Source organism: Roseburia sp. 1XD42-69 (genome assembly GCF_003612565.1).
Lineage (GTDB): Bacteria > Bacillota > Clostridia > Lachnospirales > Lachnospiraceae > Roseburia_B.
On record NZ_RAZG01000006.1, the window covers coordinates 1 to 57671 of the forward strand.

General features: G+C 44.9%; 53 protein-coding genes, 1 pseudogene and 2 riboswitches (1 of these 56 running past the window's edge). Of the genes and pseudogenes, 45 read left to right on the top strand and 9 right to left on the bottom strand.

The genetic code is table 11. The annotated features are described in order from the left end of the window. Positions 1-150 precede the first annotated feature (150 nt). From D7Y06_RS04260 to D7Y06_RS28185, 10 genes and pseudogenes are all read left to right on the top strand, one after another. Positions 151-1854, top strand: a complete 1704-nt coding sequence (locus tag D7Y06_RS04260) for an AAA family ATPase (protein ID WP_120406599.1) — start codon at positions 151-153, stop codon at positions 1852-1854. Between the two features lie 225 nt (positions 1855-2079). Then, positions 2080-5562 carry a DNA polymerase III subunit alpha gene (locus D7Y06_RS04265; RefSeq protein WP_120406600.1) on the top strand — a complete coding sequence of 1161 codons (3483 nt, stop codon included), beginning with the start codon at positions 2080-2082 and terminating at the stop codon, positions 5560-5562. A gap of 57 nt (positions 5563-5619) precedes the next feature. Then, complete coding sequence (gene pfkA, locus D7Y06_RS04270; RefSeq protein ID WP_120406601.1) at positions 5620-6594, top strand: 6-phosphofructokinase; 975 nt, start codon at positions 5620-5622, stop codon at positions 6592-6594. A gap of 65 nt (positions 6595-6659) precedes the next feature. Next, the gene (locus D7Y06_RS04275) at positions 6660-7436 is read left to right on the top strand and encodes a TrmH family RNA methyltransferase (protein WP_120406602.1); all 777 of its coding nucleotides are present in this window, start codon (positions 6660-6662) and stop codon (positions 7434-7436) included. 3 nt (positions 7437-7439) lie between these two features. Beyond that, positions 7440-7706 carry a hypothetical protein gene (locus D7Y06_RS04280; protein WP_120406603.1) on the top strand — a complete coding sequence of 89 codons (267 nt, stop codon included), beginning with the start codon at positions 7440-7442 and terminating at the stop codon, positions 7704-7706. A gap of 169 nt (positions 7707-7875) precedes the next feature. Next, positions 7876-8589 (top strand): GTP pyrophosphokinase, encoded by a 714-nt coding sequence (locus D7Y06_RS04285; RefSeq protein WP_120406604.1) that lies wholly within the window; start codon positions 7876-7878, stop codon positions 8587-8589. A 29-nt stretch (positions 8590-8618) separates the two neighbouring features. Further along, positions 8619-9821 carry a pyridoxal phosphate-dependent aminotransferase gene (locus tag D7Y06_RS04290; protein WP_120406605.1) on the top strand — a complete coding sequence of 401 codons (1203 nt, stop codon included), beginning with the start codon at positions 8619-8621 and terminating at the stop codon, positions 9819-9821. 2 nt (positions 9822-9823) lie between these two features. Next, on the top strand, positions 9824-10888 hold the full coding sequence (gene hisC, locus D7Y06_RS04295) for a histidinol-phosphate transaminase (RefSeq protein ID WP_120406606.1): 1065 nt from the start codon (positions 9824-9826) through the stop codon (positions 10886-10888). Between the two features lie 8 nt (positions 10889-10896). After that, positions 10897-11364, top strand: a complete 468-nt coding sequence (locus tag D7Y06_RS04300) for a COG2426 family protein (RefSeq protein ID WP_120406607.1) — start codon at positions 10897-10899, stop codon at positions 11362-11364. Between the two features lie 40 nt (positions 11365-11404). Further along, positions 11405-11512, top strand: a pseudogene (locus D7Y06_RS28185) (Uma2 family endonuclease); the annotation flags it as partial. 118 nt (positions 11513-11630) lie between these two features. Here the strand turns inward: D7Y06_RS28185 and D7Y06_RS04310 are convergent. The 5 genes from D7Y06_RS04310 to D7Y06_RS04330 are packed head-to-tail and all read right to left on the bottom strand — an operon-like array spanning position 11631 to position 15439. Further along, entirely contained in the window at positions 11631-12719 is a 1089-nt protein-coding gene (locus D7Y06_RS04310) for an ABC transporter substrate-binding protein (RefSeq protein ID WP_243119069.1), read from the bottom strand. Between the two features lie 42 nt (positions 12720-12761). Beyond that, positions 12762-13580 carry an energy-coupling factor ABC transporter ATP-binding protein gene (locus D7Y06_RS04315; protein ID WP_120406608.1) on the bottom strand — a complete coding sequence of 273 codons (819 nt, stop codon included), beginning with the start codon at positions 13578-13580 and terminating at the stop codon, positions 12762-12764. Then, a complete protein-coding gene (gene cbiQ / locus D7Y06_RS04320; RefSeq protein ID WP_120406609.1) occupies positions 13577-14365 on the bottom strand; it encodes a cobalt ECF transporter T component CbiQ in 789 nt (262 codons plus the stop codon). The genes D7Y06_RS04315 and cbiQ overlap by 4 nt, the downstream gene beginning before the upstream one ends. Then, positions 14362-14676 carry an energy-coupling factor ABC transporter substrate-binding protein gene (locus tag D7Y06_RS04325; protein ID WP_120406610.1) on the bottom strand — a complete coding sequence of 105 codons (315 nt, stop codon included), beginning with the start codon at positions 14674-14676 and terminating at the stop codon, positions 14362-14364. The genes cbiQ and D7Y06_RS04325 overlap by 4 nt, the downstream gene beginning before the upstream one ends. A gap of 1 nt (position 14677) precedes the next feature. Next, positions 14678-15439 (bottom strand): energy-coupling factor ABC transporter permease, encoded by a 762-nt coding sequence (locus D7Y06_RS04330; protein ID WP_120406611.1) that lies wholly within the window; start codon positions 15437-15439, stop codon positions 14678-14680. Positions 15440-15576: 137 nt separating this feature from the next. Next, a riboswitch (cobalamin riboswitch) is annotated at positions 15577-15796 on the bottom strand. A gap of 105 nt (positions 15797-15901) precedes the next feature. On the opposite strand from D7Y06_RS04330, the gene D7Y06_RS04335 reads away from it, so the two are divergent. Beyond that, positions 15902-16198, top strand: coding sequence for a YerC/YecD family TrpR-related protein (locus D7Y06_RS04335; RefSeq protein ID WP_120406612.1), 297 nt, complete (start codon positions 15902-15904; stop codon positions 16196-16198). A 6-nt stretch (positions 16199-16204) separates the two neighbouring features. On the opposite strand, the gene D7Y06_RS04340 is transcribed toward D7Y06_RS04335, so the two are convergent. Further along, positions 16205-16831: a DUF1836 domain-containing protein gene (locus D7Y06_RS04340; RefSeq protein WP_120406613.1), complete on the bottom strand. Its 627-nt coding sequence runs from the start codon at positions 16829-16831 to the stop codon at positions 16205-16207. A 520-nt stretch (positions 16832-17351) separates the two neighbouring features. Between D7Y06_RS04340 and spoVAD the strand changes: the two genes are divergently transcribed. The 14 genes from spoVAD to D7Y06_RS04410 all read left to right on the top strand — a co-directional run bounded on the left by spoVAD (position 17352) and on the right by D7Y06_RS04410 (position 33294). Then, positions 17352-18389, top strand: a complete 1038-nt coding sequence (gene spoVAD / locus D7Y06_RS04345; RefSeq protein ID WP_120406614.1) for a stage V sporulation protein AD — start codon at positions 17352-17354, stop codon at positions 18387-18389. Next, a complete protein-coding gene (spoVAE, locus tag D7Y06_RS04350) occupies positions 18389-18745 on the top strand; it encodes a stage V sporulation protein AE (RefSeq protein ID WP_120406709.1) in 357 nt (118 codons plus the stop codon). Before spoVAD ends, spoVAE begins: the two co-directional genes overlap by 1 nt. 101 nt (positions 18746-18846) lie before the next feature. Continuing rightward, positions 18847-19254, top strand: a complete 408-nt coding sequence (locus tag D7Y06_RS04355; protein WP_120406615.1) for a hypothetical protein — start codon at positions 18847-18849, stop codon at positions 19252-19254. A gap of 176 nt (positions 19255-19430) precedes the next feature. Beyond that, the gene (locus tag D7Y06_RS04360) at positions 19431-20771 is read left to right on the top strand and encodes a substrate-binding domain-containing protein (protein WP_120406616.1); all 1341 of its coding nucleotides are present in this window, start codon (positions 19431-19433) and stop codon (positions 20769-20771) included. Between the two features lie 64 nt (positions 20772-20835). Beyond that, positions 20836-22344 (top strand): sugar ABC transporter ATP-binding protein, encoded by a 1509-nt coding sequence (locus D7Y06_RS04365; RefSeq protein WP_120406617.1) that lies wholly within the window; start codon positions 20836-20838, stop codon positions 22342-22344. Between the two features lie 18 nt (positions 22345-22362). Then, positions 22363-24018 (top strand): galactose/methyl galactoside ABC transporter permease MglC, encoded by a 1656-nt coding sequence (locus D7Y06_RS04370; protein ID WP_120406618.1) that lies wholly within the window; start codon positions 22363-22365, stop codon positions 24016-24018. 126 nt (positions 24019-24144) lie between these two features. Further along, positions 24145-25755: a response regulator gene (locus tag D7Y06_RS04375; protein WP_120406619.1), complete on the top strand. Its 1611-nt coding sequence runs from the start codon at positions 24145-24147 to the stop codon at positions 25753-25755. Beyond that, positions 25745-27592 carry a cache domain-containing sensor histidine kinase gene (locus tag D7Y06_RS04380; RefSeq protein WP_120406620.1) on the top strand — a complete coding sequence of 616 codons (1848 nt, stop codon included), beginning with the start codon at positions 25745-25747 and terminating at the stop codon, positions 27590-27592. Before D7Y06_RS04375 ends, D7Y06_RS04380 begins: the two co-directional genes overlap by 11 nt. Then, entirely contained in the window at positions 27579-28553 is a 975-nt protein-coding gene (locus D7Y06_RS04385; RefSeq protein ID WP_120406621.1) for a sugar ABC transporter substrate-binding protein, read from the top strand. The genes D7Y06_RS04380 and D7Y06_RS04385 overlap by 14 nt, the downstream gene beginning before the upstream one ends. 36 nt (positions 28554-28589) lie before the next feature. After that, a complete protein-coding gene (locus D7Y06_RS04390) occupies positions 28590-29630 on the top strand; it encodes a galactose ABC transporter substrate-binding protein (protein WP_120406622.1) in 1041 nt (346 codons plus the stop codon). A gap of 9 nt (positions 29631-29639) precedes the next feature. Beyond that, positions 29640-30926 carry a DUF262 domain-containing protein gene (locus D7Y06_RS04395; RefSeq protein ID WP_120406623.1) on the top strand — a complete coding sequence of 429 codons (1287 nt, stop codon included), beginning with the start codon at positions 29640-29642 and terminating at the stop codon, positions 30924-30926. After that, positions 30920-32011 (top strand): AAA family ATPase, encoded by a 1092-nt coding sequence (locus D7Y06_RS04400; RefSeq protein ID WP_158591230.1) that lies wholly within the window; start codon positions 30920-30922, stop codon positions 32009-32011. The genes D7Y06_RS04395 and D7Y06_RS04400 overlap by 7 nt, the downstream gene beginning before the upstream one ends. A 14-nt stretch (positions 32012-32025) precedes the next feature. Then, positions 32026-32769 (top strand): hypothetical protein, encoded by a 744-nt coding sequence (locus D7Y06_RS04405; protein WP_158591232.1) that lies wholly within the window; start codon positions 32026-32028, stop codon positions 32767-32769. 33 nt (positions 32770-32802) lie between these two features. Next, positions 32803-33294: a phosphatase PAP2 family protein gene (locus tag D7Y06_RS04410; RefSeq protein ID WP_120406626.1), complete on the top strand. Its 492-nt coding sequence runs from the start codon at positions 32803-32805 to the stop codon at positions 33292-33294. A 12-nt stretch (positions 33295-33306) separates the two neighbouring features. On the opposite strand, the gene D7Y06_RS04415 is transcribed toward D7Y06_RS04410, so the two are convergent. Together D7Y06_RS04415 and guaB are read right to left on the bottom strand one after the other, a co-directional pair. Then, positions 33307-34155 carry a serine hydrolase domain-containing protein gene (locus D7Y06_RS04415; protein ID WP_158591234.1) on the bottom strand — a complete coding sequence of 283 codons (849 nt, stop codon included), beginning with the start codon at positions 34153-34155 and terminating at the stop codon, positions 33307-33309. 13 nt (positions 34156-34168) lie between these two features. Beyond that, positions 34169-35629, bottom strand: a complete 1461-nt coding sequence (guaB, locus tag D7Y06_RS04420; RefSeq protein ID WP_120406628.1) for an IMP dehydrogenase — start codon at positions 35627-35629, stop codon at positions 34169-34171. 146 nt (positions 35630-35775) lie between these two features. On the opposite strand from guaB, the gene D7Y06_RS04425 reads away from it, so the two are divergent. The 15 genes from D7Y06_RS04425 to D7Y06_RS04495 all read left to right on the top strand — a co-directional run bounded on the left by D7Y06_RS04425 (position 35776) and on the right by D7Y06_RS04495 (position 50233). Then, the gene (locus D7Y06_RS04425) at positions 35776-37125 is read left to right on the top strand and encodes an MATE family efflux transporter (RefSeq protein ID WP_120406629.1); all 1350 of its coding nucleotides are present in this window, start codon (positions 35776-35778) and stop codon (positions 37123-37125) included. 66 nt (positions 37126-37191) lie between these two features. Further along, positions 37192-37872: a methylated-DNA--[protein]-cysteine S-methyltransferase gene (locus D7Y06_RS04430; protein ID WP_120406630.1), complete on the top strand. Its 681-nt coding sequence runs from the start codon at positions 37192-37194 to the stop codon at positions 37870-37872. Positions 37873-37923: 51 nt separating this feature from the next. After that, positions 37924-39369, top strand: coding sequence for a sensor histidine kinase (locus D7Y06_RS04435; protein WP_120406631.1), 1446 nt, complete (start codon positions 37924-37926; stop codon positions 39367-39369). A gap of 11 nt (positions 39370-39380) precedes the next feature. Further along, positions 39381-40454 carry an HD domain-containing phosphohydrolase gene (locus tag D7Y06_RS04440; protein WP_120406632.1) on the top strand — a complete coding sequence of 358 codons (1074 nt, stop codon included), beginning with the start codon at positions 39381-39383 and terminating at the stop codon, positions 40452-40454. 12 nt (positions 40455-40466) lie between these two features. Next, complete coding sequence (locus D7Y06_RS04445; RefSeq protein WP_120406633.1) at positions 40467-41276, top strand: CheR family methyltransferase; 810 nt, start codon at positions 40467-40469, stop codon at positions 41274-41276. A gap of 51 nt (positions 41277-41327) precedes the next feature. Further along, positions 41328-42761: a PAS domain-containing sensor histidine kinase gene (locus D7Y06_RS04450; protein WP_158591236.1), complete on the top strand. Its 1434-nt coding sequence runs from the start codon at positions 41328-41330 to the stop codon at positions 42759-42761. A gap of 49 nt (positions 42762-42810) precedes the next feature. Further along, complete coding sequence (locus D7Y06_RS04455; protein WP_158591238.1) at positions 42811-43890, top strand: response regulator; 1080 nt, start codon at positions 42811-42813, stop codon at positions 43888-43890. A gap of 28 nt (positions 43891-43918) precedes the next feature. After that, positions 43919-44314 (top strand): response regulator, encoded by a 396-nt coding sequence (locus tag D7Y06_RS04460; RefSeq protein WP_120406636.1) that lies wholly within the window; start codon positions 43919-43921, stop codon positions 44312-44314. A gap of 27 nt (positions 44315-44341) precedes the next feature. Then, positions 44342-44701 (top strand): Hpt domain-containing protein, encoded by a 360-nt coding sequence (locus tag D7Y06_RS04465; protein WP_120406637.1) that lies wholly within the window; start codon positions 44342-44344, stop codon positions 44699-44701. A 4-nt stretch (positions 44702-44705) separates the two neighbouring features. Next, entirely contained in the window at positions 44706-45488 is a 783-nt protein-coding gene (hisA, locus tag D7Y06_RS04470) for a phosphoribosylformimino-5-aminoimidazole carboxamide ribotide isomerase (protein ID WP_120406638.1), read from the top strand. A 12-nt stretch (positions 45489-45500) separates the two neighbouring features. Beyond that, positions 45501-46832 carry a type I glutamate--ammonia ligase gene (gene glnA / locus D7Y06_RS04475; protein WP_120406639.1) on the top strand — a complete coding sequence of 444 codons (1332 nt, stop codon included), beginning with the start codon at positions 45501-45503 and terminating at the stop codon, positions 46830-46832. Positions 46833-46847: 15 nt separating this feature from the next. After that, positions 46848-47393, top strand: a complete 546-nt coding sequence (locus tag D7Y06_RS04480) for an ANTAR domain-containing response regulator (protein WP_120406640.1) — start codon at positions 46848-46850, stop codon at positions 47391-47393. Positions 47394-47418: 25 nt separating this feature from the next. Beyond that, positions 47419-48255 (top strand): diaminopimelate epimerase, encoded by an 837-nt coding sequence (gene dapF / locus D7Y06_RS04485; RefSeq protein ID WP_120406641.1) that lies wholly within the window; start codon positions 47419-47421, stop codon positions 48253-48255. Positions 48256-48291: 36 nt separating this feature from the next. After that, positions 48292-49506, top strand: a complete 1215-nt coding sequence (locus D7Y06_RS04490; protein WP_120406642.1) for an LL-diaminopimelate aminotransferase — start codon at positions 48292-48294, stop codon at positions 49504-49506. 148 nt (positions 49507-49654) lie between these two features. Continuing rightward, positions 49655-50233, top strand: a complete 579-nt coding sequence (locus D7Y06_RS04495) for a hypothetical protein (RefSeq protein ID WP_120406643.1) — start codon at positions 49655-49657, stop codon at positions 50231-50233. Between the two features lie 391 nt (positions 50234-50624). Here the strand turns inward: D7Y06_RS04495 and typA are convergent, their stop codons facing one another. Then, positions 50625-52454, bottom strand: a complete 1830-nt coding sequence (gene typA / locus D7Y06_RS04500; RefSeq protein WP_120406644.1) for a translational GTPase TypA — start codon at positions 52452-52454, stop codon at positions 50625-50627. Between the two features lie 291 nt (positions 52455-52745). Between typA and D7Y06_RS04505 the strand changes: the two genes are divergently transcribed. From D7Y06_RS04505 to D7Y06_RS04525, 5 genes are all read left to right on the top strand, one after another. Further along, a complete protein-coding gene (locus D7Y06_RS04505; RefSeq protein ID WP_120406710.1) occupies positions 52746-53372 on the top strand; it encodes a single-stranded DNA-binding protein in 627 nt (208 codons plus the stop codon). Between the two features lie 99 nt (positions 53373-53471). Next, positions 53472-53957, top strand: coding sequence for a cob(I)yrinic acid a,c-diamide adenosyltransferase (locus tag D7Y06_RS04510; protein ID WP_120406711.1), 486 nt, complete (start codon positions 53472-53474; stop codon positions 53955-53957). Positions 53958-54059: 102 nt separating this feature from the next. Beyond that, a riboswitch (Lysine riboswitch) is annotated at positions 54060-54233 on the top strand. A gap of 148 nt (positions 54234-54381) precedes the next feature. Then, on the top strand, positions 54382-55266 hold the full coding sequence (gene dapA, locus D7Y06_RS04515) for a 4-hydroxy-tetrahydrodipicolinate synthase (RefSeq protein WP_120406645.1): 885 nt from the start codon (positions 54382-54384) through the stop codon (positions 55264-55266). Positions 55267-55277: 11 nt separating this feature from the next. Next, complete coding sequence (gene dapB, locus D7Y06_RS04520) at positions 55278-56039, top strand: 4-hydroxy-tetrahydrodipicolinate reductase (protein ID WP_120406646.1); 762 nt, start codon at positions 55278-55280, stop codon at positions 56037-56039. After that, positions 56032-57671: the 5' portion of a fructose-1,6-bisphosphatase gene (locus D7Y06_RS04525; protein WP_120406647.1), read on the top strand. 331 nt of this gene lie beyond the right edge of the window; the window shows 1640 of its 1971 coding nt (coding positions 1-1640); it begins with the start codon at positions 56032-56034; its stop codon lies off the right edge, out of view. Before dapB ends, D7Y06_RS04525 begins: the two co-directional genes overlap by 8 nt.

Genomic DNA, 57671 nt, shown 5'->3' on the forward strand with positions numbered 1-57671 from the left:
AGGATCACTTTCTTTCGTATTTTTTGTTTGCAAACTTATTATACATCAGAAAGTCCTGTATGACATTTTTTTATGGAAAAGTTGTAAAGTGGTGTTATATATAAAAGTCCTGCATATTTTAAGTACAGTGTGTCAGAGGAGAGATGCCCAATGGAAAAACGGATACCAATCGGAATAGAGTTTTACAAAACAATGATAGAGGGAAATTATTACTATGTGGATAAGACTTTGCTGGTAAAAGAAATTCTGGAAAAAGGGGCATCTGTCAGCCTTTTTACCCGGCCAAGGCGATTTGGGAAAACACTGGCTATGACTATGCTGAAGGCGTTTTTTGAGGATGAGAGAGACGAAAATGGTGATAAAGTTGACAACAGCAAGTATTTTGCAGGGCAAAAGATTGCAGCCTTTGAAGATATTATGGCAGGCCATATGGGAAAATATCCGGTGATTAATTTATCATTAAAATCTGCCAAACAGCCTGACTTTGAAATGGCGTATGATGTTTTGGTGGATGGGATACGGGAAGAATTTGCAAGACATGCCTATATTCTTAACGGGGATATCCTTTCGGAGAATGAAAGGGAGAAATACCGGGCAGTATTAGAAGGAAGGGGGAAAAACAGCGAATATGCCACTTCCCTTGCCTTTTTGTCCCAGTGCCTGGAAAAATATCATGGAAAAGGGACAGTGATTTTAATAGACGAATATGACGTGCCTTTGGAAAATTCTTTTTTTGAAGGTTTTTATGATAAGATGACAGCTTTTATCCGTTCTTTCTTTGAGTCAGCCTTAAAGACAAATAAAAGCCTTGCGTTTGGGGTGGTGACCGGGTGTCTTAGAATCAGCAAAGAAAGTATTTTTACCGGGTTAAATAATTTGGATGTAATCTCTTTATTAAATAGAGATTATGCGGAATATTTTGGCTTTACCCAGGGGGAGGCAGAAGAAATTCTTGGGTTTTACGGGCTTTTGGAAAAAAGGGAAGAGATGAAACAATGGTACGACGGATATCGGTTTGGGGATACGGAGGTGTATAACCCCTGGAGTGTCATAAATTATGTGCGTACTGCGGCGTTGGATTCCCATGCCTTTCCAAAGCCCTACTGGTCAAATACTTCTTCTAACAGCATTATCAAAGAATTGATTGAAGGGGCGGATTTTATTACCAGGGGGGAGATTGAGGAATTGATGGAGGGGGGGGGAATAGAGAAACAGGTACACGAAGAGATTACCTATGGAGACATCCGGGAATCCCAGGATAATTTGTGGAATTTTCTGTTTTTTACCGGTTATCTGAAAAAGTCGGGAGAACGGTTTGACGGGGAAAGTATTTATCTGAAAATGGAAATTCCCAATGCGGAGATTCGATATATATACAGGAACCAGATTTCTTCCTGGTTTGATAAAAAAATAAAAGGCGCCGATTTATCTCCGTTAATTACTGCTATGGAGCAGGGAGACTGCCACAGCATGGAGGAATTTTTATCTGACCAGCTTTTAGATACCATCAGTTATTTTGATTATGCGGAAAATTATTATCATGGGTTTGTGTCGGGACTTTTAAAAGCGGCAGGGAAATATATGGTGCGCTCTAACAGGGAGAGCGGAGAAGGAAGGCCGGATATTTTAATGTATTCCCCCACAGTAAGGGGAAAGGTTTTTATTATAGAGTTGAAAGCGGCAAAAGAATATGGTCTGATGGGAGAAAAGTGCGAGGAAGCTTTAAGACAGGCGGCGGAGAAAAATTACAGGGAAGCATTTGAAGGGAACGGATATAAAGACATTACAGTTTACGGGATTTGCTTTTTCAGGAAGGAATGTATGGTAAGGGCGGGAGGAAGAAAAAACGGTTGAGAAAAAAGTTCCTTTCAGTTATATTATTATGTAGAAATTGCGGCAGTAAGCCCTCATAAAAAGCACAGCCATTATGACGTTATGATGAAGCCCTATGATAAAAATGACAAGGTATTTGATAGCAGAAGGCTGTCTGCCGGAGAATATCCGTAAGTATGGTTTTGCATTCCAGGGGAAACAATGCCTTATCGGATCACCATGAAAAGATAAAAAGGAGCGCGTTTTATGTCCTTTGCACATTTGCATGTCCACACAGAGTACAGTCTCTTGGACGGGTCTAATAAAATTAAAGAATATGTAGCCAGATTAAAGGAGCTTAACATGACAGCCGGGGCCATCACAGACCACGGGGTGATGTATGGCGTCATAGAATTTTACAAAGCGGCAAAGGCCGCCGGCATCAACCCGGTGCTGGGGTGCGAGGTGTATGTGGCGCCGAATTCCCGGTTTGACAGGGAAAATGTACAGGGTGAAGACAGGTACTACCACCTGGTGCTTTTGGCGGAAAATAATACAGGCTACGGCAACCTTATGAAAATTGTCTCCAGGGGTTTTGTGGAGGGATATTACTATAAACCCAGGGTGGATATGGAAGTTTTAAACCAGTACCATGAGGGAATTATCGCCCTCTCTGCCTGCCTGGCAGGGGAAGTGCAGCGGTATCTGGAAAAGGGGCTGTATGAGGAGGCAAAAGCTGCTGCGTTTAAATATGAAAAATGTTTTGGCAGGGGGAATTTTTTCCTGGAACTTCAGGATCATGGCCTTTTAAAGCAGCAGGAGGTAAACCAGCAGCTTTTACGCCTTTCTAAAGATACGGGAATTGAACTGGTAGTGACAAACGATGTGCACTATACCTTTGAAAAGGATGCCCAGGCTCACGATATCCTTTTGTGCCTCCAGACAGGGAAAAAGTTAAGCGATGAAAACAGGATGCGCTATGAGGGCGGACAGTATTACGTGAAATCCGAAGAGGAGATGCGGGCCTTGTTTCCCTATGCCCAGGAAGCGGTATCCAACACCCAGAAAGTTGCGGACAGGTGCCATGTGGAAATTGAGTTCGGCAACACAAAATTGCCGGATTTCCCTGTGCCAAAGGGCTATACCACCTATGAATATCTGGAAAAAATCTGTTATGAGGGGTTAAAAAAGCGGTATCCTTCGGATGAGCAGGAGTTAAAGCCAAGACTTGAATATGAGTTAAAAGTCATTAAAGATATGGGGTATGTGGAGTATTTTCTCATTGTGTGGGACTACATCCGCTACGCCAGGGAACATGATATTATTGTGGGGCCCGGAAGGGGAAGCGCGGCGGGAAGCCTGGTGGCCTATACCACGGGAATCACCAATATTGATCCCATACAATATGGGCTTATTTTTGAGCGTTTTTTAAATCCTGAGCGTGTGTCCATGCCGGATATTGACGTGGATTTCTGCTTTGAGAGACGTCAGGAGGTCATTGACTATGTAATCGAAAAATACGGCAAGGACTGTGTGACCCAGATTGTCACCTTTGGTACCTTAGCGGCAAGAGGTGTGATTCGTGATGTGGGCCGTGTGATGGATCTGCCCTATGCCTTTGTGGACACCATTGCAAAGAGTATCCCAATGGAGCTTGGAATTACCATTGACAAAGCCCTTAAGATGAATCCGGAACTGAAAAAGCTTTATGAGGGGGATGAAAGCGTAAAAGAACTCATTGACATGTCAAGGCGCTTAGAGGGGCTTCCCAGGCATACCTCCATGCATGCGGCGGGGGTGGTGATTTCCCAGAAGCCTATGGATGAATATGTGCCTTTGTCCAGAGGGGCTGACGGTATGATTACCACTCAGTTTCCCATGACCACCATAGAGGAATTAGGGCTTTTAAAAATGGATTTTTTAGGGCTGCGCACCTTAACGGTCATTCAGAATGCGGTAAAGATGGCGGAAAAAAATTCCGGGGCCAGCATTGATATTGACAACATTGATTTTGACGATAAGGCGGTATTAAACTCCCTTGGCACCGGAAAGACGGAAGGTGTGTTCCAGCTTGAAAGTGCGGGGATGAAAAACTTTATTAAAGAGTTAAAGCCACAGAACCTGGAGGATATTATTGCAGGAATCTCCCTGTACCGCCCCGGCCCCATGGATTTTATCCCGGCCTATATCAGGGGGAAAAACAGCCAGGGACCCATTACCTACGACTGTCCCCAGCTTGAGCCGATTTTATCCCCCACTTACGGGTGTATCGTCTATCAGGAGCAGGTCATGCAGATTGTGCGGGACTTAGCGGGATATACCTGGGGGAGAAGTGATTTGGTGCGCCGGGCCATGAGCAAAAAAAAGCAGTCGGTAATGGAGCAGGAGAGGAAGAACTTTGTCTACGGCAATCCCGATGAGGGGGTAAAGGGCTGCGTCTTAAACGGGATTCCGGAGCAGGTGGCAAATAAGATTTATGATGAGATGATTGATTTTGCTAAATATGCTTTTAACAAATCCCACGCCGCCGCCTATGCGGTGGTTTCCTACCAGACGGCTTACTTAAAATATTATTACCCGGTGGAGTATATGGCGGCCCTTATGACTTCCGTACTTGACCATACCAGCAAAGTGTCGGAATATATTTTAACCTGCCGCAGAATGGGGATAAAAATCCTTCCCCCGGATATCAATGAAGGGGAGGGAGGATTTTCCGTTTCCGGCAGAGAGATACGCTATGGCCTCTCCGCCATTAAAAGTGTGGGAAAACCTGTGATAGAAGCTATTGTAGGGGAGAGGAAGGAGCGGGGAAAGTTCCTGTCCCTAAAGGACTTTCTTACCAGAATGAACGGCAGGGAGGTAAATAAGCGCAGCGTGGAGAGCTTTATAAAAGCAGGGGCCTTAGACTGTTTCCCAGGGACAAGAAAGCAGAAGATGATGGTGTATGCCGCCATTATGGACAGCATTTACCAGGAAAAAAAGACTTCCATGGCAGGCCAGATGACCCTGTTTGACTTTGCCTGTGAGGAGGATAAAAAAGAGTATGAGATTGCAATGCCCCCGGTGGGGGAATATGAAAAGGAAGAGCTTTTGGGCTTTGAAAAAGAGGTGTTAGGCATTTATGTCAGCGGCCATCCCTTAGAAGAATATGAGGGAAAGTGGAGGAAAAATATTACCAATACCACGGCGGACTTTCTGGTGGAGGAGGAGACGGGGGAAACCAAAATAAAAGACAGCGCATCTGCCATGATTGGGGGAATGATAACGGAAAAGACCATTAAATATACAAAGACAAACCAGGCCATGGCCTTTCTCACCATTGAAGACCTTCTTGGAACGGTGGAGGTAGTGGTATTCCCCAGGGATTACGGAAAATACCAGTTCCTGCTTGAGGTGGATTCCAAAGTGTTTATCCGGGGCAGGGCAAATGTGGAGGAAGAAAAGAACGGAAAGCTGATCTGTGAGAGAGTCTACGGTTTTGACGAGGCAAAGCGGGAGCTTTGGATCCAGTTTCCGGACAAGGAACAGTTTATCGCCCAGGAGGATAAGCTTTACAAAATGCTGGCGGAGTCGGACGGAAAGGATTCCGTAGTGATTTATCTCTCCGCAGAGAGAGCGAGAAAAAGACTGCCGGACAGCAGGAATATAGAGATCGAAGAGGGCCTTATGAACAATTTAACTAAGATTTATGGTGAAAATAATGTAAAAGTTGTGGAAAAGGCTATTGAAAACCTGGGGCAAAGATATTAAAATATAAAGGATTAGGATGAAATTGGATTTGGGATAGATTTAGGAGGAAACAGGATTATGGCAAAAGAAATCAAGACAGTCGGTGTGTTAACCAGCGGCGGGGACGCTCCGGGAATGAATGCTGCCATCCGTGCAGTTGTCCGTGAAGCTTTGGTAAAAGGATTAAAAGTAAAAGGAATTAAGAGAGGATATGCGGGACTTCTCCAGGAAGAGATTATTGATATGGAGGCAAGAAGCGTCTCCGATACCATCCAGCGGGGAGGTACGATTCTGCAGACAGCCCGCTGTATGGAGTTTGTCACAGAGGAAGGCCAGAAGAAAGGTGCGGAAATCTGTAAAAAGCACGGCATTGACGGCGTGATTGTCATCGGCGGGGACGGCTCTTTTAAAGGCGCCCAGAAACTGGCGGCCCTGGGGATTAATACCATTGCCCTTCCGGGAACCATTGATCTTGACATTGCATGTACAGAGTATACTATTGGATTTGACACAGCGGTAAATACCGCAATGGAAGCTATCGACAAGGTAAGGGATACATCCACATCCCATGAGCGGTGCAGCATTATTGAAGTTATGGGCCGTGGAGCCGGCTATATTGCCCTGTGGACAGGAATCGCCAACGGTGCGGAGGATATTCTTCTCCCGGAGCGGTATGATTATGACGAGCAGCGTCTGGTAAACAATATTATTGCAAATAAAAAACGGGGAAAACAGCACCATATTATTATTAATGCAGAGGGTATCGGACATTCCGCAAGTATGGCCAGAAGAATTGAGGCCGCTACAGGGGTGGAGACAAGGGCAACGATTTTAGGGCACATGCAGCGTGGAGGAAGCCCCACCTGTAAAGACCGCGTTTACGCATCTATTATGGGAGCCCTTGCAGTAGATCTTTTGTGCCAGGGCAAATCCAACCGTGTAGTGGGATACCGCCACGGTGACTTTGTGGACTTTGATATTGACGAGGCACTGGCAATGAAAAAAGAGATTTCTGAGTACCAGTTTGAAGTCTGTGAAAATCTTTCTAAATAAGAATAAAATTTCGGAAAGGAATGGCGTCTCTAAGACAAGGCTGCTTTGAGACGCCCTTATTTTTTATGATTACCACCACGTCCAGTAAACAGGTGAAAAATTTGATTCTGCTTGGGAAAAAGCCCAGGGAAAGAAGAGAGCAGCAGGTCTTTTTGGCGGAGGGGAAAAAAATGTTTTTGGAGACGCCCGAGGAGCTTTTAAAAAAAGTCTACGTGTCAGAAACATTTTTTCAGGAAAAAGAGAATAAAAATTTTCTGGAAAAGACAGATTATGAAGTGTTAAAAGACAGTGTTTTTCAGGCGGTCAGCGGCACAAAAACCCCCCAGGGGATTTTAAGTGTGGTTTCCATGCCTAAGTGGGATGAGGAGAATCTGTTAAAAACACAGAACGGTTTTTTTCTGCTTCTGGAGGGGATTCAGGACCCGGGAAATCTGGGGACAATGCTGCGCACAGCGGAGGGGGCAGGGGTTACGGCAGTGATTGCCAGCAAGACCACAGTGGATTTGTACAACCCGAAAACCATCCGTTCCACCATGGGGAGCATTTTCCGCATGCCTTTCCTTTCGGCAGAGGATTTTCCTTGCGCCATTGCAAAATTAAAAAAACATTTTGTGAAAATCTATGCCGCACATCTTGAGGGAAGCGTTTCCTGTTATGAGCCGGATTACACAGGGGGCGTGGGCTTTTTAATGGGGAATGAAGGGAACGGCCTTACCAGGGAGGCAGCGGCTCTGGCGGACACCTGCATTAAAATTCCCATGGAGGGAAACGTGGAGTCCTTAAATGCAGGGGTGGCGGCGGCTGTCCTTATGTATGAAGCAAGCAGACAGAGAAAGGGATAGTTTATGTTTCGTTTATGGGCAAAAGAGTTTAAGGATAACCGTATGCTTAAGGACATGACGGTGTGTAATGACAAAGAGGATACCAGAACCCATAAAGTATTCGGGGCAATAGATGAAGTGTGCCTTGCCTTTGATTTGGGAAAGCCTATCTGGTTAGACAGCAATGTGGCGGATTTTAAAATCCATGCAAAAACCAGGTTTTCCCAGGATAATTTTGTGGAAGAAATAGAATTTGACTATCTGGAAATTCAAATTATTGAAGAAGACTGAAAAGAAAAATATCCCTCTTAAAAAACTCTTAAATTTCATTTAAATATCTCTGTAAAATTAGACAGATTGCACAAAGTATGGTATACTAAAAGTATTTAAAGAATCAGTGTATATATTTAGAAGTATCGTATGCGGGTTGTAAATTGTTTTAGTAAACGGAGGTTAGAAAATGGAACAGCAGCAGATAAATTTGGGGGAGGGTATTGACAGCTGGAAGTCTATGATATTTTTATATCAGAGCGCCATTAAAGAAGTCACAACAAAATTGGAAATTTTGAACGACGAGTTTCAAAATGTACATCAGTATAATCCTATCGAATATATTAAGTCCAGGGTAAAATCTCCTGAGAGTATTGTGAAAAAGCTAAAGAGAAACGGGTATGAGAGTACCATACATAATATGGTGGAGCATGTGAACGATATTGCGGGTATCCGTATTGTGTGCTCCTTTACTTCGGATATTTATAAGATGGCGGCTATGATTGGAAAGCAGAATGACCTGACGGTGATATCGGTGAAGGATTATATCAAGCACCCGAAAGAGAGCGGTTATAAGAGTTACCACATGCTTCTCACTGTGCCTATCTTTTTGTCAGATAAGGTGGTAAACACAAAGGTGGAGATTCAGATCCGCACCATGGCCATGGATTTCTGGGCAAGTTTAGAGCATAAGATTTTTTACAAGTTTGAGGGGGATGCCCCGGATTATATCAGCAAGGAACTGCGGGAGTGCTCTGAGATTGTATCTGTCCTAGATGATAAAATGTTAAGCTTAAACCAGGCCATTACCCTGGCCAAAAAGCGCCAGGAGGAAGAGAGGCGTACAGAGGGTATCCAGATAGGGGAACGGAAAATAGAGAGCAAGAAAAGATTTGTAAGTTAAAAGTCAGGGGATAGAAAGAGAGTAAATACATGTTATCAAAAAAGATTAAGGAAGCACTGGCGGGCAGTTCCGCCATCCGTGCAATGTTTGTAGAGGGAAAAGAGCTGGCGGAAAAAGTGGGGGCGGAAAATGTTTTTGACTACAGCCTTGGGAACCCCGCCACACCGGTGCCGGATTCGTTTAACAGTACCGTAAAAGAACTTTTGGACAAAGAGGACTCCCTGGTTCTTCACGGGTATATGTCAAATTCCGGCTATGAGGATGTAAGGGCCGCCATTGCAGACAATTTAAACAGGCGCTTTGGTACAAACTTTTCTTTGAAAAATATTGTGATGACTGTTGGGGCAGCCGGGGGGATGAATGTAATTTTTAAGACTGTATTAGACCCGGGGGAGGAAGTGATTGTCTTTGCTCCGTTTTTTGGGGAATACAGAAATTATGTGGCAAATTTTGACGGGGTTTTAATTCCCGTGGCTCCGGATTATAACACATTCCAGCCGGATTTAGACGCCTTTGAGAAGGCGGTAAATGAGAAGACAAAGGCGGTAATTATCAATACCCCAAACAATCCCACAGGGGTGGTGTACTCCCATGCAACCATGAAAAGCATTGGGGAGATTCTTTTGAAAAAGGAAAAGGAATTTGGGAAAGAAATTTACCTTATCTCCGATGAACCTTACCGGGAGCTGGTATATGGCGATGTAAAAGAAAATTTCCTCACAAAGTATTACCACAACACCCTGGTGGGTTACTCTTTCAGCAAGTCCTTATCCCTGCCGGGAGAGCGTATCGGATATATTGTTGTGCCGGACGAGGTGACGGAAGCGGAAGAAATGCTTTCCGGTCTTGAAGTGGCAAACCGCACCTTAGGGTTTGTCAATGCCCCTTCCCTGATGCAGAAAGCAGTGGCACATCTTGTGGAGGAAAAGACGAATCTCACCTTTTACGATAAAAACCGCAAAGTGCTTTATGAGGGGCTTAAGAGTTTAGGTTTTACCTGTATCAAGCCTGAGGGGGCCTTTTACCTCTGGGTGAAGTCCCCGGTGGAAAAGGAAGAAGAGTTTGTAAGGACAGCAAAAAAATATAATTTGATTTTAGTAAAAGGCAGTGCTTTTGGCTGCGGAGGTTATGTGCGGCTGGCTTACTGTATTGCCCATGAAAAGGTGGTGCGCTCCCTTGACGCCTTTGCTAAGCTGGCAGAGGAATACGGACTTAAAGGGAAGGGAGAATAGAAATGGGAAACTGGGAAGATAATATACGAAAAGTAACTCCCTATGTACCGGGAGAACAGCCGAAAAAAGAAAACATCATTAAATTAAATACAAATGAGAATCCCTATCCCCCTGCACCGGGGGTGGTGCGGGCCTTAAAGGAAATGGATACGGATTTGCTGAGACGTTATCCTGACCCTTCCGCAGCCCTTTTGGTGGATGCCATTGCAGAAAATTACGGGCTAAAACCGGGGCAGGTGTTTGTGGGAGTTGGTTCAGACGACGTGCTGGCCATGGCATTTCTCACCTGTTTTAATTCGGATAAACCTATTCTCTTTCCCGATATCACCTATTCCTTTTATGATGTGTGGGCCAAGCTGCTTCGGATTCCCTATGAGGTGATACCTTTGGATAAAGATTTCCGGCTGGTGTCTTCGGATTACAAAAGGGAGAACGGGGGAATTGTATTTCCAAATCCAAACGCCCCCACCGGGGAGTTAAAACCCCTGGATGAAGTGGAGGAAATCATAAAATCCAACAGGGACGTCATTGTGATTGTGGATGAGGCATATATTGATTTTGGGGGGGAAAGCGCCCTTCCCCTGCTTAAAAGTTATGATAACCTTCTGATTGCCCAGACCTTCAGCAAGTCCCGCTCCATGGCGGGGATGCGCATCGGATATCTTCTGGGAAATGAGAAATTAATCAAATTTATCAATGACTGCAAATATTCCTTTAATTCTTATACCATGAACCAGACCGCCATTGTTATGGGGGTGGAAGCTGTAAAGGACAGGGAATATTTTTTAAGCTGCAGGGAAAAAATTATGGATACCAGGGAGTGGGCAAAAAAAGAGTTTCTGAATCTTGGCTTTTCTTTTGGGGATTCCATGAGCAATTTTCTCTTTGTGACCCATCCCTCCTATGATGCAGAGGAACTTTTTGAAGATTTGCGGGATGCAGGCATCTATGTCCGGCATTTTAAAAAGCCGGAGAGGATTAAAAATTATCTTCGTATTACCATTGGCACAAGGGAAGAGATGGAGCGGTTATTTGATTTTTTAAAGCAGTATAAGAACAAACAGTAGGAGAAATTATGTTAAAACAATATTTAATTATATTTTTTGTCTCTATGGTACCCTTGATTGAGCTTCGGGGGGCAATTCCTATTTCCCAGGGATTTCAACTTCCCTTTCTTCCTTCTTACATTGTGTGTATCATAGGCAATATGCTTCCGGTTCCCATTATTTATCTTTTTGCAAGGAAAGTCCTTGAGTGGGGTGCGGATAAGCCGGTTATCGGTGGTTTCTTTAGCTTCTGCCTGGAAAAGGGAGAAAAAGGCGGGAAAAAATTGCAGGAGAAAGCGGGCAGGGGATTATTTCTGGCACTGCTTTTGTTTGTGGGAATCCCCATCCCCGGCACAGGGGCCTGGACGGGAACTCTGGCGGCAAGTATTTTGGATATGGATTTTAAGTCCAGTATTACCGCTGTGATGCTGGGGGTGCTTTTGGCAGGAATTATAATGGGGGTGGCAAGCTTCCTCACCATAGGCCAGATCGTATAGGGAAATGACAATTAAGAAAAATGGAAGGGGAGGATTATGTATGCCGCTGATTCAGGAAAGAACTTACACAACTGAAGATATTTATGCCCTGCCAGAGGGACAGAGGGCAGAACTTATTGACGGACAGATATATGATATGGCGCCGTCCATGCGGTAGATTTGGTTCTTAACATTGCAGATTTGCTATCCTGAAAAAAATTGCCCGGGACTAAAATTCCGGGCAGTTTTTTCCAAATTTGACATCAATCCGGCAAAATCAGAAAGTTTTATTTTGCCGCTTTTTCGGCAAATTCTGTGTTCACTAAAACATCATACTCCGGCCTTGCCTTTAACTGGTCGGATTCATCCAAAATATCTAAGAGCAGGGTAAAGGCATCCTGGGTGAAAATTACGTCAGTTTTCCAGGTATCCTGGTCTTTATACCGGGTTACGATAGCGGCAATGGTTTCCTCCTTTGTATCTGCAAACTGGGGTGCAATGGCTTTTGCAATTTCTTCGCTGGAGTGAGAATCTACATATTTCATTCCTTTCTGCAGTGCATTGACAAAGGACTGGATAATCTCCGGATGTTTTTCTATGTAACTCTCTTTGGCGGAGAAGGCGGTGTAGGGCACATACCCGGAATCCACTCCCAGGGAGGCCACCACATATCCGGCGCCTTCCGTCTCCAATGCATTGGCTGCAGGTTCAAATTCCACGGTAAATTTTGCGTCCGGGCTTCCGGTGAAAGCTGCCGCCGTGGAGCCAAAGTCGATGCTCTGGTCAATGGTTAAGTCATTTTTGGGGTCAATGTTGTTTTTCTTTAACACATATTCAAAGACCATCTCTGGCATCCCCCCGGCTCTTCCGCCTAAAACATAAGAACCTTTGATGTCCTCCCACTTAAAATCTTCCATAGGCTCTCTTGCCACCAGGAAATTTCCGGCCCGCTGGGTGAGCTGGGCAAAGTTTTTGACTACATCCACAGCCCCTTCATTGTAGGTGTACACTGTGGTTTCCGGTCCCATAAAGCCAATGTCCGCCTCATCGGATAATACGGCTGTCATGGTTTTATCTGCCCCAAACCCCGTCACAAGTTCCAGTTCAATCCCTTCCTCTGCAAAATACCCCTCTTCAATAGCCACATACATAGGCGCATAGAAAATGGAATGGGCAACTTCGTTTAACACCACTTTTTCTGTTTTTACCTTTGGGGCTTCGGTCTTTTCCTTTGCGCCGGAAGTTCCGGAATCCCTGACGGCGTTTTTTTCTGCGCCGCATCCGCAGAATGTCAGGAGCATGGCAGCCGTCATAAGAATTGCGGCTGCCCCTTTTCTTTTACGTAGAAATTTGGTCCCATGGAAACGAAATGACAATAGTAAATCCTCCCTTTAAATAGAATCTTTGTGCTTTCTATTTTATGCAGGGGAGGAGGAAATGTGCAAAGATAACTCCTCGATTGTTTTGGGAAGGGGATTTAGTCCCAAAAGTTCTCCGGTCTGGTACAAAAGAGGCTGAGTGAGGCCGCAGGTGTGAAGAAGAGACTTACGGGCAAAAACCTTTTCCGGTGAGTCGTCTGCCACAAGCCGTCCCTGGTGGAAAATTAAAATGCGTTTTGCCCATTTCCAGGCAAAATCCACATCGTGGGTGGAGATGATAAGGGGAAAGCCCAAAAGAGCAAATTTTTCCAGGTTTTCTTCCAGAAGTTTGGCATTGGCAGAATCCAAGCAGGAGGAAGGCTCGTCTAAAAGCAGAAGTTTTGGTTTCATAGCAAGGATGCCAGCGATGCCCACCCGTTTTTTTTCGCCGCCGGAGAGGTATTGGGGGGCTCTGTTTCGGAAGTTTTCAAGATGCATTTCAGCAATGGCTTTTTCTGTACGCTCCTTCACCTCATAGGGAGGAAGTTTCAAATTCATGGGGCCAAAACTGATTTCCGTTTCCACTGTACCGCCTATGATCTGGTGGTCGCTGTCTTGAAAAATCAGCCCTGCATTTTCATGGAGAGAAAATGTATCTTTCCGGTTTTGTGTTAGTTTTTTCCCTTTCAGATATATGCAGCCGGAATCCGGTTTTAAAATACCGTTGCAGCAGAGAAAAAAAGTGCTTTTCCCTGCTCCGTTATTTCCCAGCAGGGCAATTTTTTCCCCTTCTGTAATTTTCAGGCTGATATCATTTAAAACAGGGTGGTTCTTTTCATAAGAAAAACAAATATGTTCCATTCGCAAAATTTCATTCATAAAATCTCCTTTTGGGAAAACAGGGTAAACAGGGCAAAAAGGAAAACATAGGCCAGGGTAAAAAGAATTTTCTGTTTTTTGTTTGTACTGTAGTGAGAAAAATCATAAAAAGCGATTTCACCCTGAAAGCACCGACTTTCCATGGCATGAAACATTTCCATGGCAGAGCTATAGCTTCTGTGGAGAAGATTTGCATAAATTTTTCCCACAGAGGAAAGGCTTGTGGGATAATCCCGAAATCCCATGCGGCTTTTGGCCGCAGTTTTCATGGAGTGGTGCATGGAAAAAAGGATAAAAATGCAGCGGTAAATCAGGTACATAAGTCCGGTAAAAAAGCCTGGTACACGAAGTTTTGCAAGGACACCGATGATTTCCGGCACAGGGGTGGACAGGCTTAAAAAGTACAGGGCGCAAAGAGCGCCTATGCTGCGGCCCAAAACAAGAATGGCCTGTGACAGGGAAGTTTTTGTAATGCAGAGGTTTACCCCTAAAAGAGAGCCATGCCATAAGCCGCATTGGCCCATGTCTATAAGGAGTGTGATGCAGCTTACGATAAGGAAACCAAAAGGGACAGACAAAAGCCGCAGATAATTTCCCAGAGAAATTTTCCCTGCAAGAAGAGTTATTCCAGATAGGAGGGCAGCCAGAAAAAATCCCATCCAGGGATTTTTCCCGGCGATGGACAATACCATGCAGTACAGGGCAAAGGAAAATTTTCTCCCGGGGCTGATTTTTTTAAGTCCCGAGGAGGCACAGAGAACGTCCATGGACGGATGGCGGCTCATACCTGGTTATCCCCTTTGTATTTCTTCCTGGCGGCGAGATAGCCAAAACTGTAGGCGATAATCCCCACGCCGATTCCTGTCTGGACACAGAAAAACAGGCTTTCGATTTCACCGGGCAGCTCCCCGCCGATTAAAGTTTCCAAAACCGGGGTAAACCATGGCTCGTAGTTTCCCTGAATAGATTCCACAATCTGGCTTCCTGCATCATCGCTTCCGCCGAATTCTGCGCCTTTTAAGGCAAACAGTGGAACAAGGGCAATAAGAAGGATAAGGGCAGTTAAGATGAAAGCGGTTACTTTGTTTTTACACATGTTACAGTTCCTCCTTTCCAACAAATCCAAGTGCCCTTAACTCCGGGAGGGCAAAGTTTTCCATGCCCATCACCACAAGGACTGTAATCAGTCCTTCCATGACAGCTAAAGGGATCTGGGTGGGGGCAAAAACCCCCAGGAATTTCCCGGCGCTGAAAATGATTCCCCCCTCATTGCTGGGATAGGCCAGCGCAAGCTGGAGGCTGGTGATACAGTAGGTAAAAATATCTCCCAGGGCTGCGGCAAAAAATACTGTAATTTTTCGGTTTATATTTCGTTTTTGCCCAAGCCTATAGATAAGGAAAGCTAAAATAGGACCCGCAATTGCCATGCTGAAGGTATTTGCCCCTAAGGTGGTAAGCCCTCCGTGGGCTAAAAGGACGGCCTGGAAAATTAGTACGATAATGCCTAAAACACTGGCGGAAGATACTCCAAAGAGAATGGCGGAAAGGCCGGTTCCTGTCATGTGGCTGCAGCTTCCCGTTACCGAGGGAATTTTCAGGGAGGAAATCACAAAGATAAATGCCCCGGACATTGCCAGTAAAATCATGGTTTGGGGTTTCTCAATGGAGATGTGCTTTAAGGTGATAAACCCGTGTGCCGCAAAGGGCAGGCAGATAACTCCCCACAGGATACAGTGCACCAGAGGGAGATACCCTTCCATAATGTGCATGGCGGAAACGTCTTCTGTAAGTCCCAAGAACACAGAGAAGGTAAGAACAGCAAAGTAAACAGTTTTTTCCGGTTTGGTCCAGTTTTTCATACATGTCTCTCCTTTACTTATATAAATGTTTCATGTTTAGACAGGCTTTTTTCTGTGGGTTAAATTTGGGCACAAAAAAAGCCGTGACAAATATCACAGCCGCATTTCCATGACAATAAAACGTCAGATAGTAAAAACCTGACGTTTCCCTTTTTGTAGGTCTTCTGACTCACGCCTTTTGGATAATTACTTCCAGTGCCTGCCTCCTGCCTTCTCAGGTTTCCCCAATGACTGGCTTTCGCCAACGGATGACAGGCTCGGCGCATACAGCGGCGGTACCGTCCAGGATTCCCACCTGGTTCCCTTGTCCATTCATAGGTCAACATAGCAACTCTATGACCACAAAAAGTTATGTTAGCCCTATCATATCCCCTCCGCTAAAATCTGTCAAGGAATATTTACTTTCATGCTTTAATATGATAAAATTCTGTTGGGGAAAAATTTTTTAAGGAGGAGAAATGTATGAGTAAAAATATCAGGACAGAGGCGGTGAACCGCCTGTTTGACGGAATATTAAGCCTAAAGGACAGGGAAGAGTGCTACACTTTTTTTGAGGACATATGTACGATAAATGAATTGTTGTCCCTGTCCCAGAGAATGGAAGTAGCTTATATGTTAAGAGGGCAGAAGACATATCTGGAAATAGCGGAAAAAACCGGCGCCTCCACAGCCACCATAAGCAGGGTTAACCGCTCGTTAAATTACGGGAAAGACGGATATGATATGGTTTTTGAACGGTTAAAAGAAAAAGAAGAGTGAAAAGAATTAATTCTTTTCCTCTTTTTTTCCTTTTTTGGAGGCAGTGGCCATGTCATCTATGGTCTGCTCAATAATCATTTTTTTAATGTAAACGTCAAAACTTAACATGCAGATAAAGGCAAACTTATGCAGCATCTCCCCTTCCGACGGGGAAGTGTCCGGGAATGTTTTTGTGCTTGTCTTATATTTTTTTGCCAGGTCCTTTAGTATGTGCTGGACTTCCTCATGCTCTAAGCTGAAAACTTCCCGGTAAATGCCTTCCAGGTTTAATCCTTCCGGGTCTGTGTTCCCAAAATATTTTTCTGTTAAAGGGTTTAAAATATTTTGAATGTCGCTGATGCTTAAAATATTTTTAAAATAGTAGATAAAAAGCAGTGCAAGAACATGCTCTTTGGAATATTTTTTCTTGTTGGGAGGAGGGAGCAGGTTGTTCTTGGCATAATTGTTAATCATGGTTTTTGTAAGTATTTTATCGTCTTCATAGCGCTTGGTGGAAGCGAGTTGGGAATCCATAAAGGTAGTGACCTGATCCATGTACAGGTCAATATTGGGCAGGGATTCCGGTTTTACATAGTCTATGGTCTGAAGTTTTTCTAAGATTTCTTTTAAAAATGCATGGATATCTGTTGACATGTTATCACCTCTTAGTCTTATTATATAGTAATTAAAACTAGATGACAAGGGGGGATAGTGCAAAAGAGCTTGGGGAAATTGAGTCCTGAATCAGAAATTTTCCATTTCTCCCCCAGAAAGATCAATGCCCTCCCTGTCATAATCAATGTCTCTGATATCTGTTCCGTTTAAGTAAACCGCCCCTTCCGTGGGTCATAGAGCCGCAGAAGGAGCTTGATTTATCAATTTCATATATAAATTTAGAAATATGAATAAGATTATTTTTAATTCTTTTTAACTGAATCATATTTTTTCCTCTATTTCCATTTAGTAGTCTTTTGACAGATTTAAAAAAATCCACGAAGATACGCTACAAATAATAGTTTAATTGATTTTTTGGCTCCAATCATGAAAATTTGTTATTTTGTCAGAGAATTTTCGATATAAAATATTTCATCCAATATTTGGCATACCTATTTTTATTTTTTTTTGGAAGAATAAAATAAGAATCTGAAAATAAAAAGATTGGAGAGAAAAAGGTATGCCGGAAAAAGTAAATTATTATGTAGGGGAGCAGAGCCTTCGTTTTCCAAGAGAAGTCTATATTACGGCAAGCGCTTCTGTTGTGGGAAAAAAAGAAGGGGAAGGCCCCTTGGGAAAATGCTTTGATATGGTATGTGGGGATGATAAATTCGGGGAGGATAACTGGGAGCAGGCGGAGAGCACCCTGCAAAAGGAAGCTTTGGCTCTTGCCATGGGAAAAGGAAAACTAAAGCCGGAGGATATCCGGTATCTCTTTGCAGGGGATCTTTTAGGGCAGAATATTGCCACATCCTTCGGGCTTATGGATTATGAGATTCCTTTGTTCGGCCTGTACGGGGCATGTTCCACTGCAGGGGAATCTTTATCTCTAGCGGCAATGTGCGTGGGGGCAGGGTATGCCAAAACTGTGGCGGCTTTAACTTCCAGCCATTTTGCCAGCGCGGAGAAACAGTTTCGATTTCCCCTGGAGTATGCCAATCAAAGGCCCATATCAGCTACCTGGACCGTTACAGGAAGCGGAGCCTTTATCCTGTCCGGCAAGAGAAGCCGCATTAGAATTACCGGGATTACCACTGGTAAAATCGTAGACATGGGTGTGAAGGATTCCATGAATATGGGGGCTGCCATGGCTCCTGCGGCAGCAAATCTCATCGCCCAGAACCTGGAAGATTTTAAGAGAAAGCCTGAGGATTATGATAAAATAATTACCGGGGATTTGGGATATGTGGGCCAGGAAATATTAATAGATTTATTAAAAAAGAAAAAAATTGATATTTCTTCTGTCCATGAGGACTGCGGAATTTTGATTTATGACAAGGAAAAACAGGGGACAGGCTCCGGGGGATCCGGGTGCGGCTGTTCTGCAGTGACCCTAAGCGCCCATTATCTTCCTATGTTGGAGCGGGGAGCCATAAAGAGGATTCTTTTTGTTCCCACAGGAGCGCTATTGTCTACCGTGAGTTTTAATGAAGGGCAGTCTGTGCCAGGAATTGCCCACGGAGTTGTGATAGAGCAGGAAGGAGAGAGGGAATCATGATGGATTACATCAATGCATTCTGGGTGGGAGGGCTAATCTGTGCCCTGACCCAGATTTTAATGGACAAGACGAAAATGCTGCCGGGGCGCATTATGGTGCTTCTTGTTTGCAGCGGGGCGGTGCTGGGGGCGGTTGGCGTCTATGAACCCCTGATGGAGTATGCCGGGGCAGGGGCCAGCGTTCCCCTCCTTGGATTTGGCAATACCCTATGGAAAGGGGTAAAAGAAGCGGTGGAGCAGGAGGGATTCCTTGGAATCTTTATGGGAGGCTTTAAAGCCAGCGCTGTGGGAATAAGTGCGGCCCTGGTTTTCGGTTATCTGGCCAGCCTGGTGTTTGAGCCGAAAATGAAATCTTGACAGATTACATTAACAGATTCTGTAAGGAATAGAAAGCAAATTTTTGCGCAAAATATCTTCGAGCTATGGAAAAAGAGTTTGTCTAAAGGAGGAAGCAGAAAATGAGAGTAAAGAAAATGCTGCTCTGCAGTGTAATGGCTTTATCTTTGGTTACTTTGGCAGCTTGTGGTATGGGTGACAATGCCGATGACAATGGAAATACAGACGGCACAAATGTAGAATCCACCACAGGGGGCAAAGACAACGGCAATAATACAAAAAACAACGGAAACGGTGTTGTGGATGATGCCGCAGATGCCATAGAAGATGCAGGGGACGCCATTGTGGACGGAGCCGAAGATATTGGCAATGATGTGGAAAACGGTGTAGAGGACGCCACAGGTACAGGGAATGCAGGTTCCACAGAAAATGGAAATAATGGAACAGGAAACGGAGCAGGAGGCACATCTGAGGGCGCTGCTGCGGGAAATGGTACTACAGGTCAAGGCGGCTCAGGCGCTGCCCGGTAAATGAAGATGTGGAAACGGGCAACCGTTTCCGCATTCTTTTTGTCAGTTTTTGCCAATAAAAATCTTAAAATTTTCAATGATAAGGAAAAAATATTCTATGTAAACTCTTATAGAGATTAGATATACTGTCAATATCAACAAAGGGCACAAAAAAGTGTCAGAGAAGGGAGAAAAATATGAAGAAAAGATTTTTATCAATGACAATGGCGGCAGTACTTGGAATTTCACTTGCCGCATGCGGCGGAAGCCCAAGTGAGACACCTGCAGACAGCACAAATGGTGCAAAAGATTCAAACGCAGCAGCAGGCACAGAGGCAGCTCAGGAACCGGCAGGAGACGGGGCAGCATCCTCTGATGTGGCAAACAAAGACAAACCATTATGTTGGTTTAACCGTCAGCCTTCCAACAGTTCTACAGGGGAACTTGATATGACAGCTCTCTCCTACAACGAGGATACATATTATGTAGGTTTTGACGCAAATCAGGGTGCAGAACTTCAGGGGACCATGATTATGGATTACATTACGGAAAACATTGACAAAATTGACCGTAACGGAGACGGAGTTATCGGATATGTACTTGCCATCGGTGATATCGGCCACAATGATTCCATCGCTCGTACCAGAGGCGTAAGAAAAGCAATGGGCACAGGAGTGGAAAAAGACGGCGATATTAACAGCGACCCGGTAGGGACAAACTCAGACGGTTCCGCAACAGCAGTAAAGGACGGAGAAATTGAAGTAAACGGAAAGAAATATGTGGTTAGGGAGCTTGCTTCCCAGGAGATGAAAAACTCAGCAGGAGCTACATGGGATGCAGCTACCGCAGGTAATGCCATTGGAACATGGTCCTCTTCCTTCGGTGAGGAAATTGATATTGTGGCATCCAACAATGACGGTATGGGAATGTCTATGTTTAATGCATGGTCAAAAGACAACGGCGTACCTACCTTCGGATATGATGCAAACTCTGACGCAGTTGCAGCTATCGCAGAGGGATATGGCGGAACCATCAGCCAGCATGCAGACGTACAGGCATACCTTACACTCCGTGTAATCAGAAACGCCCTTGACGGTGTGGATATTGACACAGGTATCGGCACAGCAGACGAGGCAGGAAATGTGCTTACACCGGACGTATACACATACAAGGCAGACGAGCGTTCCTACTATGCATTAAATGTTGCTGTTACCGCTGCAAATTATCAGGACTTTACAGATTCTACAAAAGTATATGAGCCTGTATCCAAACAGCTTGACCAGGGAAGCCACGCAACCAAAAAAGTATGGCTGAATATTTACAATGCTTCCGATAATTTCTTAAGCTCCACATATCAGCCGCTTTTACAGAACTACGATGATCTTCTTAACCTGGAAGTTGACTATATCGGCGGAGACGGACAGACAGAGTCCAACATCACAAACCGTCTTGGAAATCCGGGACAGTATGATGCATTTGCTATTAACATGGTTAAGACAGACAATGCAGCTTCTTACACAGCTTTACTGAATCAGTAAAATATTTCATAACAATAGAAAGTCCGCAAGTGACTTTCTATTGTTTTAAGAAGGAGTATAAATAATGGAAGATAAGAAAAATGATATCGTCTTATCCATTCGGGGTATGAGCAAGTCCTTCGGCCGTAACCGGGTATTAGACCACATCAAACTGGATGTAAAGCGGGGAACGGTTATGGGGCTTATGGGTGAAAACGGCGCCGGCAAATCCACCATGATGAAATGTCTTTTCGGTACATATCAAAAAGATGAGGGGAAGATTACCCTGGACGGAAAAGAAGTAAACTTTTCCGGTCCGAAAGATGCCTTGGAAAACGGCATCGCCATGGTTCATCAGGAATTAAACCAGTGCCTGGAGAGAAACGTCATTGACAATCTGTTCCTTGGCCGCTATCCGGTGAATTCCATGGGCGTAGTGGATGAGGGCAGGATGAAAAAAGAGGCTTCCGAGCTTTTCCGGAAACTGGGCATGACAGTAAACCTTACCCAGCCTATGCGCAATATGTCTGTTTCCCAGAGACAGATGTGCGAGATAGCCAAAGCGATTTCCTATAACTCAAAAGTAATCGTTTTAGACGAGCCCACATCCTCCCTTACGGTACAGGAGGTGGATAAGCTTTTTGAAATGATGCGGATGTTAAAGGCCCAGGGGATTTCCCTGATTTATATCTCCCATAAAATGGATGAGATTTTTGAAATCTGTGATGAGATATCCGTGCTTCGGGACGGTAATCTGGTAATGACAAAGAGCAGCAAAGAGACGGATATGAATGAGCTGATTGCAGCCATGGTAGGCCGTTCTTTAGAAAACCGTTTCCCTCCTGTGGACAATACGCCCAAAGATACTATTTTATCTGTACAGCACTTGTCCACCAAATTTGAACCTCACCTTCAGGATATTACTTTTGATGTAAAAGAGGGAGAAATTTTCGGGCTCTACGGCCTTGTGGGGGCCGGGCGTACAGAGCTTTTGGAAACCATATTCGGTGTCCGCACCAGAGCGGCGGGGCGCGTATATTTTAACGGGCATCTGATGAATTTTGCCAGTGCAAAGGAAGCTATGGACCATGGATTTGCCATGATTACTGAGGAGCGGAAAGCAAACGGGCTCTTTTTAAAAGGGGATTTGACTTTTAATACCACCATCGCAAACTTAAATCAGTATAAGTCTGGAATTGCCCTTTCCGACCAGAAGATGACAAAAGCCACCGCCAAGGAAATTAAGATCATGCACACCAAGTGCATGGGACCGGAAGATATGATTTCAAGCCTTTCCGGCGGAAACCAGCAGAAAGTAATTTTGGGAAAATGGTTAGAGCGCAGTCCCCAGATATTTATGATGGACGAACCTACAAGGGGAATTGACGTAGGTGCAAAATATGAAATTTATGAGTTGATCATCAATATGGCAAAGCAGGGCAAGACAATTATTGTTGTTTCCTCTGAAATGCCGGAGATTTTGGGAATTACCAACAGAATTGGAGTTATGTCCAACGGGCACCTCTCCGGAATCGTAAATACAAAAGAGACAAATCAGGAAGAGCTTTTAAGACTCAGTGCAAAATATCTATAAAAAAGGGAGATAACGGATATGGCAAAGGAAAACAGTAGAATCCTTTCGGCAGAGCAGGAGATGAAACTCCGCAAGCCAATCGAGGATTATGTGGGTGATATCCAGGCTAAAATTGACGGCCTGAGGGCAGAAGGGACGGAGAAAGTCCTATCTCTGCAAAACAGTATTGACACGGTAAAAAGAGACAAAATCCTTTCTAAACAGGAAAAGGAAAGAAAAATTTCAGAATACAGGGCAGAGCTTGAGAAGGCGAAATCAGTGGAGTCAGAGAATAAAAATGAGGTTTCCAAACTGATTTCCGAGGCGGAAAACTTTTTAAATGCCCATTTTGAAAAAGATTATTACCAGAAGGTAAAGATAAGCTGTGAAGCGGAAAAAGCAGCCGCAAAAGAAAGTTATGGACAGAGGGTTCTGGAATTAAAAAGGGAACATGAGGCATCCCTGTCTAAGCTTTCTGACCATCAGGAAATCAAAGATGAAAAGTATGTGCATAAAAACAGGCTTTTTGATGCGAAAATGCAGTATGAGAAGGATCTTGCCCAGATTAAGGACAGAAGGCACGCAGCTCTTACCTTTAAATTCCATCTCATTGATCTGCTGCGCATGTCAAAGTTTACTTTTGCAGAGACACAGGCCCAGAAATGGGAAAATTACAAATATACCTTTAACCGCAGGTCTTTCCTTTTGCAGAACGGACTGTACATTGCAATTATTTTAATCTTTGTAATGCTCTGTATCATTACACCGATTTTAAAAAATGCACCTCTGCTTACATACAATAATGTGCTGAATATCTTACAGCAGGCTTCCCCCAGAATGTTCCTTGCTTTAGGGGTGGCAGGATTAATCCTTCTTACCGGTACGGACCTTTCCATTGGCCGTATGGTGGGTATGGGAATGACCACAGCTACCATTATTATGCACCAGGGAATTAACACGGGCTCTGTCTTTGGGCATGTTTTTGATTTTACCGGCCTGCCCATTGGCGCCAGGGTAATCCTTGCCCTTGTGGTCTGCATCCTGCTGTGTACATTTTTTACGGCGATTGCAGGTTTCTTCACCGCTAAATTTAAAATGCACCCCTTTATCTCTACCATGGCAAACATGCTTGTAATTTTCGGACTTGTAACCTATGCTACTAAGGGAGTGTCCTTCGGAGCCATTGAACCTGCTATTCCAAGTATGATTATCCCCAAGGTAAACGGTTTTCCAACCATTATCCTCTGGGCCTTGGCAGCCATTGTAATTGTATGGTTTATCTGGAATAAGACAACATTTGGGAAAAATCTCTATGCAGTGGGAGGAAATCCCGAGGCGGCTTCCGTTTCCGGTATCTCCGTATTTAAGGTGACGGTTGGTGCGTTTATCATGGCTGGAATCCTCTACGGATTTGGTTCCTGGCTGGAATGTGCCAGAATGGTTGGTTCTGGTTCCGCAGCCTACGGACAGGGCTGGGAGATGGATGCCATTGCAGCCTGCGTGGTGGGCGGCGTATCCTTCACTGGAGGTATCGGCAAGATTTCAGGTGTGGTAGTGGGTGTGTTTATCTTTACAGCCCTTACTTACTCCCTAACGATTCTTGGTATCGATACAAACCTTCAGTTTGTGTTCTCAGGAATTATTATTCTTGTGGCAGTAACTCTTGACTGTCTGAAATATGTGCAGAAAAAATAGAACAGATAATAGGAAGAAGGGCCAGAAATTTTCTGGCTCTTTTCACTATGGGCCGGAGTTTACATTTTTTACCGCCTTTGCTATAATAGTGCAAAACAGGCCCAAATAGGCATATGGAGAAAAAATATGGATAGATATACCGTACTTTTGGCGGATGACGAGGAAGAAGTCATTCATGTGATTATGAAAAAAATTAATTGGGAAGAGATGGGATTTTCTGTAATCGGGTATGCCAATAATGGGGTGAAGGCTTTGGAAATGGTGGAGGAACTCCAGCCTGATGTGGTGATGACGGATATTAAAATGCCCTATATGGACGGCATGGAACTTTCAAACCGCATTAAGGCTTCCTATCCCGGCACAAAGATTCTTCTGTTTACCGGTTTTGACGAGTTTGAATATGCAAAAGAAGCCGTCCACCTGGAAGTGGAAGAGTATGTGTTAAAACCTGTGAATTCCGTGGAACTGACCAAGATTTTTATTCAGCTTAAAATAAAGCTTGACCAGGAAATCAGCGAGAAACGGAACGTGGAGATACTGGAGAAATACTATGTGGATTCCCTTCCTCTTTTGCAGGCTAATTTTTACTCCTCCCTGATTGAGGGACGGATTCATAAGGAGGAGATTCCCGGCTATCTTTCGGATTACAGAATTTTTTTTACCGGGCCTTATTTTTGCTGCCTTGTGATTCACACCTCTTCCGGGCAGGTGCCTAAGGATATGAATCCTGTGCTTTTGTCGGCCTCTGTCCAGAAGCAGGCAAGGGAACATTTGGTGGAAAAATGGCAGGCAAAATGTTTTTCTTATCTGGGGAATACGATTTTAATCCCTCAACTGAAAAATGAAAGCCAGATTTCGGAATTGACAGATGAATGCGACAGGTTCTGCAAATATGCCCGCCGGATGATCGGGGCCGTGGTCACTGTGGGTATTGGACAGGTCTGCGGGGATATTTTGGAATTGTCCCAGTCCTATGAAAATGCCAGGGAGGCGGTGTCTTACAGAGTAATTTACGGAACTGCCCGGGCTATTAATATGAAAGAAATTATTCCAAGAAAAACAGCGCCCTCCGGCCAGGGAAACGAATCTGAATTATCAGAGCTTTTTAAAATGATTCGGCTGGGCAGTGAAGGGGATGTGGAAACGGCGGTGGAGCACTATCTGAAACACCTCTCTTTTCCAGAAAAAACGCTGCAGCAGCATCACATTGACATAATGGAACTCATTAGCGCCCTGTATCGGTTTTCTGCCAACAATGACCTTCAGGCAGAGGATTTCACTAAAGATATGGGGGAATTATACACAAGGATATTTGATTTGGAACCGGATGTGTTAAAGAATTGGCTTACGGAACTCAGCCTGTCTTTCCGGGAACAGGCGATTCTGGCCAGAGCCAAATCCACAAAATCTTTTGTGGCCAAAGCTATGGAATATGTGGGAAATAATTACGGTGATGAAGAGCTTTCCTTAGACAGTATCTGTGAGTATCTGGGAGTGTCCAACTCTTATTTTTCCACAATTTTCAAAAAGGAGACGGGGAATGCTTTTATCACTTATCTCACAGACTATCGTATGGACAGGGCAAAGAGCCTTTTGACCACCACGGAGGAAAAAAGTTATATTATAGCCAAACATGTGGGATATACAGACCCCAACTATTTCAGCTATGTTTTTAAAAGGCGGTTTGGGGTGTCTCCCTCCAAGTACAGAAGGGAGAATTTGGAACATGAAACGTAGTTTCCCGGAAGAGGTAAAAGATTTGAAGCCCAGGGGGATGCAGTCCACCATTATGATTGCCTTTTCTGTGATATCGATATCTATTATGCTGATTTTGGGCGTTGTGTTGTATCTTCGTTTTTCCGCCCTGTCCCGCCAGGGAATGATAGACAGTTCCCAAAAGCTTATGGAGCAGACAGGGGAAAACTTAGAAGACTATCTTATGGGTATGCGGCAGATTTCAGATGCAGTGTATTACAACGTGGTGAAAGAACGGGATTTTGACAGCCAGGATGCCCAGATTCTGCAGGGGATGAACCTTTTATATGAGGCAAATAAAAACAGCTTAAGAAGCATCGCCATATATAACAATTACGGAAGCCTGATGGCGGCGGAGCCGGTGGCCCTGCAGAAAGAGGACCCCAATGTCACCAGGCAGGACTGGTTTAAACAGGCCGTGGGGAAAATGGAAAATATGCATTTTTCCACACCCCATATCCAGAACCTTTTTGAGGATGATGCCAGAAGGTATCACTGGGTAATTTCTTTAAGCCGTGTGGTGGAACTAACGGATAAGGGAGTGCCTATGTCGGGGGTTTTGCTGGTGGATATGGATTACTCCAGTATTTCCCGGATGATGAATCAGATTAATACCTCAAATAACGGGCAGTATTATTATCTATGTGACGGCAATGGCCAAATCATTTATCATATGCGGCAGGTGCAAATCAGCAAAGGGATTGCCCATGAAAACAGTGAGGCGGCGGCAAAATGGAAAGACGGGGTGTATGATGAGTTTTTTGAAGGGGAGCATCGGAAAATCATTGTAAACACCATCAGTTATACGGGGTGGAAGCTGGTGGGGGTGATTCCCTATTCTGCGTTTACCCACGGCATGTTTAATATCCGGTATTTTATTGTGATGTTTATGCTGTTAATGGGGATGATGCTGGCGGTGGTAAACCGTTTGGTTTCCTTGAGAATTTCCAGGCCCATTTTAAAGCTGGATGAGTCGGTGACAGAGTATGAGGCGGGGGAAAAGCCGGAGATTTATATCGGGGGTTCCCTGGAAATCAGGCATCTGGGGTATTCCATCCAGCGCTCCTATGAGCAGATAGACACTTTAATGCGGAAAATTGTATTAGAGCAGAATGAGAGGAGAAAAAGCGAACTCGACGCCCTGCAGAGCCAGATAAATCCCCATTTTCTGTATAACGCCTTAGATTCCATTATCTGGATGGTGGAGGGGGAGCGGAATGACGATGCGGTATTTATGATTTCGGAGCTGGCCAAGCTTTTCCGCATCAGCCTGTCAAAAGGGCGCACAGTGATTTCCGTAAAAGATGAGCTTCAGCATGCAAAAAGTTATATGAATATACAAAAAGTCCGCTATAAAAATGCTTTTACCGTTACCTTTGACACAGAGCCGGAGATTTATTCCTATTGTACCGTAAAGCTGGTTTTGCAGCCCATATTGGAAAATGCCATAAATTATGGGATTGACCCTATGGACGACTGCGGGGAGATTGTTGTGGAGGGCAAGATGAGAGATGGAAATATAATTCTCTCTGTGAAAGATAACGGCGTTGGGATGTCCGGGGAGGAGGTAAGCCTCCTTCTCACAGACAGCAACCGGGTAAAAAAGCACGGCTCCGGGGTTGGTCTTATAAATGTAAATAACCGTATCCGTATTTTTTTCGGGGAGGAGTATGGACTTGTTGTGGAGAGTGAGCCGGATGAGGGCACAAAGGTTTCCATCGTAATCCCGGCAGTGCCCTGTACAGAAGAAAACAGCAGGGTTTTGGAAAAGGGGCATCTCTTTGGAGGAGAAATGCAAAAAAACAATGAAGAACAGTAAAAGATTATTTATTCAGGTTGAAGTTATTTTGGGAATAACCATATTGGTGCTGGCGGTTTTAATGTTTCGGGAAAAGAGCAGGGACGATCTTTACAAAGTCTCTGTGATTGTCCGGGATTCGGAGGACAGCCAGTGGTCTGCCTTTCGCTACGGGCTTAAAATGGCGGCGGAGGATTTTGGGGTGGAAGTCTTTGTCGTCAGTACAGGGGATATCCTGGATCTGGAAGAGGAAATGGAATATGTAAACCGGGAAATCCACAATGGTGCGGATGCGGTGATTATGCAGCCACTTCCCGGGACGAAAGGGGAGGAACTTTTAAAAAAGGCAGACAAAAAGGTTCCGATTATGTTTGTGGAACACGGCATGTCCCTTACAGGGAGTGCGGCCGCCATTCCCGTTACAAAGCCGGATAACTATGCCCTGGGGAAAGCCCTTGGGGAGGAACTTTTAAAGGATTACAGCGGAAATATCAGGGGAAAGACCGTAGGGATTTTGGGGGATATTGATGAGATGGAGGCCACAAAAAGCCGCCGGGAAGGGCTTTTAGAAGTGTTAAAAGAAACGGATGCAAAGATTCTTTGGTCTGCCTTTGGCGCCTTTGGAAAAGAGCAGGAAAATTCCCTGGAGAAACAGCCCAAAGTGGATATTGTCCTTGCCCTGGATGACGCCAGCCTGAAAACGGCGGGAGCCTGCGGCGGGGAAAATAATCTTCACGGGGCATTGGTGTACGGAATTGGAAATTCTACTGAGAGCGCTTATTATCTTGACATAGGTATTGTGCGCTGCCTTTTGGTGCCGGACGAGTTTAGCGTAGGCTATGATAGTTTAACGGAGGTGGCCCAAAATATCGGGCACTGGTATTGTAAAATGAAGGACAGAACCGTTTCTTATCATATAATCCGAAGGGGGGAGCTGTTTACAAAGGAGAACCAGGACATTCTTTTTACTATGAGCCAGTGAATATGTATTTCTTTGTGGGAGAATCAGAGGTGTGATATGAAAAGAAAAAAAATTTGGGTTTTGGGGGCAGTATTCTGTACGGCTTTGCAGCTCTTATCCTGTGGGAAAAAGCAGACGGCCGGGGAAGAAAAGATTCATGTGGGAGTGACATATTATAATCAAAGTGATACATTTCTAAATCAGTTAATTGCCTGCTTCAGGGAGAGCTTAGAGGAAATGGAGGGAGAGGATTCCCAGATTACATTGACCGTGCGGGATGCGGCAGGCTCCCAGAGAACCCAGGACGACCAGGTAAAGGAACTCTTAGATGCAGGCAGTAATGTGCTCTGCGTCAATCTTGTGGACAGGGCGGACCCTTCGGAAATCATTGACCTGGCAAGGGAGAGCGGCGTGCCTATTATCTTTTTTAACAGGGAGCCTGTGGCGGGAGATATGATGCAATGGGACGGCCTTTACTATGTGGGGGCGGATGCAAAACAATCCGGGGTGATGCAGGGAGAGTTAGCGGCGGAGGCCATTAAGGAAAACGGCAGTATTGACAGGAACAAAGACGGGAAGATTCAATATGTGGTGCTGGAGGGGGAGCCTGGGCACCAGGATGCCATTATACGCACGGAAAATGCAGTGGACACATTAAAGGCCAACGGAATTGCCTTAGAGAAGCTGGAGTGCGGCATTGCAAACTGGAACAGGGCCCAGGCCCAGAACCGTATGATGCAGATGGTTAGCCAGTATCAGAATAAAATTGAGCTGGTTTTGGCAAACAACGATGATATGGCCCTGGGGGCAAGTGACGCCTATGAGAAATTAAATTATACCGAATCCGTCCTCCCGGTGATTTTCGGAATCGACGGAACGGACGTGGGGCTTTTGGCGGTGGCGGAAGAAAAACTTTCCGGAACGGTTTACAACGATAAAGAGGGGCAGGCCCAGGCAATGGCAAGGCTTTCCCTGGCGCTGGTGTCCGGGCGGGGGATGGAAGAGATTGAATTTGAGAATGACAGGTATGTCTATTTGAACTATTCTAAGATTACAATGGATAATATCGGTGATTATCTTAAGCAGGATGAGGAGTGAGGAAAAGGAATGAAAGATTTACAGGCGATATCGGAGCGCATGGAAGAAATAATAAGTTTTGCGAAAGCAAATGACAATGAAATTAGTTTGTTTATTGTTCAGGATATCATAAAGAATAAGAAGACGGGAATCGATGAAGATTTGCTGAATATGGCGCTTTATCAGATTAAGGAACAGGGAATAAAGGTTCTGCCCGCAGATATGGATGAAGGATATAAGGCAGACACAGATGAACCTGACAAATTTATTCCTTCTGATGTAAACATTACCCAGGTTCCCACGAATATCTCCAATATAATGGACAGGTTGGAAAACAGGGAATTTGATTTATCACCGGCGTTTCAGAGAAATGGCGGATTATGGGATGAAGAAAAGCAGAGCAGGCTGATTGAATCTTTAATGTTAAAAATTCCCCTCCCGGCATTTTATTTTGACGCATCGAAAGAAGATGAGTGGGTTGTGATAGACGGCCTGCAGCGTCTTACGACTTTCCAAAACTATCTGGTGGGCAATGTGCAGGAAAATGGCTCAAGGGAAAAGAACAGATTTAAAGGGATGCAGTATCTGACAGATTTTAATGGAAAAACTTTTGACGATTTACCCAGACAATACGTTAGAAGAATCAAGGAGTCTTCCATCGTCGCATATACTGTTACCCAGGGGACTCCGGATGAGATTGTATTTAATATTTTCCAGAGAATTAATACAGGGGGGATTCCGTTAAACAATCAGGAAATCAGACAGGCGCTTTATTCAGGAAAGGGAACAGATTTAATCAAAGAGCTGGCAGAACGGAAGGAGTTTAAAAGCGCAACCCTGTTTGCAGTCAAACCGGAACGAATGCTGGACCGTGAATATGCCCTGCGTTTCCTTTCGTTTACAGAGTTGGATTACAAAAAAGAATATCGGGGGGACATTGATAATTTTCTGATAAAAGGGTTGAAAAAAGCCAATGATTTTAGTGAGGAAGATATCCTGCGTGTCACAGAACGGTTTGTGCGCGTCATGAATGCGTGTAAGGACATTTTTGGAAAATATGCTTTTAGAAAATTTAATAAAGATTTTCGACGGGGGCCAATCAATAAAGCTATTTTTGAAATATGGGCAATATGTTTCAGTGAATTGGATAAGGAACAGTTGGAGAAAATAAAGAAAAGTAAAGATAAGTTTATGGATGGTTTTGGAAAAATTCTTGCCAATTCCGAGTTTGCAACTGCATTAAAGGCAGGTGATCCATATTCACTTGCAAAACGAGTAGAAATATGCCAAAAGTTTGTGAAGGAGTTCTTATGCTGAAAGAATTATTTTTGAAAAATTTTAAGTGCTTTGAAGAATTGAAATTGAGTTTTTCTGCCCTGAATATTCTGACAGGGCTAAACGGGATGGGTAAATCCACTGTTATGCAGGGGATTTTGCTTTTGGGACAGTCCCAAAACAGTATTTTGTCACAGCAGATGTTGTCATTAAAAGGCAAATATGTAAATCTTGGTGTGGGGCAGGATGTTTTGTTTGAAAAAGCAGAGGAAGATGAAATCGGGATTGGCATTTTGACGGAAAATACAGAAGAGCAGTATCTTTTCGGGTATCAGTCTGAAACAGATGTTTTACCTTTAAAAAGCATTGAAAAAAAAGAAATGAAAAGTGCATATCCCTTGTGGGAAAATCATTTATATTATCTGTCGGCATATCGTATTGAACCACAGTTCCTTTATCAGATTGAGAATGAAAAAGAGGTTTCTGAGAGATATTTTGCAAAAAATGGAGAGTTTTCCATTCAATATTTAAAATTGCATGGCGGAGACGAGGTAATAAATGATTCTGTCTGTCTGGGCAAAAAAAGGACAATTGCAGAACAGGTAAAGGCATGGATGGATGTGATTTCACCTGGGGTATCGCCGATAATTACGATTCATACATCTTCCAGAACAGCGGAATTGAAATACGAGTACATTGAGGGAAGGGATAAAACAAATTCATATAAAAGCGTCAATGTTGGATTTGGTATTACTTATGTACTTCCGGTGGTGACGGCATTGGTATCAGCAAAGCCAGGGGATATTATTTTACTTGAAAATCCGGAAGCCCATATTCATCCGAAGGGCCAGAGGATGCTGGGAGAACTGATAGCGGCTGCCGGAGCAGGAGGCGTTCAGGTAATTCTTGAGACGCACAGCGATCATGTAATGAACGGAATCCGTATCGCAGTAAAAAAAGGAAGAATTGAACCGGAAGATGCCGGATTTTTCTATTTTTACAAAGATATCAATGACTCCTATAGACATAAGGTGATATGTCCGCTGTTGGATAAAAACGGACGGTTAGATCAATGGCCGGAAGGTTTTTTTGATGAATGGGATCATGCACTTTTGGAATTACTGTAAGGCAGGTGATAAAAATGATAGCTGTGATTAACGATGTCTCATTTCAGTATACATTTGCCACAAAGGAACTTGCAATGGAATATATGCACAAATTTCTTGATATCTGTAAACGGATAAAAAGAGAAGAAGTGACAAATGTCCATGAAATAAAAACAGGAGTCATTGATACTCAAATGGAGATAAGTCCTGATTTTAAACTAATTCAGTTGTTGCAAAATTTTCAGACAAGAGAAGAGAGAACATTCCTTCTTGGTCTGTTTACAAATCAAGGAACCTATCAATTTGAAAAGGGAAATCTCTGCCGGATTGCTGAAAAGGAGTCTTTGGTGTGTGCATATGCGATAGACAATATATTGGTCAGTCTGCTGTCAGATATGTTGTTTGACGAACCGGTGATAATGGGAATTGTTGCAGATGAGGAGGTCAGCCTGAGAAATCTTTCTAAGGAGGAGCATATAAATCATTACAGAAAAGAATTGGGGATTAGAAGATACATTGCGAATGATACAAAGCATAAATCAGACAGGGAAAATCCCTACGGAAAAGGAAAAGTCGGAAGCAGAATGGATCTGTGTGATGAGGAAGCACAGGAATTATTGAATAGAGCCCTTTTGATTAAGGGAAGATTATACGCAAAGAAAAATGGCTGTTATTATGCTTTTCAAAATGAAAGAGACATAGATTACCACGGATACAGGGCTGATGATGTGGGTGAAGATATTAAGTCCCAATTAGACAAAGAATTCGCACGAGAATAGAGAGGGAAAAGATCTAAAAAGCAGGAGAACAAAATGACAAAACAACAGTATGAAAAATGGTCGGCACCTTTTCGGAGAAATGAAAAGGCGTTAAAAGGGTTTACATATTTAAACAGGGGGATGACGGCGCTGGTATTTGCAGCCTATCCTCTGCTTCTTTTCTATCTTTTTTTGACAGGATCTAAGAAGTGGTTTCTCTGCGTATTAATTCCGGCGGTTTCTTTTGTCCTGGTTTCTTTGTTCCGCCGGTGGTATTCCGCAGGGCGGCCCTATGAACTTTTGGATATTACCCCCTTGATTCCAAAAGACACTGTGGGGAAGTCTTTCCCCAGCCGCCATGTGTTTTCTGTTTTTATCATTGGGATGACATTTTTTTATGTAAACCCGATAGTTGGCTTGGCTGTCTTTTTCATTGGGATTCTGACAGCCTTTGTCCGGGTAATCGGCGGGGTGCATTTTCCGAAAGATGTGGCGGCCGGGGCAGCCCTTGGGGTGCTTTTTGGGCTGGCCTATTACATTTTGTAGGAAAAGGGGAGGCTATTTTCCCAATTCCAGCAACAATTTAACCCCCAGCACGGTAGCGGGAATCCGGTAATTTGGCGGAAGGTTTGAGAGCACTACAACAGCGGTTTTTGTCTTTGGCTGAAAGCCGATATAACTGTTATAATCTCCCGTACCGCCGTTATGCCATATAATCCCGTTTTTGTTATCAATAATCCAGGCCATTCCAATCTCATCCATATGGATATCCATGGTCTTATAATTTTCCGTAGAAGCCTGTATGGTTTTCAGGCTTTTATGGCAGTCTGAAAAATACGGATGGCTGTCCATCTGCATTTGTGCGTAGGCAAGCATGTCTGATATATTTGATGTGACAGCGCCTGCGGGAAGATAGGCATCATTTATTTCCCAATCCCAGTAATGGCCCAGGTCGCCCTTTTTATCTGAAATTTTCGTATCTTTAAGCCCCAATTCCTTTTCCATAAAGTCATTTGCCAAGGTGGTATAATCGGCATCATACACGGCCTCAACCACAAGTCCCAACACAGCATACCCGAAGTTGGAATAGGTAAAACCGTAACTCTCTTTTTCCATGCTTAAATCATTTACCTTGTCTAATACCATTTCCTTTGTGATGCCCTGGAAATCATTTTTTCCCGTAAAAAAAATTGAAATCATGGGGCTTTCAAAATAGTACCCCTTATATCCGGAAGTGTGGGTTAGAAGTTCTTTTATCCCAGGATACTCCCTGCCCTTTCGAAGGGGCAGGGAAGTTTCGATTGTGTCGTCAAGATTGATTTTTCTCTGGACGGCCGCCTTGTTAATCAGGGCAGCGCAGAGAATAACCGTCATGAAAATTATAGTTTTTCTTGTTTTACTGTTCATTTTAAATCCCAGATTATTCGTCAATGGAATAGTTGGGGGCTTCTTTTGTAATGTGGATATCATGGGGATGGCTTTCTTTTAAAGAAGCTGCCGTAATTTTTACAAATTTTGCCCGGTCATGGAGTTCCGGGATGGTGGGACATCCGCAGTATCCCATACCGGAACGGATTCCGCCTACAAGCTGGAAGATGGTATCCTCCACACTGCCTTTGTATGCCACACGTCCTTCCACCCCTTCCGGCACCAGTTTTTTCGCATCTTCCTGGAAATAGCGGTCTTTGCTGCCGTTTTCCATGGCAGCGATGGAGCCCATGCCTCGGTAGACTTTATATTTTCTTCCCTGATAAAGCTCAAAAGTACCTGGCGCTTCGTCACATCCCGCAAACATGCTTCCCATCATGCACACATTTGCACCGGCGGCAAGGGCTTTTGTCATATCACCGGAGTATTTGATGCCGCCGTCGGCAATAACGGGAATGCCGTATTCCCTGGCAGCCTCGTAGCAGTCCATAATGGCGGTCATCTGGGGAACGCCGATACCTGCAACCACACGGGTGGTACAGATAGAGCCGGGGCCGATACCAACTTTCACACAGTCTGCGCCGGCTTTAATCAAGTCTCTGGCAGCGTCTCCTGTTGCAATATTTCCGGCAATCACCTGTAAATCTGGATACTTTGTTTTTACCTGCTCTAAGGCGGTAAGGATGTTTTTGGAGTGGCCGTGGGCGGAATCCAATACAATGACGTCCACATGGGCTTCCACCAAAGCGTCCACCCGCTCCATCATATTGTGGGTGATTCCCACTCCGGCTCCGCAGAGAAGGCGGCCCTGTTCATCTTTGGCAGACAATGGGTACTTAATCTGCTTTTCAATGTCTTTTATGGTAATCAGGCCCTTTAAGTTATATTCGCTGTCCACCAGGGGAAGTTTTTCTTTTCTGGCTTTTGCCAGAATTCCTTTTGCCTCCTCTAAAGAAATCCCAGTGGGGGCGGTAATCAGTCCCTGGGAGGTCATGGACTCTTTGATTTTTTTGGTAAAGTCCGTTTCAAATTTTAAGTCACGGTTTGTGATAATGCCGATTAACTTTTTGCTGTTAGCCTCTACAATGGGAACGCCGGAAATGCGGAATTTGCGCATGAGATTTTCGGCGTCCTGCAATGTATTTTCCGGATTTAATGAAAATGGGTCGGTAATTACGCCGTTTTCCGAACGCTTTACTTTGTCTACTTCATCTGCCTGCGCTTCAACAGACATGTTTTTGTGGATGATGCCGATACCACCCTGTCTTGCCATGGCAATTGCCATTCTGTGTTCCGTAACGGTATCCATGCTTGCGCTCATCATAGGAATGTTTAACTGGATTTTGCCGGTTAATTGTGTAGTCAAATCAATCATATTCGGAGTTACATCAGAATACTGGGGAACTAATAATACGTCGTCAAAAGTAATGCCTTCGCCGATAACTGTACCCATTTTTAAATCCTCGCTTTCTTTTGAAATATGTTTTACGTTACTTAGGTAATTAATGCATCATTTTAGCAAAAAATAAGGGAATTGTCAATTTATTTTCAGGAGAAAATGTGGTATGATATCCCTGTGTTTGAAAGGATGGTGGCAAGATGAAAAATTCCGTGGGTACAAAGGACATGACAGAGGGGAATACTTATTCACTGATGCTGGGCTTTGCGCTGCCCACACTTCTCAGTGAGGTTTTTCAGCAGTTATATAATACGGCGGATGCCTTTATCGTGGGAAAGTGTCTCGGAACAAGTGCACTGGCGGCGGTTACATCTTCCGGTACGCTGATTTTTTTGCTGGTGAGTTTCTTTATAGGGATGTCTATGGGTGCGGGGGTGGTTATTTCACGGTATTTTGGAGCAAAAAAGGAAGATGAGGTCTCCCGGGCTATCCATACGGTGCTGGCTTTTGGAATTGTAAGCGGAATACTCCTTACGGTGGTGGGAGTCGCCTTCACCCCCACATTTTTAAAATGGATGCAGACAGACCCGGAGGTAATGCCCCAGGCGGTGGAGTATTTTCGCTATTACTTTCTGGGCGCCATGGCCCTGGTGCTGTATAATATCTGCCGCAGCATTATAAACGCCCTGGGTGACAGCCGAAGGCCCTTGTATTATCTGATCTTTTCTTCTCTCCTTAATATTGTGCTGGATGTGTTGTTTCTGGGTGTGTTTGGCTGGGGCGTATGGTCGGCGGCGGCAGCCACTGTTTTATCCCAGATGGCCAGTGTGGTGTTTTGTATGGCCTATCTGCTGCAAAAGGGTAATATTTTCACGGTGGATCTGAGAAAAATCCGGTTTCACCGTGATATGCTCTCTGAGATTGTCCGTTACGGCCTGCCTTCCGGGGTACAAAATTCTGTGATTGCCTTTGCAAATGTTATTGTGCAGTCCCAGATTAATTCCTTTGGCAAGCTGGCTATGGCGGCCTACGGCACTCATGCGAAAATTGAAGGTTTCGCATTTTTGCCCATTACCAGCTTTAATATGGCATGTACCACTTTTATCAGCCAGAATCTTGGGGCAAAGCAGTATGACCGGGCAAAATCGGGGGCGCGTTTTAGCATTTTTGCGGCGGTGCTCCTGGCGGAGGCAATCGGTGTCTGCTATTTTATTTTTGCCCCCGCTTTCATCGGATTTTTTGACCAGACGCCCGGCGTTATTGCCTTTGGGGTGCAGCAGGCCCGCACCGTTGCGCTGTTTTACTGTCTGCTGGCCTTTTCCCATTCCGTTGCGGCTGTGTGCCGGGGGGCGGGAAAAGCTTTTGTGCCCATGTGCGTGATGCTTTCTGTCTGGTGTGTGGTGCGTATCCTTTACATTATTATAGTTATGCGCCTCACCGGTGAAATCCGTTATATCTACTGGGCATATCCCCTTACCTGGGGAATCAGCTCTGTGATCTATCTAATTTACTATCTGCGCTCCGATTGGGTGCATGGGTTTGAAGCGTAGAGTTTATTTTGAAAAAGGGAATGGAAAAAAACATTATTTAAAGACGGAAATTAAGGAGGTTCTCAATTGAAAACAAGAGAAGAGGCACTGGCATACGGCCTGTCATTTCCGGACACCTACCAGGACGCTCCCTTCCATGACGATAACTGGCAGTTAGTTCGGGTGCAGGGCAGCAAAAAAGCATTCCTCTGGACATATGAGAGAGACGGTTTTATGAATCTGAATGTAAAAGCAGATCCTGAGTGGAGGGATTTCTGGCGTAGTACATACAAATCTGTGGTTGCAGGATGGCATCAGAATAAGGAGTGTTGGAATACCATAATTTTAGACGGGACAATCCCGGACAGGGACATAAAACGGATGATAGAAGAGAGTTATCATATCGTGACATACAGTCCCTCAAAAAAGATATATGAGGCAGTGAAAAAAATTCCAAAGGGCAGGGTGGCGACCTACGGCCAGATTGCGGAACTTGCCGGGGATAAAAAGATGGCCAGGGCAGTGGGAAATGCACTGCACAAAAATCCTGACCCGGAGGGGATTCCCTGTTTTCGGGTGGTAAACGCAAAGGGGGAACTTTCCGGGGAGTTTGCATTTGGAGGGGCGGGGGCCCAGGCAAAGCTTCTTTTGGAAGAGGGAATCGAAGTGGTGGACGGAAAAGTGGATTTAAATAAATATGGCATAGAATTTATGAAGACTGTTTACGGACTGGGTTATACATTGACAAACAGGCAGGATTCAGAGTAAAATAATAGGTATGCAGGATTTTAGGGAAGCAGGAAAGGAACCGGGATAATTATGAATGCAAATGCGATTCAGGAGCTTTTGAATAATCAGTTTGGAATCACCATTGTATTTGACAATGAGGGAATCCTGTATTTTATGAGCCAGGGCGGGGAAGAGGAACTGGGATATAAGTGGCAGGACACAAATATCCGTCAGATTTGTTCCGCCATGTTTCCTGAGGACAGGGATATTAAGACCTATATGGAAAAAATAGGGGGAAGGAAAGTACATACCATAGTCTGTCGGGCAAACCATACCAGTTTTCCGGCTTTGGTAAGAAGTTCCGTTTTTCAGATAAAAGAAATCAGCGTGAATATTGCCACAATTTATAATCTGCAGCAGACGGAAGAGGCTATTGTGCAGCTGGTGAAAACGGAATCTCATATAAAAGAGGGCATTAAATCCAGAAATGAATTTGTTGCAAATGTCACCCATGAACTCCGTACCCCGGTAAACGGGATTAAGGGACATGTGACAAATCTTTTAGAGCAGGAGGAAAATGCTGATACCAGGAAAATTATGGATATTATTCTCCAGTGTTGCGGAAATATGGAAAAAATAATTAATAATATGATGGATTTTTCTAAAATAGAGGCGGGGAAATTTGAGATAATGGAGGAACCTTTCGACATCCGGAAATGTGTGAAAAACGTGGTGGACACCAGTATTACCATTGCCAACGGAAAGGGGATTACCCTCTCCTCCTATGTCTCCGATGATATCCCTGAGACACTTATCGGGGATGAGCTCCGCATCGGCCAGATTTTAAATAACCTGGTGAGCAATGCGGTGAAATTTACCTCTATCGGCTACGTGAGGATAGAAGTGTACCGCACCATGCAGAAAAACCATCAGGTGGAATTGACCTTTTTCGTAATAGATACGGGAATCGGCGTCACTGCGGAGGAAAAAGAAAAGATGTTTAAAAGTTTTTCCCAGGTGGACGGCTCTGTCACCAGGCAGTACGGCGGGACAGGGCTGGGGCTTTACGTGTCAAAACAGCTCATTGATTTAATGCATGGAACCATTGATTTGGAAAGCGAAAAGGGTAAGGGCTCCACATTCCGGTTTACGCTTCTTTTGGACGTGGACGGAAACAGTGACGGAAGCAGTGAAGTTTTGGAAAAGATTACGATGTTGGATGAGCTTCGGGCGGAAATCAGACAATCCCAGGACACTTTGGATGTGGAACAGATTTATCAGTTTGGCACAAGGGAAAACAGGGAGGAGATTTCTAAAAATATGGAGAAGCTTACCCTGTGTATTGAGATGGGAAACTGGGGAAGGGCGGAGCAGTTTGCAGAAAATGTTAAGAAGCTCTGCGAGGAAGCACCCAAGGAGATAAAGAATAAAATTTTCCGTATGCAGATGTCGGTGCGGAAAGAAAATTATGAAAAGAGCCTGAGCGGTTTAGAGGGCATTCAGACGGAGTTAAATAAGGTTTTACAAGAGGATTAGGAGAGTTTTTTATGGAACTGATTGATGGAAAAGTGCCAAAGATACTGATTGTAGACGATGTGGACATCAATATTACAATCATAAAAAAGTGCGTGGAGAAAATGGGGTATACGGCACTGACTGCCACAAGCGCCAAGGAGGCAGTCAACCAGTTTTATGTGGAGATGCCCCATATGGTACTCCTTGATATTGTGATGCCGGATGTGGACGGATATCAGTTTTGCGATGTGTTAAAGGGCTATGCGGAGACAAGGGATATTCCCATTATTTTTATCTCCTCAAACAATACCCCGGGGGACAGAAAAAAGGCATATGATTCCGGGGGAATTGATTTTATCGGAAAGCCTTTTTTGTACGAGGATATGGAGCTGATTATCAATAAGCATATGCGGATTTACGCCAAGCAGAAACGCATTGAAGAAGACAAAAAAAAGATGAATAAAATCATCAGCGAGCAGGCGAAAGAGTTTAAGGAAGAACAAAAAAGGCTTCTCACTGTAATTGCACGTCTGGGGGAGGACGGAGAGCTGTTTGGAGGCATGGAGCATCAGGAGAACGTGGCGGAAAATGCCAGGCTTATTGCGGAGGCGTTAAACTTTACAGAGCGGTATGCCAACCAAATTTCCGAGAACTTTGTGGAGGGAATCCGGGTGGCGGCGTCCCTTCACGACATTGGAAAAATAACCATTCCCAGAGATATCTTGAAAAAACCGGATTCCCTCACAGCGGAGGAGAGAAGGATTGTCAATACCCACACCACTTCCGGGTATGAAATTATCAGAGAAGTGTACCATAATATAGAGAATAACCAGATGATTAAAATTGCGGTGGAAGTGATTCGCTCCCACCATGAAAATTTTGACGGCAGCGGGTATCCCGATGGGATGAAAGGAGAGGAGATACCTCTGACGGCAAGGATTGTGCGCATTGCGGATACCTTTGATTCCATGTTGAGGAACCGCTGTTACCGTCCTGCCTACAAACGGGGAGACGCCCTTTCCGTTATGGAGTCTGGCCGGGGGAAAAAGTATGACCCCTATCTTCTGGATGTATTCTTTAAAATCGAAAAGCAGATGAAAGGGTAAGAGGTATTTACCATGACAGAAAGTGAATTTTCAAGAATAGCAGATTTTGCGTCGGAGCGGTACGGTCTTGATTTGGGGCAGAAGAAAGCTCTTGTGGAAAAGAAAATGGACAATTATCTAAAGGCCAAGGGATTCAAGAGTTACGATGAATATATGAATATTGTGGAATATGAAATGCTTGGCACGGAGGAACAGAATTTCATTGACCGGATTACTACAAACCACACATATTTTCTCAGAGAGCCAGAGCAGTTTTATTATTTCAGGGATGAAATACTGCCGGAATTAAGGGAAAAAGAAACCGCTACAAAAAATCTGAGAATCTGGTGTGCAGGGGCTTCCACAGGGGAGGAACCATACACCATAGCTATGCTTTTAAGGGAATTTTTCGGGGATGCCTATGAGGAGTGGGATACGGGGCTTATGGCAACGGATTTGTCAAGAAAAGCCCTGGAGAAAGCGGTGAAAGGGATATACAGAAGGCAGCAGCTTGAGGGACTGCCCAAACACTGGATAAAAGATTACTTTTTAAAAGTAAATGAGAAACAGTTTGAAGTGAAACAGGATATCCGGAAAAACGTAATTTTCCGTCAATTTAATTTAATCAATCCTTTCCCTTTTAAAAACAAACTCCATGTTATTTTTCTGCGGAATGTGATGCGGTATCTGGAGGAGGAGGTAAACAGGGATTTGATAGAGCGTATCCGGGGCTTTTTGGAGCCGGGAGGATACTTGATTACCGGTATGACCGAGACCATTGATGCAAGTGCGGCAAAACTGGAATATGTGGGTTCTTCTATTTACAGAAGACCTTTGGTATAAAGAGCGGTTTGGCACAAAAAACGCTTGAAAGAGAGGATGAGGGGTACGGCAATGGAAAAAACAAATATTGATTTTGGAATTATTGAAGAGACATTTGAGATTGTGATTGCCTTTGACCAGCAGGGAAAAATTTTGTTCGGCAACAAGTCTGCCAGGGAAAAATTAGACTACAGTGAAGAGGAACTTAAGGATAGGAATCTGACTGAGATTTTCTGGCAGGAGTTCCAGGTGGAAAATCAGGTGTTTGCGCCCTTTGATGCGGCAAAGCTCACAGATAAAAAGGAGACGGTGATGTACCGGAAAAACAGTTCCTGTTTTCCTGTCTCCCTCCGGTTTCTTTTTACGGAGGATAAAACAGGTTATCTCTTTGCGGAGGATTTGACCTGGAATAAAGATATGGATGTGCGGCTTCGGAAATTAAAAGAGGCGGAGGATATGAACCGCAGGCTTCGGAATGAATTTACCGCAAACGTCACCCATGAGCTTCGGACTCCGGTAAACGGCATCAGGGGCCATGTGACCACCCTTTTAGACGGGATAGAGGATGAAAACCAGAGAAAGACCCTTGACATTATCCTTTACTGCTGTGACAGTATGTCGGCGATTATCAACAATATCCTTGACTTTTCCAAAATGGAGTCGGGAAAGTTCTCCTTAAATGAGGAGGAGTTTGATTTCTATAAGTTAATAGACCAGGTATTTGCCACCCACATGACGGAAATTAATAAAAAAGAATTAAATTTCAATGTGTATGTGGACGACAGCATTCCCCAGTTTATTATCGGGGACGGCCTTAGAATCGGACAGATTTTAAATAACCTCCTCTCCAATGCAGTGAAGTTTACACTGATGGGGCAAATCAGCGTGGATATCAGCAAGACCATGCAGGTGAATGATGAGATTGAATTATTTTTTATGGTAAAAGATACGGGAATCGGAATTACAAAGGAGCAGCAGGATTCCCTCTTTGAGAGTTTTAACCAGGCGGATGCCTCCATTACCAGGCGTTTCGGGGGAACGGGCCTTGGTCTTTCCATTACAAAGCAGCTAGTGGAAATGATGAACGGAACGGTACATGTGAAAAGCGAAAAGGGAAAGGGAAGCGCATTTTCCTTTAACGTCAGGCTGCATACAAGCCAGAACGTAAATGAGAGTCAGGATTTAAAGGATGCCTTCAACAAGTGGAATACCCTTACCGGAGATATGGAGGAGGATGCATCGGAAGACTTTATGGAATTTGGTTCCCCGGACAATGTGGCGGAGTTTGAAAAGAGGATGGAAAAACTCATTCTCTCCATTGAGCTTGGTTCCTGGGAAAAGGCGGAGACATTGGCGGAGAGTATTAAAGTTTTACTGCAAAACGGGGGAAAAGACTTTAAAAACCCCATACTCCGCATGGAGATGGCTGTCCGGAAAGAAAATTACGAGAAGAGCATGACGGCCTGTGATAAGATAAAGGCTGCATTTGAGGAAAAACTGGGATAACAGCGTTTTCGCTGTTATGTACAGGAAAAAAGGAAAAGAGGTGTTTTTCGTGGACGGAGCAATGAAAAAGCAGGAACAGCCCAAAATACTGATTGTGGACGATATTACCATGAATGTGGAAATCCTACAGGAGATTTTAAAATCCCAGGGATATGAGACTTTGTGTGCCCTAAGTGTGCAGGAGGCCCTGGATTTGATGAAGGAGAATATGCCCCAGCTTATTCTCACAGATTTTTCCATGCCGGGGATGAACGGGCTGGAGTTTTGCAGGCTGTTAAAGAGCAATCCCCTCACAAGGGATATCCCCCTTATTTTTGCAACGGTGGCGGATTCCAGCGCCGATAAAAAGAAGGCATTTGAGGCGGGGGTAGTGGATTTTATCCGCAAGCCTTTTGAGCCCATCGAAGTGATTATGAGCGTGAAAAACCAGATGAACAGCTATTACGCTAAGCGGGAGATGGAAGACTACAACCGCATGATGCACAAAATGGTGACGGAGCAGAAAAAGCAGATGGAGAAGGAGCAGGAGAAGGTTCTTTTAGCCCTTCAGACTGTGGCGGAGAGAAGAAATGCCCATGAGGGAAGCCATTTAAAGAATGTGGGATATAACAGCAGGCTTTTGGCCCAGTGTCTTCAGCTTGTGCCCAAGTATGAGAAAATGGTAAACAATGCATTTATCGATACCATAGGGGTGTCTGCAAGGCTCCACGATATTGGAAATATCCTTATGCCCGATGAGACTTTTTTAGATGATTACCGTTCCAAGGAAGAACAGAAAAAAGCTTTCGTGAAGCATCACACGGAGGAGGGGGCAAAACTTTTAGAGGAGCTTGGGGCAAACGAGGGAAACCGCTTTCTTGATATGGCCGTTTTAATCTGCCGTTACCACCATGCAAAGTGGGATGGAAGCGGATACCCGGAAAACATGTCCGGTGAGGATATCCCTTTAGCTGCCAGGATTACGGCGGTGGCAAATGATTTTGACGCCCTGCTTCGGGCACGGTATAAAAGTGAGCCCCTTTCCCTGGAGGAAAGTGTGCGGATTATGAATGAGAGAAGCGGAAAGGCATATGATTCCCGTATTATCGAAGTGTTTAATAAAGTGGTAAAACAAATGCGCACGGACTGATAAAAAGGACAGGAAAGGAGAGCGTAACATGAAAATATTATTGGCGGAGGACGATTTTGCCAGCCGGAAGTTTATGGATAAATATCTTTCCCAGTACGGCGAATGTGATGCCACTGTGGACGGTGAGGAAGCGGTAAACGCCTACCTTATGGCTTTGGAGGATGAGGAGCCTTACGACTTAATCTGCCTGGATGTTATGATGCCTGTGATGAACGGTTATCAGGCCTTAGAGGCCATCCGAAAGGATGAGGCGGAGAGGGGAGTGGAAAAGGAAGACCGGGTGAAAATTATTATGGCTACCGCCTTAAGCGGTGAGCGTGTGGTGGACAAGGCGAAGAAATTGGAGTGTGAAGCCTATGCGGGGAAGCCTATCGACGTGGAAGAATTTGACAATATTTTAAGAAATTTAGGATTGATATCCTGAGAATAATTGTAAAGAGGAGAAATTAAAATGGATGAGAATAAAAAAAGAGAGTTAGTAGATGCTGGTGTCAATGTGGATTCGGCTTTGGACCGTTTTATGGGAAATGAAAAACTGCTGATGCGGTTTCTTTTAAAGTTTTCTAATGACACCAATTACGAGAGACTGAAAACTGCCATGGAAAAAGAGGATTACAAGGAAGCTTTTGAGGGGGCCCACGCCTTAAAAGGGTTAAGCGGAAACCTTTCACTGGATGCCCTTTATGAGGCGGCGGGAAAAGTGACAGAGGGGCTCCGCCACGAGAATTATGAGGAGGCAAAGGAGTGGATGCCGAAAGTGACGGAAGAGTACGAGAGAACAGCAAAAGTTTTAAATACCCTGGAGGGTTAGGCAGATGGAATTTCGTCCATGTATTGACATTCACAATGGAAAAGTAAAACAGATTGTGGGAAGCAGTTTAAGGGATAAGGGGGATTTGGCCAAAGAAAATTTTGTCTCGGAGATGGACGGGGAATATTACGCCCGTTTTTATAAGAAAGACGGCATAAAAGGCGGTCATATTATTCTACTAAACCCAAAGGACAGCCAGTTTTATGCAAAGACCAAGGAGCAGGCTCTCTTAGCCCTTCACGCCTACCCCGGGGGATTTCAGGTGGGGGGCGGCATTACAGCGGAAAATGCCTCTGATTTTTTAAGGGAAGGGGCAAGCCATGTGGTGGTGACTTCCTACGTGTTTTCCGGGGGGAAGGTAAATTATAAGAACTTAAAGACACTGGTATCCGAAGTGGGAAAAGAGCATCTCGTCCTAGATTTAAGCTGCCGCAGACGGGGGGAGGATTACTATATCGTCACGGACCGGTGGCAGAAGTTTACCCAGGAGAAAGTGACCCGGGAACTCTTGGAGGAGCTTAGGGGCTATGCAGATGAGTTTTTAGTTCATGCCGTGGATGTGGAAGGAAAAGTAAGCGGCATTGAAAAAAAGCTGGCAAAGCTTTTGGGAAACTGGGGGAAAATTCCTGTCACTTATGCCGGGGGGATAGGCACTTTTAAGGATTTAGAGAGTTTGTATGAGGCAGGGCAGGGCAGGCTCAACGTTACCGTGGGCTCTGCACTGGATTTGTTTGGGGGAACCATGAAATACAGGGAAGTCCTTGAGTTTATCAGGGAAAGAAAATGAGAGGAGACAAAGATGGGTAAATATACAAAACAGGATATTATCCGCATGGTGGAAGAGGAGGATGTGGAATTTATCCGCCTGCAGTTTACGGATACATTTGGCACCCTGAAAAATATAGCAATCACATCCAGCCAGCTTTTAAAGGCACTGGATAACCAGTGTATGTTCGACGCTTCCTATATTGAAGGTTTTGTGCGCATGGAGGAGTCCGAAATGTATCTCTGTCCCGATTTGGATACCTTTGTAACTTTTCCCTGGCGCCCTCAGCAGGGAAAGGTGGCAAGGGTCATCTGCGACATTTACCGTCCCGACGGGACGCCCTTTGAGGGGGACGGCCGTCAGGTGTTAAAACGGGTAATGGAGGAGGCTGCCAGGGCGGGATACCGCTTTGACGCAGGCCCGGAGTGTGAATTTTTCCTCTTCCACACAGACGAGGAGGGAAGGCCCACAACCATCACCCATGAGAAGGCTGGGTATTTTGATATCGGCCCTATGGATTTAGGGGAAAATGCCAGGCGGGATATGGTTTTGACCTTAGAGGATATGGGATATGAGATTGAGTCCTCCCACCACGAGGCGGCCCCCGCCCAGCATGAAATTGATTTTAAATATGACCAGGCATTAAAGACGGCGGACAATATTATGACCTTTAAGCTGGCGGTAAAAACCATTGCCAAGCGCCACGGGATGTTTGCAAGCTTTATGCCTAAACCCAAACAGGGGATGAACGGTTCCGGTATGCATGTGAACATGTCCCTCTCCAAAGACGGGAAAAATATCTTTCACGACCCGGCGGGGGAGCTTGGGCTAAGTCCTGAGGCATACTATTTTATCGGGGGGATTATGAAGCACATAAAAGGGATGGCCCTTATTACCAATCCTCTGGTAAACTCTTATAAACGCCTGGTGCCGGGGTTTGAGGCGCCTATCCACATTGCCTGGTCGTCATTTAGCCGCACTTCCCTGATCCGGGTTCCCCACTCCAGAGGGGAGTCCACAAGGATAGAGCTGCGCTGTCCCGACCCTTCCGCAAATCCCTACCTGGTGTTAGCCATATGTCTTGCCGCAGGGCTTGACGGCATCCAAAATAAAATTGTGCCGCCCCCCCAGGTGACGGGAGATGTGTTTGACATGCAGTGCCGGGAAATGGGGGAAAAGAAGGCAAATCTTCTCCCTGCAGACTTAGGGGAAGCTATCGCATGTTTTAAGGAGGAATCTTTTATCCGGGAAGTGCTGGGGAAACATATCAGTGAAAAATTTATTGAGGAAAAAGAGGCGGAGTGGGCAAGTTACTGCGCCCAGGTTTCCCAGTGGGAAATAGCCAGTTATCTGTATAAAATCTGATTTGGGTAAGAGAATATGAATGTTATAATTGTTTTTCCCAGGCCGGAAAACGGAAAAAATATTAAGCGTATTCTTATGCAAAGCGGTTTTGAGGTAAAAGCCGTGTGCACCACCGGGGCAAGGGCCCTGCAGTGTATGCAGGAGCTTTCCGGGGGCATTGTGGTGTGCGGATATCATTTTGCGGATATGATGTACCAGGAACTTCACGACTATCTGCCCCCTGGTTTTGAAATGCTCCTTGTGGCTTCCCCGGATATCTGTGATGCCAGGGAGAGGGAGGATATTGTGTGTTTAAAAACCCCCCTTCGGATTCATGAACTTTTGCAGACCCTGGAAATGATGGCGGGGGAATTGTCCCGGAGAAATAAAAGGAATAAGAAAAGGCCAAGGCAGAGGTCTAAGGAGGAGGAGGAGCTTCTTTCCAGTGCAAAGGCGCTTTTAATGGAGCGGAACCAGATGACAGAGGAACAGGCCCACCGTTACATACAAAAACGCAGTATGGACAATGGAACCGGGCTTTTGGAGACGGCCCAGATGATTTTAAGCCTGATGAATGGCTGATATCAGGTTTTGAGAGGAGAGTATTATGAAATTTACGAAAATGCAGGGAATCGGAAATGATTATGTGTATGTGGACTGTTTTAAGGAGCAGGTGAAAAATCCTGCGGAGACGGCGGTAAAGTTAAGTGACCGCCATTTCGGCGTGGGCTCCGACGGGCTGATTCTCATAAAACCCTCAAAAGCGGCAGATTTTGAGATGGAAATGTATAATGCGGACGGTTCCAGAGGTGAGATGTGCGGAAACGGCATCCGTTGTGTGGCAAAATATGTGTATGACAAAGGCCTTACGGACAAGACAGAGATAACCGTGGAGGCGGGGGGGAGCGTGAAGTATCTGGAGCTTACCCTAAAAGAGGGCAAAGTTTCCCTGGTAAAAGTGAATATGGGAAAACCGGAGCTTCTCCCGGAAAAGATACCTGTTTTGGCGGAGGGCAGGGAATGTGTGGATATGCCTTTAGAGGTAAAGGGAAACACGTACCAGGTGACCTGCGTATCTATGGGGAATCCCCACTGTGTCACTTTTTTGGAGGAGGAAGTGAGGAACCTGGACCTGCCTGTCATCGGGCCGGATTTTGAAAATCATCCTTGTTTTCCCAAACGGGTAAACACGGAATTTATCAATGTGTTAGACAAAAAGCACCTTCGGATGCGGGTGTGGGAGCGGGGCTCCGGGGAGACTTTGGCCTGCGGAACGGGAGCCTGCGCCGCAGGTGTGGCGGCTATGTTAAACGGATATACGGAGGATGAAGTTACCGTCCATCTTCTGGGGGGAGATTTAAAGATTCAGTGGGACAGAGAGGAAAATAACGTGTATATGACAGGCCCTGCAGCCATTGTGTTTGAAGGGGAAATTGACGTATAAAAAATGACAAAAGCCACAGGATAAGGAGAAAAAAATATGTTTCAGATAAACGAAGATTACCAGAAGTTACCGGGAAGTTATTTATTCAGTACTATTGCAAAAAAGGTTGCCGCTTTTACCCAGGCAAATCCGGATAAAAATATAATCCGCCTGGGAATCGGGGATGTGACCCTTCCCTTAGCCCCTGCCATTATAAAAGCCCTCCACGCCGCAGTGGATGAGATGGGGGCGGCGGAGACATTTCGGGGATATGCCCCGGATTTAGGCTACGATTTTTTGCGGAAAGCCATTGTGGAAAATGATTATAAGGCAAGGAACTGCCATATAGAAGAAGATGAAGTCTTTGTATCCGACGGGGCAAAAAGCGACTCCGGAAATATTCAGGAAATATTTGGGCCGGAGTGCAGAATTGCCGTGTGCGATCCGGTGTACCCGGTGTATGTGGATTCCAACGTAATGGCGGGAAGAACCGGGGTGTATAACAGGGATACGGAGATGTGGAGCAATGTGATTTATATGCCCTGCACCGCAGAAAACAATTTTGTGCCGGAATTTCCAAAGGAAACCCCGGATATTATTTATCTCTGCCTGCCCAATAACCCCACAGGAACCACTATCACAAAGTCTGAGCTTTCGGAATGGGTGGAATATGCAAAGAAAACGGGGGCAGTGATTATCTATGACGCCGCTTACGAGGCTTACATTTCGGAGGACAACGTGGCCCATTCCATTTATGAGTGTGAGGGGGCAAGGGAGTGCGCCATTGAGATCAGGAGTTTTTCTAAGAATGCGGGATTTACCGGGATGCGCTTAGGCTTTACCGTTGTGCCCAAAGACCTGAAATGCAACGGAGTATCCCTTCGTGACATGTGGGCCAGACGCCACGGGACAAAATTTAACGGCGCACCCTACATTGTGCAGAGGGCCGGGGAGGCGGTGTATTCCCCGGAGGGGAAGGCACAGTTAAAGGAGCAGGTGGCCTATTACATGAATAATGCTGCTGCTATCAAGGAAGGGTTAAGCGATGCGGGATACACCGTATTTGGCGGGGTAAACGCCCCCTATATCTGGTTAAAAACCCCGGATAAAATGACGTCCTGGGAGTTTTTTGACTACCTTTTGGAAAATGCCAATGTGGTGGGCACCCCGGGTTCCGGCTTTGGGCCCAGCGGGGAAGGATATTTTAGGCTTACGGCCTTTGGAAGTTATGAAAATACGGCGGCGGCCCTTGAGAGGATAAAGAAGCTGTAGGAATGCAGTAAAATAATGACACAGAAAGGCCTGAGGGCTTGACGATATGGGGAATTGTTCTCTTTGATAACTTAGAGGATGCTTAGAGATTCATTTGGTAGGATAAGCTTATTGAAAATTATAATCTTTGCATCGAAAGGAGAGCAAAATGGAAAACAGAGTTATAAAAGTCCTTATGCTGACAGGAATTTTGTGTGTTACAGGCATTACGCTTTGTGCCTGCCAAGGGATAAGACAGGTTTCGGATGAGAGTCAGAATCAGGAGGAAGCAGGTAAAGTAAATTCTGAAGACAATGCAGTAGATAATATTTTAAATGAGGAACCGGACACAGAAAATCCAGACAAAGGGAATCCTGGAACTCAGGCTGAGGCAAATGACGGCGAGATAAATACAGCCCCTCCCGATTTGGAAGGAACCATTAAGGACATTCAGGGCAAAGAGCTTACTGTAGTTGAGGCAATTACACAAAAAGACGAAGACAGCGGATATGTTATGGAGACACCGGCAGGCGATGATGATTCCGAATTTAACAAGGTTAGGGTTACATACGATGATAATACAGTGTTTGTGATAAAAAATATTTATGACGGCGGTGCCAGATTCGAGACTGAAAATGGAACGGTATCCGATTTGGCTACGGGACAACTGGTAGAAATATGGGGGACTTCTGTAGCAGATGAACTGCAGGCAGCAGAAATCTGCATTGTCAATGTGGTGTTGGATTGAAAAGGGTAAATAAGAGAAATTATACAGGGGATGGTGTATATCATCTCCTGTATTTAGTTTGATTGTTTTAATAATAATTTGAATAATGTTTCTCGTTATACATTGGATCACTTTCAGCGTATCCTCCTTCAAGGTTAACGGTACTATGTTCTGAATATAAGCGATTTGTTTTGGTCAATCCGTGCATTTGCGTTATTGCATCCTTTTTACATTTCCATGCACTTTTTATACTGCAATATTGACTGTTTTCACGTTCTTCATACAATAATAAGATTAGCATGAGAGGGTGTAGCAGAGGTTTTGGAAAATGGGTTATAAAATTAAAAATTAAGCCGATACTGTGTAATCACATCACAGTACCGGCCCAGTTTTTCAGTCTGGCAAAGTCCCTTTATTTCTTAAATCCCGCCCGTTTTCTTAAGGTGGGGTCTAAAATACGTTTCCGGATACGCAGGTTTTCCGGCGTTACTTCCAAAAGCTCATCCACGTCAATAAAATCAATGGCCTGCTCCAAGCTTAAAATCCTGGGGGGCACCAGGGTCAGCGCTTCGTCTGCGGAGGAGGAGCGGGTGTTGGTAAGGTGTTTTTTCTTGCACACATTAATTTCAATATCCTCTGCCCGGGAGGAAGAACCGATAACCATGCCGGAGTATACTTTTTCCCCGGCTCCGATAAATAAGGTTCCCCGATCCTGTGCGGAAAAGAGGCCGTAGGTAACAGATTCCCCGGTTTCAAAGGCGATGAGAGAGCCTTCTTTCCGGTATTCAATATCCCCGCAGTAGGGCTCATAGCCGTCAAAGATGGTGTTGATAATGCCGTTTCCCTTGGTGTCTGTCATAAATTCCCCACGGTAGCCGATTAGGCCCCTGGAAGGAATTCTAAATTCCAGACGGGTGTAACCGCCGCTGATGCTCTTCATATTCAAAAGAGAGCCTTTTCTGGCGCTTAATTTGGAAATTACCGCTCCGGTAAAGTCGTCGGGGACATCAATGTAGGCAAGTTCCATGGGCTCCGTCTTTTTCCCGTTTTCATCTTCCTTATACAAAACTTCCGCCTTGCTCACGGCAAATTCATAGCCTTCCCGGCGCATGTTTTCAATGAGCACTGAGAGATGGAGTTCTCCACGGCCGGAGACTTTGTAGCTGTCGGGGCTGTCCGTCTCCTCCACCCGAAGGCTGACATCCGTATTTAATTCCCGGAACAGACGGTCACGGATATGTCTTGAGGTAACAAATTTGCCTTCCTGTCCCGCAAAGGGGCTGTCATTTACAATAAAATTCATAGACAATGTGGGTTCCGAAATCTTTTGGAAAGGAATCGCCTCCGGGGCCTCCGGGGAACAGATGGTGTCTCCGATGTGGAGGTCTGCAATACCAGAGATGGCTACAATAGAGCCGATTTTGGCCTCCGATACCTCAACTTTGTTTAATCCGTCATACTCATAGAGTTTGCTGATGCGGACTTTCTGCTGTTTTTCTTTTTCGTGGTGGTTGACAAGAACAGCATCCTGATTGACTTTAAGGATTCCGTTATCCACTTTTCCCACGCCGATGCGTCCCACATACTCATTGTAGTCGATTGTGCTGATTAAAACCTGTGTGCCCATTTCAGGGTCCCCTTCCGGGGCAGGGATGTAGTCTACTATGGTGTCAAATAAATCTGTCATATCTGTCTTTGGCTCGTTGATGTCTTTCATGGCATAGCCGTCTCTGGCAGAGGCAAAGATAAAAGGACAGTCTAACTGTTCGTCGGATGCATCTAAGTCCATAAACAGTTCCAGTACTTCATCGATGACTTCCTCGGGCCTTGCCTCGGGGCGGTCGATTTTGTTGACGCAGACAATTACCGGAAGGTCTAAGGACAATGCCTTCATCAGGACAAATTTTGTCTGGGGCATAACCCCTTCAAAAGCATCTACAACTAAGATAACACCGTTTACCATTTTTAAGACACGTTCCACCTCGCCGCCGAAGTCCGCATGTCCCGGGGTGTCAATAATGTTTATTTTTGTATCTTTATAGAATACGGCAGTGTTTTTGGAAAGGATGGTGATTCCTCTTTCCCTTTCAATATCGTTGGAATCCATCACACGTTCCTGTACTTCCTGATTTTCCCGGAATACGCCGCTTTGCTTTAAAAGCTCGTCCACCAGCGTGGTTTTCCCGTGGTCTACGTGGGCGATGATGGCAATATTTCGGATATCCTCTCGTTTCATTTTCATAAAAATCCCTCTTTCTAAATGTTGGAACTGTAAAAAAATACATGACCGACTTCTTATTATAACACATTTTGCCATATTAGCAAGGAAAAATGCGCTCAAATTTTTCCTGGATATTATCGACAAAATCTGCGACTTTTTGTATTCCTTTCATGGTAAAAATTAGAAGTATCCTATGCCAAAAAAGATGTTCTAAAGGAAAAATTGTGGCATAATATTAACAAACAGATCGATATGCCGTCGATGTACAAAACACCGGTGGAAAACGCCGGCAGGAGGAAGGGAGAAAAATTCATGGCAGATAAAATTTTTGAAAACAATCAGGTATCAATTGTGGGGACTATCGTATCGGATTTCCAATACAGCCACGAGGTTTACGGAGAGGGATTTTATATGGTGGATGTGTCCGTAAACCGTCTCAGCAATTTTGTGGACATTATCCCAGTGATGGTGTCGGAACGCATTGTGGATGTGACAAAAAATTATGAGGGAAATCTTATCTATGTCCTGGGGCAGTTCCGTTCATACAACCGCCACGAGGAAAAGAAAAACCGCCTGGTTTTATCTGTATTTGCAAGGGAACTGGAATTTATAGAGGAAGAGAGCGACGAGTTAAAGAGCAATCAGATTTATCTGGACGGGTACATATGCAAGGAGCCGATTTACAGGAAAACGCCTCTGGGAAGGGAGATTGCAGATTTGCTGATTGCGGTAAACCGTTCTTACGGGAAGTCGGATTATATTCCATGTATCTGCTGGGGGAGAAACGCCAGGTTTGCCTCGGGTTTTGAAGTGGGAAGCCACGTGGAAATCTGGGGAAGAATCCAGAGCAGGGAGTATGTGAAAAAAATAAATGAAAATGAGACGGAGAAGCGGATTGCATATGAGGTTTCCGTAAGTAAAATAGAAAGATTTGAGTAAAATTTGCTTTTTTCCCGGGATTGTGTTATTTTAAAAGAAATTTTTTATCTTCAGAAAATGTTTCAAAAGATAGAACTGTCAAAGACAGGGGAGGTTTATATGGCTACAGGAAGAGTGGAAATATATTACGGCGAGGGGAGAGGAAAATCTTCATCTGCCCTGGGGACGGCAATCCAGGCTGTTTCAGAGGGGAAAGATGTGTTTATCATTCAGTTTTTGAAGGGGAAATCCAATCAGAAAATGGAGTTTTTAAAACGACTGGAACCGGAGATTAAATTTTTCCGCTTTGAAAAATCCCAGGAATATTTTAATGAACTTTCCGGGGAGCAGCAGGAGGAGGAGGCCGTAAATATTAAAAACGGCATGAATTTTGCCAGAAAAGTGCTCTCTACCGGGGAATGTGATCTTTTGGTGCTGGACGAAGTGCTTGGGCTTATCGATAACCGCCTTATTGAGCTGGAGGAATTGAAAAATATGATTCTTGCCCGACCGGAAGGGATGGAAGTGGTTCTCACTGGGCGGGTGTTTCAGGAGGAATTAAGACCTTTGGCAGACCAAGTGTATCATATTGTAACAGAGCCGTAAGGCCGGCCGCTGCCTTTTCGGGCAAAGCGAGTGAAAGCGTTTAAATACCTGGTTGACAAGGGATAGGTGGAGTGTTATATTGTAAGTAATCGAATAATTGAATAGTCGGATAGAGGTTGCGTGATTCATGAGTAGCTTACCGGATGTGGCAGGCACAGAGGAAGATAAGCGAAGGGGGAGAGCGCCGAAAGAAAATGTTTCCTGCAAAGGTTTTCTTGGGGATGTATTGAAGAAGTACATAACTGTCATCTTTTCAGATGGTGCGCTATCAGAGGAAACAGAAAGTTTACACCGGCTCTGATAGGAGCCGGTATTTTTGTGCAGGGGCGCACATGGAAATTCGCCGTTATATGGCATACGCCCCGCACGGTGAGCAGGGAGAAAAATCTTCCCTGCTGGATTCTATGCACAGGAGGAGTGTACTATGCCAATTTTTAAAGGCTCAGGTGTAGCCATTGTAACACCTATGAAAGAAAATCTGGAGGTAAATTACGAAAAATTGGAGGAACTCATTGATTTTCAGGTAAAAAATGGAACAGACTGTATTATTATTGCAGGGACTACCGGGGAGAGTTCCACCCTAACCATGGAGGAACACAGCAAAGTTATTGAGGAAGCCATCCATTTTGCCCGGGGCAGGGTTCCGGTGGTGGCAGGCACAGGCTCCAACTGTACTGCCACAGCCGTGCAGCTTTCTAAAGAGGCGGAAGAGGCCGGGGCGGACGGGCTTTTAATTGTCACTCCCTACTACAATAAGGCTACCCAGGCGGGACTTGTGAAACATTACAGTATGATTGCGGATGCGGTGAAAGCGCCTATCATCATGTACAATGTGCCGGGGCGTACCGGGTGCAACCTTATGCCTGAGACGGTTGCCGCACTGGTAAAGGCAAAATCCAATATCGTGGGCTTAAAGGAGGCCACGGGAAATGTGGCACAGGCGGCAAAAACCATGTATCTCTTAGAAGGAAAGCTGGATATGTACTCCGGGGAGGACGGGATCGTAACACCGCTCATGGCTCTGGGGGCCCTGGGGGTTATCTCAGTGTGGGCAAACGTGGCACCGAAAAAAGTACACGATATGTGTATGAAATTTTTAGATGGAGATGTTAACGGGGCTATGCAGCTTCAATTGGAGGCACAGCCTTTGGTGGAGGCCCTGTTTTCCGAGGTAAATCCCATCCCAGTAAAAGAGGCCTTAAATCTTATGGGAATGAATGCAGGTCCCTTAAGAGCGCCCTTATGTGAAATGGGGGAGGAGAAGAAAGCAAAAATGGCGCAGGTTATGAAGGAATACGGTTTACTCTAGGAGGAAGGTAAATGACAAAAATTATTATGCACGGCTGCAACGGGAAAATGGGTCAGGTGATTTCACAAATCTGCAGGGAAGATGAGACAGTGGAAATTGTGGCCGGGGTGGATGTTTTTGACCAGGGAAAAAACGAGTATCCTGTATTTTCGTCCCTGAAAGAATGTAATATTGACGCGGATGCTTTAATTGACTTTTCCACCGCAGGGGCAGTGGATGAGGTGATTTCCTACTGTATGGAAAAAGCCCTTCCCGTAGTGCTTTGCACCACAGGGCTTAGCGAGAGCCAGCTTTTGAAAGTGGAGGAGTGCAGCAAAAAAGCCGCTGTTTTGCGCTCCGCCAATATGTCCCTGGGCATCAATACCCTCTTTGGGCTTTTGGAGCAGGCAGTCCGGGCTTTGGCCCCTGCAGGGTTTGATGTGGAGATTGTGGAAAAACATCATAACCAGAAACTGGACGCTCCCAGCGGCACGGCCCTTGCTTTAGCGGATGCTATGAACCGTGTGATGGACAACAGCTACGATTACAAATTCGACAGAAGCAGGGAGCGGGCCAAGAGGGATGCTAAGGAGATGGGCATCTCCGCTGTGAGAGGCGGCAGTATTGTGGGGGAACATGAAATTATTTTCGCCGGGAGGGATGAAGTGATTGAGATAAAGCACACGGCATATTCCAGGGCGATTTTTGGAAAAGGTGCCGTGGAGGCGGCCAAATTCTTAAAAGGAAAGGCTCCCGGCGCTTATGATATGCGGGAGGTTGTAGTGCATGAATGATGGAGATTTGCGCTATTTAAAAAGTTTGTCCAAAAGATATCCCACCATTGCATCGGCGGCTACGGAGATTATTAACCTCCAGGCGATTTTGAGCCTTCCCAAGGGTACGGAGCATTTTATTACGGATATTCACGGGGAATATGACCAATATCTTCACGTGATAAAAAACGGATCTGGGGCAATCCGCAGAAAGATAGAGGATGAATTTGGAAATACATTTTCTATGTCGGACAAAAAGGCTATGGCGGCTTTGATTTACTACCCGGAGCTGAAATTGGAGCAGGTGGCAAAGTCTGAGGAAAATATGGATGACTGGTATCGGGTCACCATCTACCGTCTGATTCATATCTGCCGCAATGCCGCATCCAAATACACCAGGTCCAAAGTGCGGAAAGCCCTGCCGAAAGATTTTGCTTATGTCATTGAGGAGCTTATCACGGGAAGGCCGGATATGTCGGACCAGGAGGCATATTTTAATGAAATTGTCAATTCTGTTATTGAGACGGGACGGGCCCAGGAGCTGATTATCGCCTTTGCCAATTTGATTCGCCGGCTGGTGGTGGACCATCTTCATGTGGTGGGAGATATTTTTGACAGGGGGCCCTATCCCCATATGGTAATGGATTCTCTTATGGAGCACCACTCTGTGGATATCCAGTGGGGAAATCATGATGTACTCTGGATGGGGGCGGCGGCAGGCAGTGTGTGCTGCATTGCAAATGTCATCCGAATCGCTGCAAAATACGGCAATCTTGACATCTTGGAGGACGGTTACGGAATTAATCTTGTGCCCCTGGCAAGACTAGCCCTAAGCCGTTATGAGAAAGATGAGTGCAAGTGTTTTAAGGTGGATTACAGAGAGGGCGACTATGATGTGAGGGATGCCCTGTTAGATGAAAAAATGCACAAGGCAATCGCTGTGATTCAGTTTAAGCTGGAAGGGCAGATGATACAAAGGCATCCGGAATTTGACATGGTGGATCGGATGTTTTTGGATAAGATGGATTTAAAGAAGGGTACTGTGCAGGTTTACGGAAAGGAATATCCCCTGAAGGATACTGTTTTTCCCACCCTGGACGAAAATGACCCCTATGCTCTTTCCACGGACGAAAAAGAGGCGGTGGAACGCCTTCGTGGGGCTTTTTTAAACTGCGAGAAACTGCAGCGCCATGTGAGGTTTCTTTTTACCAAGGGAAGCCTGTACAATGTGTATAACGGCAATCTTTTGTATCACGGGTGCGTGCCCTTAAACGAGGATGGCAGTTTCCAGAAAGTTAATATTTACGGGAAAGAGTATGCGGGACGGCAGCTCTACGATGTTTTAGAAAAGTATGCCAGAAAGGGTTACTACTCTATTGACCCAAAAGAGAAGCAGAAAGGGCTAGACATTCTCTGGTTTATCTGGGAAAATAAAAATTCCCCTGTATTCGGGAAGGGGAAAATGACCACCTATGAACGGTACTTTGTGGCGGATAAGGAAACCCATAAAGAGCCGAAAAATCCATACTACCGTCTTTTGGAGAAGGAAGAGGTTGTGGACAATATATTAAAAGAGTTCGGCCTTTGGGGCAGCGATGCCCACATTATTAACGGCCATATTCCCGTGGAGGCAAAGCACGGGGAGTCCCCTGT

Excerpts from the sequence above, each read along its gene's own strand:
- D7Y06_RS04260 (WP_120406599.1), top strand. The coding sequence starts at position 151 with ATGGAAAAACGGATACCAATCGGAATAGAGTTTTACAAAACAATGATA.
- D7Y06_RS04265 (WP_120406600.1), top strand. The coding sequence starts at position 2,080 with ATGTCCTTTGCACATTTGCATGTCCACACAGAGTACAGTCTCTTGGAC.
- pfkA (WP_120406601.1), top strand. The coding sequence starts at position 5,620 with ATGGCAAAAGAAATCAAGACAGTCGGTGTGTTAACCAGCGGCGGGGAC.
- D7Y06_RS04275 (WP_120406602.1), top strand. The coding sequence starts at position 6,660 with ATGATTACCACCACGTCCAGTAAACAGGTGAAAAATTTGATTCTGCTT.
- D7Y06_RS04280 (WP_120406603.1), top strand. The coding sequence starts at position 7,440 with ATGTTTCGTTTATGGGCAAAAGAGTTTAAGGATAACCGTATGCTTAAG.
- D7Y06_RS04285 (WP_120406604.1), top strand. The coding sequence starts at position 7,876 with ATGGAACAGCAGCAGATAAATTTGGGGGAGGGTATTGACAGCTGGAAG.
- D7Y06_RS04290 (WP_120406605.1), top strand. The coding sequence starts at position 8,619 with ATGTTATCAAAAAAGATTAAGGAAGCACTGGCGGGCAGTTCCGCCATC.
- hisC (WP_120406606.1), top strand. The coding sequence starts at position 9,824 with ATGGGAAACTGGGAAGATAATATACGAAAAGTAACTCCCTATGTACCG.
- D7Y06_RS04300 (WP_120406607.1), top strand. The coding sequence starts at position 10,897 with ATGTTAAAACAATATTTAATTATATTTTTTGTCTCTATGGTACCCTTG.
- D7Y06_RS04315 (WP_120406608.1), bottom strand. The coding sequence starts at position 13,580 with ATGAATGAAATTTTGCGAATGGAACATATTTGTTTTTCTTATGAAAAG.
- cbiQ (WP_120406609.1), bottom strand. The coding sequence starts at position 14,365 with ATGAGCCGCCATCCGTCCATGGACGTTCTCTGTGCCTCCTCGGGACTT.
- D7Y06_RS04325 (WP_120406610.1), bottom strand. The coding sequence starts at position 14,676 with ATGTGTAAAAACAAAGTAACCGCTTTCATCTTAACTGCCCTTATCCTT.
- D7Y06_RS04330 (WP_120406611.1), bottom strand. The coding sequence starts at position 15,439 with ATGAAAAACTGGACCAAACCGGAAAAAACTGTTTACTTTGCTGTTCTT.
- D7Y06_RS04335 (WP_120406612.1), top strand. The coding sequence starts at position 15,902 with ATGAGTAAAAATATCAGGACAGAGGCGGTGAACCGCCTGTTTGACGGA.
- D7Y06_RS04340 (WP_120406613.1), bottom strand. The coding sequence starts at position 16,831 with ATGTCAACAGATATCCATGCATTTTTAAAAGAAATCTTAGAAAAACTT.
- spoVAD (WP_120406614.1), top strand. The coding sequence starts at position 17,352 with ATGCCGGAAAAAGTAAATTATTATGTAGGGGAGCAGAGCCTTCGTTTT.
- spoVAE (WP_120406709.1), top strand. The coding sequence starts at position 18,389 with ATGGATTACATCAATGCATTCTGGGTGGGAGGGCTAATCTGTGCCCTG.
- D7Y06_RS04355 (WP_120406615.1), top strand. The coding sequence starts at position 18,847 with ATGAGAGTAAAGAAAATGCTGCTCTGCAGTGTAATGGCTTTATCTTTG.
- D7Y06_RS04360 (WP_120406616.1), top strand. The coding sequence starts at position 19,431 with ATGAAGAAAAGATTTTTATCAATGACAATGGCGGCAGTACTTGGAATT.
- D7Y06_RS04365 (WP_120406617.1), top strand. The coding sequence starts at position 20,836 with ATGGAAGATAAGAAAAATGATATCGTCTTATCCATTCGGGGTATGAGC.
- D7Y06_RS04370 (WP_120406618.1), top strand. The coding sequence starts at position 22,363 with ATGGCAAAGGAAAACAGTAGAATCCTTTCGGCAGAGCAGGAGATGAAA.
- D7Y06_RS04375 (WP_120406619.1), top strand. The coding sequence starts at position 24,145 with ATGGATAGATATACCGTACTTTTGGCGGATGACGAGGAAGAAGTCATT.
- D7Y06_RS04380 (WP_120406620.1), top strand. The coding sequence starts at position 25,745 with ATGAAACGTAGTTTCCCGGAAGAGGTAAAAGATTTGAAGCCCAGGGGG.
- D7Y06_RS04385 (WP_120406621.1), top strand. The coding sequence starts at position 27,579 with ATGAAGAACAGTAAAAGATTATTTATTCAGGTTGAAGTTATTTTGGGA.
- D7Y06_RS04390 (WP_120406622.1), top strand. The coding sequence starts at position 28,590 with ATGAAAAGAAAAAAAATTTGGGTTTTGGGGGCAGTATTCTGTACGGCT.
- D7Y06_RS04395 (WP_120406623.1), top strand. The coding sequence starts at position 29,640 with ATGAAAGATTTACAGGCGATATCGGAGCGCATGGAAGAAATAATAAGT.
- D7Y06_RS04400 (WP_158591230.1), top strand. The coding sequence starts at position 30,920 with ATGCTGAAAGAATTATTTTTGAAAAATTTTAAGTGCTTTGAAGAATTG.
- D7Y06_RS04405 (WP_158591232.1), top strand. The coding sequence starts at position 32,026 with ATGATAGCTGTGATTAACGATGTCTCATTTCAGTATACATTTGCCACA.
- D7Y06_RS04410 (WP_120406626.1), top strand. The coding sequence starts at position 32,803 with ATGACAAAACAACAGTATGAAAAATGGTCGGCACCTTTTCGGAGAAAT.
- D7Y06_RS04415 (WP_158591234.1), bottom strand. The coding sequence starts at position 34,155 with ATGAACAGTAAAACAAGAAAAACTATAATTTTCATGACGGTTATTCTC.
- guaB (WP_120406628.1), bottom strand. The coding sequence starts at position 35,629 with ATGGGTACAGTTATCGGCGAAGGCATTACTTTTGACGACGTATTATTA.
- D7Y06_RS04425 (WP_120406629.1), top strand. The coding sequence starts at position 35,776 with ATGAAAAATTCCGTGGGTACAAAGGACATGACAGAGGGGAATACTTAT.
- D7Y06_RS04435 (WP_120406631.1), top strand. The coding sequence starts at position 37,924 with ATGAATGCAAATGCGATTCAGGAGCTTTTGAATAATCAGTTTGGAATC.
- D7Y06_RS04440 (WP_120406632.1), top strand. The coding sequence starts at position 39,381 with ATGGAACTGATTGATGGAAAAGTGCCAAAGATACTGATTGTAGACGAT.
- D7Y06_RS04445 (WP_120406633.1), top strand. The coding sequence starts at position 40,467 with ATGACAGAAAGTGAATTTTCAAGAATAGCAGATTTTGCGTCGGAGCGG.
- D7Y06_RS04450 (WP_158591236.1), top strand. The coding sequence starts at position 41,328 with ATGGAAAAAACAAATATTGATTTTGGAATTATTGAAGAGACATTTGAG.
- D7Y06_RS04460 (WP_120406636.1), top strand. The coding sequence starts at position 43,919 with ATGAAAATATTATTGGCGGAGGACGATTTTGCCAGCCGGAAGTTTATG.
- D7Y06_RS04465 (WP_120406637.1), top strand. The coding sequence starts at position 44,342 with ATGGATGAGAATAAAAAAAGAGAGTTAGTAGATGCTGGTGTCAATGTG.
- hisA (WP_120406638.1), top strand. The coding sequence starts at position 44,706 with ATGGAATTTCGTCCATGTATTGACATTCACAATGGAAAAGTAAAACAG.
- glnA (WP_120406639.1), top strand. The coding sequence starts at position 45,501 with ATGGGTAAATATACAAAACAGGATATTATCCGCATGGTGGAAGAGGAG.
- D7Y06_RS04480 (WP_120406640.1), top strand. The coding sequence starts at position 46,848 with ATGAATGTTATAATTGTTTTTCCCAGGCCGGAAAACGGAAAAAATATT.
- dapF (WP_120406641.1), top strand. The coding sequence starts at position 47,419 with ATGAAATTTACGAAAATGCAGGGAATCGGAAATGATTATGTGTATGTG.
- D7Y06_RS04490 (WP_120406642.1), top strand. The coding sequence starts at position 48,292 with ATGTTTCAGATAAACGAAGATTACCAGAAGTTACCGGGAAGTTATTTA.
- D7Y06_RS04495 (WP_120406643.1), top strand. The coding sequence starts at position 49,655 with ATGGAAAACAGAGTTATAAAAGTCCTTATGCTGACAGGAATTTTGTGT.
- typA (WP_120406644.1), bottom strand. The coding sequence starts at position 52,454 with ATGAAAATGAAACGAGAGGATATCCGAAATATTGCCATCATCGCCCAC.
- D7Y06_RS04505 (WP_120406710.1), top strand. The coding sequence starts at position 52,746 with ATGGCAGATAAAATTTTTGAAAACAATCAGGTATCAATTGTGGGGACT.
- D7Y06_RS04510 (WP_120406711.1), top strand. The coding sequence starts at position 53,472 with ATGGCTACAGGAAGAGTGGAAATATATTACGGCGAGGGGAGAGGAAAA.
- dapA (WP_120406645.1), top strand. The coding sequence starts at position 54,382 with ATGCCAATTTTTAAAGGCTCAGGTGTAGCCATTGTAACACCTATGAAA.
- dapB (WP_120406646.1), top strand. The coding sequence starts at position 55,278 with ATGACAAAAATTATTATGCACGGCTGCAACGGGAAAATGGGTCAGGTG.